The organism is Maribacter polysiphoniae, from assembly GCF_003148665.1.
Classification (GTDB): domain Bacteria; phylum Bacteroidota; class Bacteroidia; order Flavobacteriales; family Flavobacteriaceae; genus Maribacter_A; species Maribacter_A polysiphoniae.
In genome coordinates, this window is sequence record NZ_QGGQ01000013.1 from 37,062 (window position 1) to 94,732 (window position 57,671).

The 57,671-nt window shown below is 39.6% G+C and carries 53 protein-coding genes (1 of these 53 only partly in view); 23 read left to right on the forward strand and 30 right to left on the reverse strand.

Going from position 1 to position 57,671, the window contains the following annotated elements:
* Positions 1–332: 332 nt before the first annotated feature.
* Positions 333–1,367, reverse strand: a complete 1,035-nt coding sequence (locus tag LX92_RS19475; RefSeq protein ID WP_109654211.1) for an NAD-dependent epimerase — start codon at positions 1,365–1,367, stop codon at positions 333–335.
* 443 nt (positions 1,368–1,810) lie between these two features.
* Between LX92_RS19475 and LX92_RS19480 the strand changes: the two genes are divergently transcribed.
* From LX92_RS19480 to LX92_RS19500, 5 genes are all read left to right on the forward strand, one after another.
* Positions 1,811–2,899, forward strand: coding sequence for a DegT/DnrJ/EryC1/StrS family aminotransferase (locus LX92_RS19480; protein WP_109654213.1), 1,089 nt, complete (start codon positions 1,811–1,813; stop codon positions 2,897–2,899).
* On the forward strand, positions 2,896–4,830 hold the full coding sequence (locus LX92_RS19485) for a polysaccharide biosynthesis protein (RefSeq protein WP_109654214.1): 1,935 nt from the start codon (positions 2,896–2,898) through the stop codon (positions 4,828–4,830). Before LX92_RS19480 ends, LX92_RS19485 begins: the two co-directional genes overlap by 4 nt.
* 45 nt (positions 4,831–4,875) lie before the next feature.
* Positions 4,876–5,640 carry a polysaccharide biosynthesis/export family protein gene (locus LX92_RS19490; RefSeq protein WP_109654216.1) on the forward strand — a complete coding sequence of 255 codons (765 nt, stop codon included), beginning with the start codon at positions 4,876–4,878 and terminating at the stop codon, positions 5,638–5,640.
* Positions 5,641–5,659: 19 nt separating this feature from the next.
* Positions 5,660–8,041, forward strand: a complete 2,382-nt coding sequence (locus tag LX92_RS19495) for a GumC family protein (protein WP_109654218.1) — start codon at positions 5,660–5,662, stop codon at positions 8,039–8,041.
* Between the two features lie 706 nt (positions 8,042–8,747).
* A complete protein-coding gene (locus LX92_RS19500; protein ID WP_109654220.1) occupies positions 8,748–9,782 on the forward strand; it encodes a class I SAM-dependent methyltransferase in 1,035 nt (344 codons plus the stop codon).
* Positions 9,783–9,954: 172 nt separating this feature from the next.
* On the opposite strand, the gene LX92_RS19505 is transcribed toward LX92_RS19500, so the two are convergent.
* Positions 9,955–10,971, reverse strand: a complete 1,017-nt coding sequence (locus tag LX92_RS19505; protein ID WP_109654222.1) for a hypothetical protein — start codon at positions 10,969–10,971, stop codon at positions 9,955–9,957.
* On the reverse strand, positions 10,949–11,458 hold the full coding sequence (locus tag LX92_RS19510) for an AAA family ATPase (protein ID WP_109654224.1): 510 nt from the start codon (positions 11,456–11,458) through the stop codon (positions 10,949–10,951). Before LX92_RS19510 ends, LX92_RS19505 begins: the two co-directional genes overlap by 23 nt.
* A 317-nt stretch (positions 11,459–11,775) precedes the next feature.
* Between LX92_RS19510 and LX92_RS22515 the strand changes: the two genes are divergently transcribed.
* Positions 11,776–11,988: a hypothetical protein gene (locus LX92_RS22515; RefSeq protein WP_109654226.1), complete on the forward strand. Its 213-nt coding sequence runs from the start codon at positions 11,776–11,778 to the stop codon at positions 11,986–11,988.
* Between the two features lie 481 nt (positions 11,989–12,469).
* Here the strand turns inward: LX92_RS22515 and LX92_RS19520 are convergent, their stop codons facing one another.
* The 3 genes from LX92_RS19520 to LX92_RS19530 form a co-directional block, all read right to left on the reverse strand.
* The gene (locus LX92_RS19520; RefSeq protein ID WP_109654228.1) at positions 12,470–13,207 is read right to left on the reverse strand and encodes a tyrosine-protein phosphatase; all 738 of its coding nucleotides are present in this window, start codon (positions 13,205–13,207) and stop codon (positions 12,470–12,472) included.
* Between the two features lie 186 nt (positions 13,208–13,393).
* Complete coding sequence (gene ppdK / locus LX92_RS19525; RefSeq protein ID WP_109654230.1) at positions 13,394–16,117, reverse strand: pyruvate, phosphate dikinase; 2,724 nt, start codon at positions 16,115–16,117, stop codon at positions 13,394–13,396.
* Between the two features lie 296 nt (positions 16,118–16,413).
* Complete coding sequence (locus tag LX92_RS19530) at positions 16,414–16,833, reverse strand: hypothetical protein (RefSeq protein WP_109654233.1); 420 nt, start codon at positions 16,831–16,833, stop codon at positions 16,414–16,416.
* A 322-nt stretch (positions 16,834–17,155) separates the two neighbouring features.
* Between LX92_RS19530 and LX92_RS19535 the strand changes: the two genes are divergently transcribed.
* Entirely contained in the window at positions 17,156–18,715 is a 1,560-nt protein-coding gene (locus LX92_RS19535) for a protein adenylyltransferase SelO (protein ID WP_109654452.1), read from the forward strand.
* Positions 18,716–18,883: 168 nt separating this feature from the next.
* Positions 18,884–19,381 (forward strand): peptide-methionine (S)-S-oxide reductase MsrA, encoded by a 498-nt coding sequence (msrA, locus tag LX92_RS19540; protein ID WP_109654235.1) that lies wholly within the window; start codon positions 18,884–18,886, stop codon positions 19,379–19,381.
* 87 nt (positions 19,382–19,468) lie between these two features.
* Here msrA and LX92_RS19545 read toward each other — a convergent pair whose 3' ends face one another.
* Both LX92_RS19545 and LX92_RS19550 read right to left on the reverse strand, forming a co-directional pair.
* The gene (locus LX92_RS19545; protein WP_109654237.1) at positions 19,469–21,667 is read right to left on the reverse strand and encodes a xanthine dehydrogenase family protein molybdopterin-binding subunit; all 2,199 of its coding nucleotides are present in this window, start codon (positions 21,665–21,667) and stop codon (positions 19,469–19,471) included.
* A gap of 30 nt (positions 21,668–21,697) precedes the next feature.
* Positions 21,698–22,165 carry a (2Fe-2S)-binding protein gene (locus LX92_RS19550; protein WP_109654239.1) on the reverse strand — a complete coding sequence of 156 codons (468 nt, stop codon included), beginning with the start codon at positions 22,163–22,165 and terminating at the stop codon, positions 21,698–21,700.
* A gap of 205 nt (positions 22,166–22,370) precedes the next feature.
* Here LX92_RS19550 and LX92_RS19555 point away from each other — a divergent pair, with 205 nt between their 5' ends.
* Positions 22,371–22,583 carry a helix-turn-helix domain-containing protein gene (locus LX92_RS19555; RefSeq protein ID WP_109654241.1) on the forward strand — a complete coding sequence of 71 codons (213 nt, stop codon included), beginning with the start codon at positions 22,371–22,373 and terminating at the stop codon, positions 22,581–22,583.
* 210 nt (positions 22,584–22,793) lie between these two features.
* Here the strand turns inward: LX92_RS19555 and LX92_RS19560 are convergent, their stop codons facing one another.
* The 9 genes from LX92_RS19560 to LX92_RS19600 form a co-directional block, all read right to left on the reverse strand.
* Complete coding sequence (locus tag LX92_RS19560; RefSeq protein WP_109654243.1) at positions 22,794–23,678, reverse strand: hypothetical protein; 885 nt, start codon at positions 23,676–23,678, stop codon at positions 22,794–22,796.
* Positions 23,679–23,761: 83 nt separating this feature from the next.
* A complete protein-coding gene (locus LX92_RS19565; RefSeq protein WP_109654245.1) occupies positions 23,762–26,245 on the reverse strand; it encodes a hypothetical protein in 2,484 nt (827 codons plus the stop codon).
* Positions 26,229–26,759, reverse strand: a complete 531-nt coding sequence (locus tag LX92_RS19570) for a hypothetical protein (protein ID WP_109654247.1) — start codon at positions 26,757–26,759, stop codon at positions 26,229–26,231. Before LX92_RS19570 ends, LX92_RS19565 begins: the two co-directional genes overlap by 17 nt.
* A gap of 132 nt (positions 26,760–26,891) precedes the next feature.
* Positions 26,892–27,491: a hypothetical protein gene (locus LX92_RS19575; protein WP_109654249.1), complete on the reverse strand. Its 600-nt coding sequence runs from the start codon at positions 27,489–27,491 to the stop codon at positions 26,892–26,894.
* Positions 27,492–27,754: 263 nt separating this feature from the next.
* Positions 27,755–28,126 (reverse strand): hypothetical protein, encoded by a 372-nt coding sequence (locus tag LX92_RS19580; RefSeq protein WP_146197875.1) that lies wholly within the window; start codon positions 28,124–28,126, stop codon positions 27,755–27,757.
* 251 nt (positions 28,127–28,377) lie between these two features.
* Entirely contained in the window at positions 28,378–28,893 is a 516-nt protein-coding gene (locus tag LX92_RS19585; protein WP_109654253.1) for an outer membrane beta-barrel protein, read from the reverse strand.
* A gap of 83 nt (positions 28,894–28,976) precedes the next feature.
* Complete coding sequence (locus LX92_RS19590) at positions 28,977–30,194, reverse strand: DUF11 domain-containing protein (RefSeq protein ID WP_109654256.1); 1,218 nt, start codon at positions 30,192–30,194, stop codon at positions 28,977–28,979.
* A gap of 19 nt (positions 30,195–30,213) precedes the next feature.
* Entirely contained in the window at positions 30,214–31,197 is a 984-nt protein-coding gene (locus LX92_RS19595) for a hypothetical protein (RefSeq protein ID WP_109654258.1), read from the reverse strand.
* A 13-nt stretch (positions 31,198–31,210) separates the two neighbouring features.
* Entirely contained in the window at positions 31,211–32,155 is a 945-nt protein-coding gene (locus LX92_RS19600) for a hypothetical protein (protein ID WP_109654260.1), read from the reverse strand.
* A 302-nt stretch (positions 32,156–32,457) separates the two neighbouring features.
* Here LX92_RS19600 and LX92_RS19605 point away from each other — a divergent pair, with 302 nt between their 5' ends.
* Together LX92_RS19605 and LX92_RS19610 are read left to right on the forward strand one after the other, a co-directional pair.
* Positions 32,458–33,195 (forward strand): LytR/AlgR family response regulator transcription factor, encoded by a 738-nt coding sequence (locus LX92_RS19605; RefSeq protein ID WP_170117900.1) that lies wholly within the window; start codon positions 32,458–32,460, stop codon positions 33,193–33,195.
* On the forward strand, positions 33,188–34,702 hold the full coding sequence (locus tag LX92_RS19610) for a sensor histidine kinase (RefSeq protein WP_109654264.1): 1,515 nt from the start codon (positions 33,188–33,190) through the stop codon (positions 34,700–34,702). Before LX92_RS19605 ends, LX92_RS19610 begins: the two co-directional genes overlap by 8 nt.
* A gap of 535 nt (positions 34,703–35,237) precedes the next feature.
* Here the strand turns inward: LX92_RS19610 and LX92_RS19615 are convergent.
* The 7 genes from LX92_RS19615 to LX92_RS19645 all read right to left on the reverse strand — a co-directional run bounded on the left by LX92_RS19615 (position 35,238) and on the right by LX92_RS19645 (position 44,236).
* Positions 35,238–35,873, reverse strand: a complete 636-nt coding sequence (locus tag LX92_RS19615) for a Pycsar system effector family protein (protein WP_109654266.1) — start codon at positions 35,871–35,873, stop codon at positions 35,238–35,240.
* Positions 35,874–35,884: 11 nt separating this feature from the next.
* On the reverse strand, positions 35,885–36,769 hold the full coding sequence (locus LX92_RS19620) for a DUF6268 family outer membrane beta-barrel protein (RefSeq protein ID WP_109654268.1): 885 nt from the start codon (positions 36,767–36,769) through the stop codon (positions 35,885–35,887).
* Between the two features lie 147 nt (positions 36,770–36,916).
* Positions 36,917–37,663 (reverse strand): hypothetical protein, encoded by a 747-nt coding sequence (locus LX92_RS19625; protein ID WP_170117901.1) that lies wholly within the window; start codon positions 37,661–37,663, stop codon positions 36,917–36,919.
* A gap of 20 nt (positions 37,664–37,683) precedes the next feature.
* On the reverse strand, positions 37,684–39,297 hold the full coding sequence (locus LX92_RS19630) for a glutamate synthase-related protein (protein WP_109654272.1): 1,614 nt from the start codon (positions 39,295–39,297) through the stop codon (positions 37,684–37,686).
* A 56-nt stretch (positions 39,298–39,353) separates the two neighbouring features.
* Entirely contained in the window at positions 39,354–42,947 is a 3,594-nt protein-coding gene (locus LX92_RS19635) for a metallophosphoesterase family protein (RefSeq protein ID WP_109654274.1), read from the reverse strand.
* 80 nt (positions 42,948–43,027) lie between these two features.
* On the reverse strand, positions 43,028–43,774 hold the full coding sequence (locus LX92_RS19640) for an NAD(P)H-hydrate epimerase (protein ID WP_109654276.1): 747 nt from the start codon (positions 43,772–43,774) through the stop codon (positions 43,028–43,030).
* Positions 43,775–43,804: 30 nt separating this feature from the next.
* The gene (locus LX92_RS19645) at positions 43,805–44,236 is read right to left on the reverse strand and encodes a DUF6789 family protein (protein WP_146197876.1); all 432 of its coding nucleotides are present in this window, start codon (positions 44,234–44,236) and stop codon (positions 43,805–43,807) included.
* 385 nt (positions 44,237–44,621) lie between these two features.
* Between LX92_RS19645 and LX92_RS19650 the strand changes: the two genes are divergently transcribed.
* On the forward strand, positions 44,622–45,425 hold the full coding sequence (locus LX92_RS19650) for a DUF547 domain-containing protein (RefSeq protein WP_109654281.1): 804 nt from the start codon (positions 44,622–44,624) through the stop codon (positions 45,423–45,425).
* Here the strand turns inward: LX92_RS19650 and LX92_RS19655 are convergent.
* Positions 45,422–45,703 (reverse strand): cupin domain-containing protein, encoded by a 282-nt coding sequence (locus LX92_RS19655; protein WP_146197877.1) that lies wholly within the window; start codon positions 45,701–45,703, stop codon positions 45,422–45,424. The two genes, LX92_RS19650 and LX92_RS19655, sit on opposite strands and share 4 nt — an antisense overlap.
* 45 nt (positions 45,704–45,748) lie before the next feature.
* The gene (locus LX92_RS19660) at positions 45,749–46,312 is read right to left on the reverse strand and encodes an RNA polymerase sigma factor (RefSeq protein ID WP_109654285.1); all 564 of its coding nucleotides are present in this window, start codon (positions 46,310–46,312) and stop codon (positions 45,749–45,751) included.
* A 418-nt stretch (positions 46,313–46,730) separates the two neighbouring features.
* Here LX92_RS19660 and LX92_RS19665 point away from each other — a divergent pair, with 418 nt between their 5' ends.
* Genes LX92_RS19665 through LX92_RS19695 form a run of 7 tightly spaced genes read left to right on the forward strand, consistent with a single transcriptional unit; the run spans position 46,731 to position 51,334 of the window.
* Positions 46,731–47,204, forward strand: coding sequence for an OB-fold protein (locus tag LX92_RS19665; RefSeq protein ID WP_109654287.1), 474 nt, complete (start codon positions 46,731–46,733; stop codon positions 47,202–47,204).
* A 50-nt stretch (positions 47,205–47,254) separates the two neighbouring features.
* Entirely contained in the window at positions 47,255–47,818 is a 564-nt protein-coding gene (locus LX92_RS19670) for a YceI family protein (RefSeq protein WP_109654454.1), read from the forward strand.
* A gap of 34 nt (positions 47,819–47,852) precedes the next feature.
* On the forward strand, positions 47,853–48,506 hold the full coding sequence (locus LX92_RS19675; RefSeq protein ID WP_109654289.1) for a LysE family transporter: 654 nt from the start codon (positions 47,853–47,855) through the stop codon (positions 48,504–48,506).
* A complete protein-coding gene (locus tag LX92_RS19680) occupies positions 48,506–48,994 on the forward strand; it encodes a hypothetical protein (protein ID WP_109654291.1) in 489 nt (162 codons plus the stop codon). The genes LX92_RS19675 and LX92_RS19680 overlap by 1 nt, the downstream gene beginning before the upstream one ends.
* On the forward strand, positions 48,982–49,698 hold the full coding sequence (locus LX92_RS19685; protein ID WP_109654293.1) for an NRDE family protein: 717 nt from the start codon (positions 48,982–48,984) through the stop codon (positions 49,696–49,698). Before LX92_RS19680 ends, LX92_RS19685 begins: the two co-directional genes overlap by 13 nt.
* Before the next feature lie 9 nt (positions 49,699–49,707).
* A complete protein-coding gene (locus LX92_RS19690) occupies positions 49,708–50,751 on the forward strand; it encodes an ATP-grasp domain-containing protein (protein ID WP_109654295.1) in 1,044 nt (347 codons plus the stop codon).
* 1 nt (position 50,752) lies between these two features.
* Positions 50,753–51,334: a hypothetical protein gene (locus LX92_RS19695; protein WP_109654297.1), complete on the forward strand. Its 582-nt coding sequence runs from the start codon at positions 50,753–50,755 to the stop codon at positions 51,332–51,334.
* A gap of 79 nt (positions 51,335–51,413) precedes the next feature.
* Here the strand turns inward: LX92_RS19695 and mnmE are convergent, their stop codons facing one another.
* Positions 51,414–52,826 (reverse strand): tRNA uridine-5-carboxymethylaminomethyl(34) synthesis GTPase MnmE, encoded by a 1,413-nt coding sequence (mnmE, locus tag LX92_RS19700; protein WP_109654456.1) that lies wholly within the window; start codon positions 52,824–52,826, stop codon positions 51,414–51,416.
* Positions 52,827–52,959: 133 nt separating this feature from the next.
* Between mnmE and LX92_RS19705 the strand changes: the two genes are divergently transcribed.
* Positions 52,960–53,376 (forward strand): hypothetical protein, encoded by a 417-nt coding sequence (locus LX92_RS19705; protein ID WP_109654299.1) that lies wholly within the window; start codon positions 52,960–52,962, stop codon positions 53,374–53,376.
* 74 nt (positions 53,377–53,450) lie between these two features.
* A complete protein-coding gene (locus tag LX92_RS19710) occupies positions 53,451–53,816 on the forward strand; it encodes a DUF4870 domain-containing protein (protein ID WP_109654301.1) in 366 nt (121 codons plus the stop codon).
* A gap of 69 nt (positions 53,817–53,885) precedes the next feature.
* Here LX92_RS19710 and dnaN read toward each other — a convergent pair whose 3' ends face one another.
* From dnaN to LX92_RS19725, 3 genes are all read right to left on the reverse strand, one after another.
* Entirely contained in the window at positions 53,886–55,004 is a 1,119-nt protein-coding gene (gene dnaN, locus LX92_RS19715; protein WP_109654303.1) for a DNA polymerase III subunit beta, read from the reverse strand.
* A gap of 371 nt (positions 55,005–55,375) precedes the next feature.
* The gene (locus LX92_RS19720; protein WP_109654305.1) at positions 55,376–55,663 is read right to left on the reverse strand and encodes a putative quinol monooxygenase; all 288 of its coding nucleotides are present in this window, start codon (positions 55,661–55,663) and stop codon (positions 55,376–55,378) included.
* Positions 55,664–56,494, reverse strand: a complete 831-nt coding sequence (locus LX92_RS19725; RefSeq protein WP_109654307.1) for an SAM hydrolase/SAM-dependent halogenase family protein — start codon at positions 56,492–56,494, stop codon at positions 55,664–55,666. It lies immediately after the preceding gene.
* 128 nt (positions 56,495–56,622) lie between these two features.
* Between LX92_RS19725 and LX92_RS19730 the strand changes: the two genes are divergently transcribed.
* Together LX92_RS19730 and LX92_RS19735 are read left to right on the forward strand one after the other, a co-directional pair.
* Complete coding sequence (locus LX92_RS19730) at positions 56,623–57,576, forward strand: PhoH family protein (RefSeq protein WP_109654309.1); 954 nt, start codon at positions 56,623–56,625, stop codon at positions 57,574–57,576.
* Positions 57,577–57,585: 9 nt separating this feature from the next.
* A protein-coding gene (locus LX92_RS19735) for a phosphoribosylaminoimidazolesuccinocarboxamide synthase (protein ID WP_109654311.1) crosses the window boundary here: on the forward strand, positions 57,586–57,671 show its start. Its footprint extends 868 nt past the window's final position; only the first 86 of its 954 coding nucleotides appear in the window; it begins with the start codon at positions 57,586–57,588; its stop codon lies off the right edge, out of view.

Below are 57,671 nucleotides of genomic sequence, written 5' to 3' on the forward strand. Positions count from 1 at the left end.
TCATTCTGAAACCTTCGACGAGTTTATCTTGAGCGAAGTCGAATGACTCAGGACAGGCTATATGGGGAATCACATCTTGATTATAAAAGGAGGGTTATTGGTTTTTCGCTCACCGTAATGTGATTTCTCAGTCGTTCCTCTTTCGAAATGACGGAGAAGTCATTCCGAATGCATATGGGGAATCACATCCCGATATTCAACTATAATATGATTTTTGGGTTTTTGATTGCCGTAATGTGATTTCTCAGTCGTTCCTTTTTCGAAATGACATAGCTTATAATCGCCTATACTTCGAATCGGTATTGAAAAGAACCTGAAATCTAGTCTAAAGCTTAATTTGGGATTTTATAATACTTTTTATACCAAGCAACGAAACTATCGATCCCTTTTGTTATGGGTGTATTGGGATGGTAGTCGTAATCCCGAATCAAGTCATCAACATTGGCCCAGGTTTTAGCAACATCCCCCGGTTGCATAGGGAGCATTACTTTTTTGGCGGTAAGGCCCAAACTCTGTTCTATGGCTTCTATAAAATCCAATAATTTTACCGATGTATTATTTCCAATATTATAGAGTTTATAAAGTTCTTGGTTCGCTGTTCTTTTTTTAGTACTTTTTTCTATAATACGCACCACGCCCTCAACAATATCATCGATATAGGTAAAGTCACGTTCCATTACCCCTTTGTTGAAAACCTTGATGGGTTTCCCTTTTATCATGGCATCCGTAAATAGGAATAGGGCCATATCCGGTCTGCCCCAAGGACCATAAACCGTAAAAAAACGTAGGCCTGTGGTCGGGAAGCCATATAGATGGCTATAGGTATGTGCCATCAATTCATTGCTTTTTTTGGTAGCGGCATATAAACTAATAGGATGATCCACATTATCCGAAGTTTCAAAGGGTATTTTGGTGTTCATCCCGTATACACTTGAACTACTGGCATATACTAGATGTTTAATGTTGTGATGGCGACAACACTCCAGAATATTTAAAAAACCCACTACATTACTGTCAATATAAGCTTCCGGATTCTCAAGACTGTATCGAACCCCGGCCTGTGCCGCTAAATTACAAACCACATCAAAGTTTTCCGTACTAAAGAGTTTAGGCAGTGCAGCCTTATCTTCAAGGTTCATTCTAATAAATTTAAACCTTCCCTGGTATTTTTTACTTTCTACAAGTGTATCGAACTTTTCTGCATATTCTTTACTTACCCCTAATTCTTCGAGACGTCCAAATTTCAATCCTATGTCGTAATAATCATTGATATTGTCCAATCCGATAACTTCATGTCCTTGTTCAATCAATTTGTTGGCCGTATGAAAACCGATGAAGCCAGCTGCTCCGGTAACTAATATTTTCATTGTCTCATTTAAAAATTAAATACAAAGTACGTAATAAATAACATGTGAAAAATCGTATTTTGTAATAAAATGCATGAAGTATTCAATAAAATCGAAGAATTGTAGCAAGTTGTCGATAAATAGTGCATGGCTATCACTTTGGTATTTGAGGTAAAAAGATTAGTCGTCATGTATTAAAAGGCTATTTTTGGCATTAAACCGAGTTTATCAACACCTTTACCGAAATATGGTAACAAAATTCCAAGAACTTCGATTTAAGAAGTAATTTTATATTTAATTTCACAGAAATTTTGCTTTGAGACAAATGAACTCAGATATTCGATTATAAGTGATGTCGATCATTTCTCGAAGCAAGTTATACATCGACTTTTGTTGATTCACTAAATTTAGACATATCATTGAAAACGACTTTACAAGACAAGATTTGGCTTTCTTCCCCCCATATGGGAGGTACGGAACAGGATTACGTAAAAGAGGCCTTTGATACCAATTGGATTGCTCCTTTGGGTCCGAATGTAACCGGATTTGAATTGGACATACAAAGTTATTTGGGGCAAGACAGCCATGTGGCCGTCTTGAGTTCGGGTACCGCAGCCTTGCATTTGGGATTGCAATTGTTGGGTGTGGGTAGGGATGATGAGGTTTTATGCCAATCCTTTACCTTTTCGGCTTCGGCCAATCCTATTGTATATTTAGGTGCTATTCCAATTTTTATAGATAGTGAAAGGGAGACTTGGAATATTTCCCCTGAGCTTTTGGAAACGGCCATTAAGGATCGAATTCAACACGGTAAAAAACCGAAGGCAATAGTGTCCGTTCATTTATATGGTATGCCGTATAAAGTGAAGGAAGTCCATGAAATTGCGGAAAAATACGACATTCCCATCCTGGAAGATAGTGCAGAGGCGTTAGGGAGTACCTTTAAAGGAGGGAAATGTGGGACGTTTGGTGATATTGCGGTGCTTTCTTTTAATGGAAATAAAATTATTACCACATCCGGTGGTGGGGCCATGGTTTCCAAAAATAAGGATACTATTGATAAAGCGATTCATTTGGCCACCCAAGCACGGGACAACGCCGTACATTACCAACACTCGGAAATCGGACATAATTATAGAATGAGTAATGTATTGGCAGGCATTGGAAGAGGACAGATGGAAGTGTTGGACGATAGAGTGGGGGCGCGAAGGTTGAACCATCAGTTTTATCTTGATCATTTGAATGCTATTCCTGAAATTGAGTTTTTAAAGGAACCTGAAGGTTATTTTTCCAATCGTTGGTTATCCTGTATTTTGACACCATCGTATGACATCCGGGAGCAAATACGATTGGCACTTTGGGATGGGAATATTGAATCGAGACCCTTATGGAAACCCATGCATTTACAGCCGGTTTTTAAGGATTCCCCTAATTATACTGATGGCACTTCGGAAGATTTATTCAATAGAGGACTTTGTTTGCCGAGTGGCTCTAACTTATTGGAAGAAGATTTAAAGAGAATAGTACGTATTATAAAATTTGCCCTATCATGATACAAAATTACTTAGTCAATAGTGTCCAAAGATACGCGTCCAAATGGTTGGTTTTAGCCATTGATTTGGTTGTTGTTGCACTATCGTTTTTATTATCTTATTTTATTCGGTTTAACTTAACCTTTGATTTTGATGTCAATAAACTTTTGGTGCAATTACCTGTTGTTGTTGCAATTGCATTGATTTCTTTTTTGATCATAGGGTCTTACAAAGGGGTAGTTCGCCATACAGGGGTACGCGATGTGTATAACCTATTCAATGCTATCTGCTTGTCAAGTATCATTGCCATTTTTCTGATTATAGGAAATAGGCAGTTTGAATTGGTTGATAACTTTACCATTCCCTTGTCCATTATCATCATCCATAGTTTAATTAGCTTTGTTGCACTTACAGCATCCCGTTATATTTTCAAATCATTGTACGCCAGTTTATCCAATGAATTTAAGTCAAGTAAAAAGATACTTATCTACGGGGCAGGGCAATCGGGGATTTTGACGTATGATGCCATCACCAATCATGCTAAAAGTAATACCAAGGTTGTAGGTTATATTGATAATGACATTAATAAAATAGGAAAAGTAATCAATGGAGTCTGTGTTTATGGGCCAGAAGTTTTAACGGAAAGTTTTATTCTAAAAAAGGATATTTCCGAGGTTGTTTTTTGTATTCAAAAAATTGAAGCCCAAAGGCTAAAGGAATTGGTTGAAGGATTGGTGGATTTTCCTGTTGTGGTTAAGATAGTCCCTCCCGTGGAAGATTGGATCAATGGGGAGTTGAAGGCGTCTCAAATTAAACAGATTCAAATAGAAGATCTACTGAACAGGCCGCCCATTGACATCATTAATTCAAAAATCAGTAATGAAGTTAAGGACAAGGTCATCTTGGTTAGTGGAGGGGCTGGATCAATCGGAAGTGAGATAGTGCGTCAATTGTGTAAGTATAAATACAAATCTTTGATCATCGTGGATCAGGCAGAATCGGCACTTTATGATTTGCAGCAAGAATTAAAACAGAGTGGGTATGTGAATTACATGCCAATCGTTGCTGATATTCGGGACAAGAATAGAATGAACAATATTTTCCAGGAGTATAAACCGAACCTTGTTTTTCATGCAGCGGCCTATAAGCACGTGCCGTTGATGGAGTATAACTCTTATGAGGCCATAAAAATCAATATTGCCGGCACCAAGGCCATTGTGGATTTATCTTTAGTCCATAACATAGATAAATTCGTTTTTGTTTCCACGGATAAGGCAGTGAATCCCACCAATGTTATGGGGGCCACCAAACGAATTGCCGAGATGTACATCAGTTGTATGCAACAGCAGCGTAAAACCAAATTCATAACCACCCGTTTCGGAAACGTTCTCGGTTCCAATGGTTCTGTTATACCTTTGTTTAAAAAGCAAATTGAAAATGGAGGCCCTTTAACGGTTACCCATAAAGATATCACTCGGTATTTTATGACCATTCCTGAAGCATCGCAATTGGTCTTGGAAGCGGGAGCCATGGGCGAAGGAGGTGAAATATTCATTTTTGATATGGGCGAATCGGTTAAGATTTTTGATCTGGCCAAAAATATGATCAAACTATCCGGATTGCGGTACCCAGAGGATATTGATATTAAAGTAACAGGGCTGCGACCGGGGGAAAAGTTGTATGAGGAGTTATTGGCCAATGGAGAGAATACGATACCCACCTACCATAAGAAGATCATGATCGGTAAGGTCAGGGAATTGGACTATAATTTTGTGCGAACCAAAATCGATGAGCTTTGTGTCAACAATATGTTCTTTAATGGAAATACGGTGAAGTTAATGAAAGAGATCGTACCTGAATACATTTCCAATAATTCCGATTTGTGTAAGCATGACAAAACCAAAGCGGAAAAGGAACCCTCTAAAAGCAACCTCAAGGTTTTACACTCCTAATTTTTTAGTATACTTGCACTATATAAACCAATATTGTTTGATAATATGAAGATTTACGTTCGATCTATAATTTTATTTTTGGGTATTGCATTGGTTACCTCCTGTGCCTCACGAAAAGAGGTGGTATATTTTCAGGACACCGGAAATTTTGAGACCTTGGTGAATAACAATGATTTTGTATCAAAATTCAAGGTAGATGATTTGGTATCGATACATGTATCTTCCCTTAACCCTGAGGCCAGTGCCCCTTTTAATTTGTTCAGGGGGCGGGCTGAAGGTGGATTCCAGGCGGAACAGGTGGATTATTTGGTGGATCAGGCCGGGGAGATTGATTTTCCGGTAATCGGGAAATTAAAGATCGAAGGTTTATCGCCGGATGAATTGCGTACGCTTTTACGAGAACGCCTTTCGGATTATTTAAAGGACCCCATCATCAATATTCGACTGCGTAATTTTACCGTAACTATATTGGGGGAGGTAAGGACTCCTGGAACCTACCCGGTCAATGGGGAACAAATCACCATTTTGGAGGCGTTGGGCCTTGCTGGGGACTTGACCATACGTGGAGTTCGTCAAAATGTGTTGGTCATTCGTGATTTTAATGGAACCAAGGTGTATAATCGAATCGATTTAACATCCAAGAATATGGTGAAATCCCCCGTATTTTACTTAACACAGAATGATGTGGTTTATGTGGAGCCTAATAAATCGGGAATAACCGCTTCTTCTTTGGATAATAGGGCAAATATTGCAATTTCTATTGCTTCGGTATTGATTACTTCCACAGTATTGATTATAACCCGGCTATAATCCAAAATTAAAATTACGAATGGCAAAAAAAACAATACTTTCCCAAGGGAATATGGACTATAATGATTTGTTGAAACCTTATTTAAAAAATTGGAAGTGGTTTGTAGTTGCTGTATTGATTGCATTGCTTTATGGATACTTTAATATAAGGTATTCCATTCCACAATATGCATTAAACGCTAAAATTCAAATATTAGAAGATCAAAACTCCAACTCAGAACTTGATGTATTTAGGGATTTGGATATTTTAGGTGGGGGTGGCAATTTTATACAGGATGAAATCGAGATATTAAAATCTAGGTCCCATCTTATTGAATTAGTAAAAGAGTTGGAACTGAATACTAAAGTTATTGCTTTGGGTAAAATCAAAGATTCGGAATTATACAGCAATAAGCCTTTTAATATAAATTTTGCTGCTCCTGATTCCATATTGCAAAGTTCAAGTGTGTCTTTTTTCATAACCTTATTCTCTGACACCTCCTTTGAATATGCTGAGGACCAGGATACACCGGCAAAAATATTTTCTTTCGGCAAAAATATTTCTTCCCCAATAGGGGATATTATCATCACTCCCAATATGTCAGGTATTGAATCCTATGTCGGTAGAAAATATAAGGTTTCTGTTATACCTATTTCCGTGGCTGCCGGACAATTGTATCAAAAAATACAGGTTTCAGTAGAAAGCGAAAAGTCAAAAATTCTTTCAATATCATTGGAAGACCCTATAATTGATAGAGGTCGTGACATCATTAATACGTTGATCGAAAAATATAATCAAAATGCTGTTGATGACAAAAAAGCCATTGCGAATAGGACCTCGAATTTCATTAATGATAGAATAGCAAATATTTACGGTAGCCTGTCCGCTGTTGACCAAAGTGAGGAGGATTTTAAGCAAGGTAGGGGAATTGCGGATATAGCCACCCAGACTAATATGAATGTAAATATCGGCGCGGCCAATCAACAGGAGCTGCAAAACGCCTCCGTGCAATTGGATATTGCTTCCTCCATGAAGGATATCATAGATTCCCAAGAAGGGTATGATCTATTACCTTCCAATATTGGATTGGCCGACGCTTCTATTGCCAATACTACCGCAAGATATAATGAACTGGCCTTGGAACGAAAACGTTTGTTGGAAAGTTCCAATGAGAAAAACCCGATTATCGTAAATTTGGATCAACAATTGGCAGGACTTAAGCGGAGTATGCAGTCCAGTTTAAATAGTGTGACCAACAATTTGGGGATGCAGGTGAATAGTTTAAGTAGCCAGATGTCTCGCATTAATTCCAGAATCTATTCAGCACCGCGTAACGAAAGGGCACTTCGGGATATCACACGACAACAACAAACTACTGAATCGCTTTACTTATATTTATTACAAAAGCGTGAGGAAGCGCAAATTACCTTTGCTTCTGCTTCTCCAAAATCAAAAATCATAGATAGCGCTTATTTGGTAAGTCCATTGCCGGTTTCTCCAAAAAAGCGAATAATAATGTTGGCCTCATTAATTTTTGGATTATTGGTTCCCTATGCAGTAATATATGTTAAAAATCTTTTGGATAATAAAGTGCAAAATAAAGTTGGATTGGAAAAGATGGTGGGTGATATTCCAGTCTTGGCGGAATTACCTAGTCTTTCCAAAAAAGAGAATTCCTTGGTGAAACTTGGCGAGCGTACGGTTTTGGCAGAATCTTTACGCATCTTACGGACCAATCTCGATTATATTATAAAATCAAAGAAGAAAAAAGACTATAAGAGTACTATCATTTATGTTACCTCCAGTGTTTCAGGGGAAGGTAAAACCTTGATAGCTTCCAATTTGGCCATGATATTTGCTAATACCAATAAGAAAGTCCTACTCATTGGGGCAGATATTCGAAACCCGAAAATCTATCAGTTCTATTCAGGGAAAAACGTCGATAAATTAGGGAAACCTACAAGAAATATCGAGAACAAAGGACTAACCGAATATTTAGTGGACCATACCTTGGGAAGTAGTGATATTATTTCTCCCATGTTGGCCCATGAGCAAACGGTTGACGTCGTTTATTCCGGTAAAATACCGCCTAACCCTGCCGAACTTTTGATGAATGGGCGTATGAAAGAATTGCTCGACGAAGTTAATGATCGCTATGATTATATTATCGTTGATACAGCACCTTTGATGGTGGTCACCGACACCCTATTGATCAGTGAATATGCCGATCAAATCCTCTATGTGGCCAGGGCAGGGATGACTGAATTGAAAGTTTTGGAATATCCTCTTAAGCTTCATAAAGAAGGAAAACTCAATGGATTATCCTTCATCGTTAATGGTGTAAAAGATTCTAATTTGGGTTATGGAGGTAAATATGGCTATGGCTATGGCAAGACCACAAAGAAATGGTGGAAATTTTAATCCAAACCAAAAGCTTTAATTGGTGTGTGTACGAAGCGGTGATATCTGGAAGATTTGCCTTAATCCATGGCTTTAGAACCATACGATGTTCTGGATTGTGAATACAATTACCCCATTTACAATAAGGATGCTTTAGTTTAGGCTATAAGCCCGCCGTGGATCGGATTGGAAATCAGCTACATTTTATTTTTAACTGGGGCAGCCTGAAGCTGTAGTACAGTGGTCAAAGTTACCAGGAGATTTAGGGAAGGCTGTTGTACATTTGTGCGACCTTAGATGAGTCCATACCTGTAAATGCCAAGATTCCTGTCATTCAATTTAAGGGATGCTTTTTTGGCATTTATACAAGGGTTTACTTTGGGCATTTCCTTTCAACCCATTTTTGTGCGTTTCATTTTCAGGACTCGAGCCCCATGTAGTGGCGATTGGTAAAAGACGTCTCTTAACGGATTTTATTTAGCATATATCAATTAGGATTTGTCCTATTATTTTATTTGTATAAATTTAATAGTGTAAAAACAATTATTGGAATCTTGAATATCCGTTAAATCGATTTTATTAGCACTTGTGGTGATGGCCTTATTTGATACAACTACCGGTGTTCCCCTTAATAAAAGACCAACATATACCTTTTAATTGCCAAATGGAAGCTTACGGTAGATAAGGTTTCATTCTGATTGAAAAACCAAAATTTAAATTATCCATAATGATCGAATCCAAAGTGATTTGCCCTTCTTGTAAGAAAAACAGTATTACAGATCGTTATCAAACCTATTGGGAGTGTAGTGCATGCGGAAAGCAATATTCCTGTGTAAATGGCATGCCCAAGCTTTATGACGAAGATGCCCTTGCCATATCAGATAAGGGGCTTAGGGATAAGGTGTATAAATATATGGCCTGGTTCTATAATTTTTGGAACCCTTTCTTTATGCTTCCGGTTCGACCAATAAAAATATCCGTGAAATATTGGGTCGTATATTTCTTGCTGGTGTTTACCTTTATTTCCCTTATGTACAATTTGATCGATTGGATTGCATTTCGGGGTATTGAAACCTTTTCGATCGCAGATATCCTATTATTGGCAGCTTTGGTGATTTTTGTTTTCATATTCGCAAAACAAAAGCGATATGCACATTTACTTTGGTTGGCCATACCCATAAAAATCATCGTTTCAATTCGCAAATTTAAACCCAAAAAAAACATCTTTTCCGTTCATGAAGATTTTTTAAAAGAATTTTTGACGTCGGATAAAAGAATAAAAATGCTGGATATTGCCAGTGGTAGTGGCCAAGCACTTGCCAGACGTGGTTATATGGATTTGAATGCTGATTATACGGCGGTTGATCTTTCGGCAGGTATGATTGTGCAAGGAAGGGATTTAATGGGTAAATTGAAGGCTCCCACAGATTTTATTCTAGCGGACGCCACCAATCTTCCCTTTGAATCCGACACCTTTGATATTTGTACAAATTACGGGGCATTTAATGGATTCTCCGATACAAAAAGTGCGCTGAAGGAAATGATCCGGGTAACTAAAAAAGGTGGAAAAATCCTTATTTTGGATGAACGGGAATATAAGGAATCTACCTGGTTGGAACATTTGTATTATAAAAAGGTGTTCGCCTGTTACAATACACTTGATGGAAGCCCTATTGATTTGGATCCGGAAGGACTTGAGGATATGCAGGCACACCAGGTGTATGAATTCATTTATGTGTTTGCGGCGAGAAAGAAAATGTAATCAAAACAGAAGTATAAACACAAAAAATGGAGTTTTAACCTAAATAACAATTCTATTGGGATGTGGGTTGTTCCCAATATGGGAATTCACTAATATAAATAAGTCAAAAGAGTATCGTTTAATACTCCCAAGCAACTTCCATATTTCCAGAAGGGCTTAAAAAAACGAATTATCATAGGCTAAGGGTGTTTAAATAACTTTCCATCAACCGAAGGTACTTATGAACTTCGGATAATGTTGTTGTTCTTTCTTTTTCGTTTACAGCACTCTTAGCCCGCAAACTGTTGACCTTTGCCCGCACATTGGCCCGGTAGGCCTTGTAATAAACAAAGAGATGGTGTTCTTCCAAAGATTTGATTGTGGGAAATAATTGATTGTAATATTCAAGAAATAGGTTGGAAAGTCCTTTTTCTCCAAATGCATCGAGATCCATACATAAAAAGGCCACTTCGTTCAAAACATCGATTTGCCTGTAATCATCATTGAATTCAATACAATCGAAAGGTTGGGGAGACGGTAATAAGAAAATATTCCTGGAATGAAGGTCCCCATGGCAATCCCTAACGAAACCAGCCTTGAGCCTTGCTGTCAACAAATCCTTGTTTCCCGTTAAAAAATAATCGGATACTTTTATGTCACTGCCAATAATTTTTGCATATAGGCTGCCATTGGGTTGTGTGGCCAAATACGCTTTTTCCGCTTCCAAATCGTTAAATTTATCCTGAATATCCAGTACATCTTTTTGATGGATTATATCAGTATTCCCATGAAAAACGGCAATTTTATGGGCCAGATTTTGAATATGGGATTTGGTTACTTTTTTTTGGATCAAAAGCCTGTCCATTTGTTTGGTCCTATCCATTTTGAGCATTCTTACGGCGTAGTCGATTACCGTTCCCGCATTTCCCCCAATTTTATAATGATCATCCAATCGATGAATCGGAACCACATCCAGATAAATGCCATCAGTGAGCCGCTTGTTCAATTTAATTTCCCTTTTGCAATATTCTTTCCGCTTTTCAAGGGTAGAAAAATCGAGAAATGAATATGTAATGGGCTTTTTGATTTTGTAAACGAATGTATGGCAAAGAAACACCCATGATATATGTGTCTCGATCAATTCCCTTTCTATTGAAACTTCTGGAAATTCACCGTCTAAAAGCAAGCTATTTATCTGTTCCTGTATCATGCTTCCAACCTATGTACTGTGCGGCTTTAACCAACATTTCTTCAATGTTGTTCGTGGATTCCAACTTCAAATGTTGCTCTGTAAACGGTTCCCATTGATGCTGGATCAGTTTATACACTTCAAAATCAGCTTCGCTGTAAGGTCTGTTTTTTTTTAATCGCTTCCTGATCGTACTTTCGATCGAATGTATGCCAATAAAAAAAAACCTACCCTGCCCTGATAATTGCTTTATGAAAGTATCCCTGGTTTCTTTTTTATGGAATGTGGCATCAAGTACCAGATTTTCACCAGTGGCCAATGCTTCTTTCGTTTTGTTGAGCATGGTATCATAAACCATTTTTTTCTCCTGATGGGAATATATGCTCTGCCCAAATAGTTCCTTTCTTACCCTATCGCTATTCACATAACTGGCATGTATCATTTTTGCGAGTCTTGAAGCAAAATAACTTTTTCCCGAGCCTGGCAAACCAAAAACAAATACGATCATCCTGGTTGTTCTTTTAAAGTACTAAGATAAACCGCTGGTCTTAGATGATCGATGATTTAAATCATACGTAATGGATTAAGGTTTCTACCCTTGGTGTTGGAATATATCTCTTTCATTATTAGATGAACATAGAAATACCACATGTTTGAAGTTTCGCCAAAGCGGATATCGCGATTGCTTCCTTCTTAGACATGGTACATGAAAACTCGATATTTATGATTACTTTTTCAATAATTGTACGTTCTTGGTAGTCTCGGCCATCATTACTAGAGCACGGAATAGTATGGTCTTATTTGGGTAATCCCCAAGATGGAGTTATGAGCCTCACTTTGGTTGATGTAGATCTAGACATGTATGGGTTCAATTTATTCAACAACCAACAAATTAACATAATAATGGCCAAGGTAAGGGGCTCGGAATTAGAGCCAATACAAGCCCGGCTGGGACCGGTAGTTTATTCTTATTTTTCAGGCTATGTGAACCAAATCGAGGCGGGGGCGTTGCACCCTACACACTGTTTGGTGATGTAGTGATAAATTTTTAGGTATTTCCTTTTCAATAAGCGGTTATATTGCAATTGCTACCGCCCATTATCGTTCTTGTTTTGCTAAAACCAAGTGTGAAACATAGTCCTTATCTTTTTGTTTTCAGGTTCCGATCAGAACACCACTAAAAGATTTGATAGACTAGGGTTTTGTATTCAGCAGCATCCTTGGTTAAGACCTATTGGAATCGGAAATGTCAGATATTGAACTCTTCCCTAATCCAGGACGTTGAAATAGGTGTAACTCTTTTAGGGACATTATCCGGATAATGGATTTTGATTTATATGATAGTGGAGAAAAAGTAGTAAAAAGGTTTGACCCTTATCAATTGATGGTAGGGGAGGGGATACATCGATTCAAGGTATTAGGATCTAAAAATCGTGGTGTTCTATCAATGTAAGGGAAGATAACGCCCGCATACAGGCTACGGGAAAACCACCAAGAAATGGTGGAAATTCCAACCTTTCTAAAATGAATTATTGGTTTTAAGGAGTATAGGTTTTATAAGATCCAATGTTTTGGTATCTACCTGTACTTCCTTAAGACTATTCAATTGCCGTATGTTATGTACATCGGTTGCCGCAAAGTCTATTAATCCCTTGCCCAATAATTTCATGGCCATTTGCTGGACTTCCTTCCCGTAGTATTTACTGAGGGACAGTAAATTCAACTGATATAACACCCCCTGTTTTTTGTAGGCTTTATGCTGGCCCAGTTGGGAGTGTAGATAAAGGTACCTTTCCGGATGGGCGAGGATTACGAAATATCCTTTTTGCCGTATTTTTTCCAAAGCCTGCCCAAAATTGATGGAAGCCTGTAAATACGACATTTCCACTAATAGGTAATTGCCGCCAAGGGGCATGACTTCCCCTCGTTCCAAAATGGATTCAAAATTATCATCGATCATGTGCTCTGCAGCTGCCTGTATGGAGACTTCTTTCAATTTACGCTCCAGTAAACCGTTTTTAAGCGTCATGAGGGACTCTTTTATGGTCTCTGGGGTATTCGAATAATAGTTGTGCATGATGTGTGGTGTGGCAATGAAGTCCGTGACACCGAAATCAGCAAAGCCTTTGATCAGGTCAATGGATTCCCCAACGTTCTTGGAGCCATCATCGATACCTGGTAAGATATGGTTGTGTATGTCTATAAACCCTTCTAATGAATCTACAAGAAATTGTTTCTTTTTAAAAAAGTCAAACATGGATCAAAATCAATTAAAACAATAAGCCTTTAAAGTGTATTTGTTGCTTATGATGTGGCAAAGATAGCACTTCTAATCCTACTAAAATCGTTGTGTTTAAAACCTTTTTTCCCTTTGGGGCCATAATAAGGGAAGGCTTTGCTATTCAGCAAAGCCTTCCTAATCCAATGGGAATATAATCTACATCTAGGCCCTAATAGCGGCTTGGGCGGCAGCCAAACGGGCGATAGGCACCCTAAAAGGGGAACAGCTTACATAGTTCATACCTGTCTTATTACAGAACTCAACAGAACTGGGTTCCCCGCCATGCTCGCCACAAATACCAACCTTAAGATTGGGTTTGGTGGATCTGCCACGTTCGGTACCCATGATTACCAATTGTCCGACACCTTCTTGATCCAATACTTCAAAGGGGTCTTCGGTCAATATTCCTTTTTCAAGATAAACATTCAGGAATTTTCCGGCATCGTCCCTGGAGTAACCCATGGTCATCTGCGTTAAATCGTTGGTTCCGAAGGAGAAGAAATCGGCATGCTCGGCAATCTTATCGGCCAATAGTGCGGCACGTGGAATTTCAATCATGGTACCGACTAAATAGTCAATACTATCATTTCTTTCCTTGAATACCTTGTTGGCCGTTTCTGTTATGATTTTCTTCTGTTCTACAAATTCATTGGTAGCCCCTACAAGTGGTACCATTATTTCGGGTTTGGCAACAATACCTCTTTCCTTCAAATTCAAGGCGGCTTCTATAATCGCCCTTGTTTGCATTTCTGTGATTTCAGGATAGGTATTTCCCAGTCTACATCCCCTGTGTCCCAACATGGGGTTGAACTCTTGGAGTTCGGCCACTTTGTTTTTGACCGAGGCTAAGGAGATATGCATGTCTTCCGCCAATTCTTTTTGTGTAGCCAATTGATGGGGTACAAATTCGTGTAACGGTGGGTCCAATAAACGAACGGTAACGGGAAGTCCCTGCATGGCTTCAAAAATACCCTCAAAATCATCCCGTTGCATGGGTAGTAATTCTTCTAAGGCATGTTTTCTTCCTTTTACGGTATCTGCCAATATCATTTCGCGCATGGCCTTGATACGGTCAACTTCAAAGAACATGTGTTCGGTTCTGGTTAGTCCGATTCCCTGGGCTCCGAAGTTTCGTGCAGCAATAGCGTCTTTTGGTGTATCGGCATTGGTGCGCACTTCCATGGTGCGATATTTATCGGAGAGTTTCATAATCTCACCAAATTCCCCACTCAGTTCGGGTTCCATTGTGGCAACCTTCCCTTCGATAATATTACCTGTGGATCCATTTAAGGAAATCCAGTCCCCTTCATGGAATTCTTTACCATCAACCCTAAGGACCCTATTCTTATAATCGATTTTCAAGGCTCCTGCACCGGATACACAGCATTTACCCATACCACGGGCAACAACGGCCGCATGGGAGGTCATACCTCCTCTAGCGGTCAAGATACCCTTGGCTATATTCATACCTTCCAAGTCTTCGGGAGAGGTTTCGATACGGGTTAAGATCGTATTCTTGAACTTATTCGCCTCATCCGCAAAGAAAACGATCTGACCCGTTGCCGCACCTGGGGAAGCGGGTAAACCTTGGGCAATTACGTTGGCTCTTTTTAGGGCTTTAGTATCAAATACGGGGTGTAATAATTCATCCAATTTATTGGGTTCTATGCGTAAAAGGGTCTCTTTTTCATCAATAGCCCCTTCTTTAAGCAGATCCATTGCGATTTTCACCATGGCTGCTCCAGTACGCTTGCCATTACGGGTTTGCAAGATCCATAACTTACCATTTTGAATGGTGAACTCCATATCCTGCATATCGGAATAGTGCTTTTCGAGTTTGTGTTGGTACTCGTTAAGTTCTGAATAGATAGCAGGCATCAATTCTTCTAGGGAAGGATAATTTTCGGCCCTTTCGGCTTCTTCCACCTTGGCTAGTTGGGCCCAACGTTGTGATCCCAATTTTGTAATCTGTTGTGGGGTTCTTACCCCAGCAACAACATCTTCACCCTGGGCATCAATCAAGTATTCCCCATTGAAAACGTTTTCCCCCGTACCGGCATCCCTTGTAAAGCAAACCCCGGTTCCTGAATTATTACCCATGTTACCGAATACCATGGCCTGTACGTTGACTGCGGTTCCCCAATCACTGGGATAACCATGCATTTTTCGATAATAAATGGCGCGGTCTCCATTCCAACTATCAAAAACGGCCATTACGGCACCCCAAAGCTGATCCCAAGGATCGGTGGGGAAATCATGTCCCGTTTGTTTTTTTACAGCATCTTTAAAGTCATAGACCAAATCCTGTAGATCTTGAACGGTGAATTCAGTATCGAGCACTATATTTCTTTTATCCTTGAGGTGCTCCATGATCTCCTCAAAAGGATCTATATCTTCTTTGGTCTTTGGTTTCATACCTAAAACCACACCACCATACATTTGAATGAATCTTCGATAGGAGTCCCAAGCGAATCTGGCATTATTGGTTTTATTGACCAATCCCACAACAGCCTCGTCATTAAGCCCTAAGTTAAGAACGGTGTCCATCATACCTGGCATAGAAACCCTAGCACCAGACCTTACAGAAATTAGAAGTGGGTTTTCGGAATCCCCAAATTTTGTGCCCATTGTTTTTTCAATAGCGGCAATGGCTTCTTGAACGTCTTCCTTCAATGCTTCTATGACGTTATCTTTCCCTAAGGTATTATATTCCGTACATACTTCAGTGGTTATCGTAAATCCAGGAGGCACTGGAATTCCAATGGCACTCATTTCGGCCAAATTGGCTCCTTTTCCTCCCAAGAGGTTTTTCAATTTACTGTTTCCATCAGCTTTTTTATCCCCAAATAGATATACTCTTTTCTTGATTTCTGTTAAAGTCTCCATAGTGTTGTTTCTATTAGTATCTTACCAAAAATAGAGACTTAAATCGCCTTATTTCATGACAAATATCATGAATAAGGCCCTGTGTAACTTAGGTTACAAAATTATTCGGTTATCAAAAAAGGCATTCAAAACGCCATGTTTTTTTTAATATAATCGCTTTATCAAAATAGAATTATCAACTTTTTTAAAAGGAAAAAGGGAAGTGTTTTTTTAGGAGAAAGGATCCCATGCCCGATTTTCTTATATAAGGTGTCATTATTATCTATATGTCACTCCCGATCGATTGTACTTTAACTTTAAGGGGTTAAGTCTATTGTTTTTGAATATTGGCTGATACGACCGGTATGATCTTGGATTCTTACTGTGATATTCTTTTGAAATTTCTGACAAGCCATTGACTCATCATAGACATGAAATATTTCATAGGTTCTTTTTGGTACGGAATCAGGTAATCCAAATTCTGGCGAATGGGTAAAATTCTGGCCATGATAAACCGATATTTTGTCCGATTCGAAATCACCCCAAAAAATCCATATTCGCCTTGTGGACTTGTTTGCTATGAATGAGACCTTAGCCACTATAGTATCCGTGGATATTTTAAATTCTAAATTGAAATCGGAAAGCCCAGTCGTCCTATGGCTTTTGAATACGTCATCCCAATCTTGACCACCTTTTTGTTGACTTTTTCCCCATTCAAGATTTCTTACTTGTTCCATGTGCTATTATATTATGGGGGATGTTAAAGAGGGAAGTATGCTAAAATTAAGAATAATATTGACTCCCCAATGTACTGGTCGATTAAATGGTTCGAAACAATCAATTATTAACTTAATATTAACGATTTGCTAGAGTAATGGAATTTACCCTTGTTTATTGATTTCCCATATATGATTACTTTTCTTATATTAACATTGGTACACTTAGGGTAAACATTGGTTATAACCCAAACAATCCTAAAACCCCAAATCTGGGTACAACCTTTGGATGTAAAAGGAAGGTTGTAACTTTATAACCTAACTTAAAGAATTGCTTTTGACGCTGAAACTCAATATTACCGATAGATTCAACAAGGAATTGCCTGCCGACCCTATAATGGGGAATTCGAGGCGACAGGTGAGCGGAGCGTGTTTTTCCTATGTAACACCCAAGAAACCATCGAACCCTTCCTTGGTGCATGTTTCCCCGGAAATGGTCGAGGCTTTGGGAATCACGGAATCGATCACATCAAAAGATTTTTTAGGGGTGTTTTCTGGTTCCATGGTTCTGGAAGGAACCCAACCTTATGCCATGTGTTATGGGGGGCATCAGTTTGGAAATTGGGCCGGACAGTTGGGTGATGGTCGTGCCATCAATCTTGCTGAGGTAGCACATAACGATAAAACTTGGGCGCTACAGCTAAAAGGCGCAGGGGAGACCCCGTATTCAAGAACGGCTGATGGTTTGGCTGTTTTACGATCTTCCATTAGGGAATATTTATGTGCTGAGGCCATGTATTATCTTGGTGTTCCTACAACCCGTTCATTATCACTTGTTTTAAGTGGGGATCAGGTTTTGCGGGATGTAATGTATGATGGTAATCCTGCTTATGAAAAAGGAGCCATCGTATGTCGTGTGGCACCGTCGTTCATTCGCTTTGGGAATTTCGAGATATTGGCGGCCCAAGATGATGTGGAAACATTGCGTGAATTAGCTGATTTTACCATAAAACACCATTATTCATATTTGGGCAACCCTTCCAAGGAAACCTATCTGGCATTTTTTAAGGAAGTGGCCATGAAAAGCTTGGACATGGTTATACACTGGCAACGGGTTGGTTTTGTACATGGGGTCATGAATACCGATAACATGTCCATTTTAGGATTGACCATTGATTATGGACCTTATGGATGGCAGGAGGGGTATGACCACGGATGGACACCCAATACGACCGATAAAGCCCATAAGCGTTATAGATATGGTACACAGCCACAGGTTGTCCTTTGGAACTTATTGAAACTCGCAAATGCCTTATATCCACTAATTGAAGAAGTAGAGCCCTTACAGGCCATTCTTGGAGAATATCAAGATAAGCTGAAAATAGCGTATCTGACCATGATGAGGTCTAAGTTGGGATTGTATGAAACGGATACCCATGATCAGGATTTGGCGGATAAATTGGAGGATGTATTGCAACGTTCCGAAACCGATATGACCATCTTCTTTAGACTGCTTGCCGATTTTAAAAAAGATGGTTCAACTGCTGGTTTGGAATTGGTAAAGGAGGCTTTTTATAATCCGGATGAAATAAAGGGGGAAGTCGAATTGCAATGGAACAATTGGTTTTTAGCATATAGCGAACGTTTAAAAATAGAGCAGAAAGACGATGTTGAACGCCTTGCGGGAATGAATGCTGTAAACCCTAAATACGTACTTCGGAATTATATGGCGCAAATGGCGATTGATGCAGCCGATAAAGGGGATTATTCCCTCTTGGATGAATTGTTCAACCTGTTGAAGCAACCCTATGAAGAACAATTGAATATGCAGAAATGGTTTGCCAAACGACCAGAATGGGCCAGGAACAAAGTAGGGTGCTCTATGTTATCCTGTAGTTCCTGATCAGATTCTTGATAAGAAGACCAACGAATGGATTTTCTTATCGAAGCGGTCAATGAAACACTGGCAAGAAAATCCAACAATTAATTATTCGATACTGTAATTTTTAGGGGTTAAAATTGACTAATGCTCTTCAAAAGGTGATATTGCACAACTTTTAATTCAATACTGATGAACAACTATAAAAAAGCATATATAGCGGGTGGATGTTTCTGGGGAATGGAAGAACTCTTTAGAACACGCCCAGGAGTAATGGACACTGAAGTAGGATATATAGGAGGGGAAAACGAACATCCTACCTATAAAAACCATCCAGGTCATGCCGAGGGTATTGAAATTACCTACAATCCCTCCATTACCTCATTCAAAGAGCTTTTAGATTACTTTTTCAGGATGCATGATCCAACGACCGTTGATAGGCAAGGAAATGATTTGGGGTCGAGTTATCGTTCTGCCATTTTTATTCAAAATGAAGAGGAAAAAAACACAGCAGAGGAAATGATCGCTATTGTCGATGCCTCTAAAAAATGGGAGGGAAGGGTCGTAACAACCTTAGAGCCTTTCACGGTTTTTTGGCCAGCAGAACCCGAACATCAAGATTATTTGGTTCGAAATCCTAATGGGTATACCTGTCATTTTGAGCGGTTTGCGGAAAGTTTTTTGGAATAGGATATATTCCAAGATTACCAAAAAGAAAGGAGGGTAGTGTACTACCCTCCTTTTTGTATTCCAATGTTCTTCAGTAGGGATGTTCTGTTAACCTATTACCTGTCGTTCCGTAGCAAAAGGTTGGTGATAATACCGCTGCCCTGTAGCCTTATACATCGCATTGGCCAATGCCCCGATAGCTGGGGGTAGACCCGGTTCGCCCAATCCCGTGGGCGCTATTTCGTTCTCAACAAAGAAAACTTCGATTTCCTCAGGTACTTGGGAATGACGTATCAATTGGTATCTATCAAAATTCATTTCACTGACCGCGCCATTGGCAAAGGTCAATTTACTGTACATGGAATGTCCGATGCCGTCAATAACGCCACCTTCAACCATATTTTTGGCGGCATCCTTATTTACAACGATACCACAATCAACGGCGCACCACACTTTTTTGATTTTTGGTTGCCCGTGTAGCATAACCATGTCAAACACTTCGGCCACATAGGTAGAGTGGCAAAAATAGGCGGCAACCCCACGGTGCACTCCTGGTATCTTTTCGCCCCAATTTGACTTTTCCTTAACCATTTTCAACACGCCTGCATATCGTTCGGCCTCATAATCATGTTCTTCCCCTACGGGGTTGTTTATTGCGCGCTCAAACAATTCCAATCGAAAATCTATAGGATCCTTACCTGCGAGTTCGGCGACCTCATCAAGGAAGGATTGTTCTGCACCAGCAGTGAAATTCGACCTTGGGGCACGCCATGCCCCAGTGGTGACATTGGTTTCGCCTCCTATTTTTTCGGCCTTATAATTTTCAACGGCACCTGCCGGAAAACGTTTTGGGAATATAGGTCCATCGGGTAGCCCTGCACCCTTTACGGAAAAGGCGATCAGGTTATTGTTTTCGTCGAGACCAGCCTTATACCTTGCACGGTACGTGGGGCGGTAGGTGCCTTGTGACATATCATCCTCCCTCGTGTATATAAGTTTTACGGGAGCCCCTATTTTTTTTGAGATAGCCGCCGCTTCAACCCCGAAATTGACATAAAGCCTTCTTCCAAAACCTCCACCGATTCGTGTCATGTTCACGGTTATATTTTCAAGGGGCATGTTGAGCAATTTTGCAACGGAACCTTCGAGTGCCTCAGGGGTTTGGGTCGGACCTATCAGTTCGGCCGCATTTTCCGTGACGTTGGCAAAGAAATTCATGGGTTCCATGGTATTATGTGCAATAAACGGGGCACTATATGTTCGCTCGATTACTTTCGCTGCCTTTTTAAAAGCGGCATCCGGGTTCCCATCTATTCGACTTTCTTGAACCTTGCCTGAAGTAAGGGCTTTTTCCAAACGCTCTACATGCAAACTGGAATCTTCTAATTCACCAATGTTTTCCCAATTGGCTTTGATGGCCTTTTTGGCCTGAATCAATGGCCAAGTGGATTCACCCACAATGGCAATAAGCTGAAGAAAACCTTTTTCATCGAACATTCCCACTTCTTCGAGGGTCGTGTCTATGATAAAGGCATCGGTCACCCCAGGCATCTTTTTTATTTCTTCCGCATTAAAATCCTTCACCGTCATACCGAATGCTGGAGGATGTTGGATCATGGCGATTTTCATGCCTTCCCTCTTAAAATCGAGGCCAAATAAAGGTTCCCCGGTGATGATTTTCTTTCCATCAACATTTTTAATACTTGTACCGATCAGTTTAAAATCCTTTACTTGCTTGAGTTCAACTTCTTCTGGAATTTCAATACCCACGGCTTTTGAGGCTATTTCTCCATAAGAAACGGTACGTTCCCCATTTGTTTCAAGGATTTGTCCGTCCTTGGCCGTTAGGTCTGCCACCGTTAAACCCCATTCCTTGGCGGCCGCTTCCATCAACATTCTCCTGCCTGTGGCGCCGGCCATTCGAAGTGCATTCCAACTCAATCGTATTGAAAGACTACCGCCGGCAAATTGGTTTTGGTAAAACCCGGTGTTCAAGGGCGCTTGCTCCACAATAACATTTTCCCAGGGCACGTCCAATTCTTCCGCTACGATCATCGGCATTGAGGTCTTTACATTTTGACCTATTTCGGGATTGGGGGAATAGATGGTCACTAATCCCGTATCCCCAATTTTTATATAGCCGTTTATGTCAAACCATTCCTTGGGCACGGCCAATCCTGTTTTTTTGTCCGATGTGGCAGGTACACAACCATTGAGCCAGCTAAATCCTATGAGCATTCCTCCGCTGGCTGCGGCGGATACCTTCATAAAAGATCGTCGATTATAGGAGGTCTTTATACGTGTCATTTCAATAGTTTTAGTTTGTAGAAGGTGATTTTAAGCGTTTTCCGAGTTGGCTGCCGCTGTTTTGATGGCTTTCTTTATTCGTGTGTACGTACCACAACGACATATGTTGCCATTCATGGAACCTTCGATTTCTTCGTCGGTGGGATTTGGATTGCTCTTCAATAGGGCAGAGGCTGACATGATCTGGCCTGCTTGGCAATAGCCGCATTGGTATACATCGTGCTCCAACCAAGCTTGTTGAACGGGGTGGTCGCCATTTTCCGATAAGCCTTCAATTGTTGTGATCTCTTGGTTGCCCACGGCAGAAACCGGTAATTGGCAGGATCGTACCGCCATTCCCCCTACATGTATGGTGCAGGAACCGCATTGTGCAATTCCACAACCATATTTGGTGCCCAACAAATCTAGATGGTCGCGCAATACCCATAAAATGGGGGTAGAGGGGTCGACATCCACTTGCTGTGTCTTTCCGTTGATATTCAGATTAAAACTTGCCATACGTATTGTGTGAATAAGTGATTTTGTGGAAGTTACAAAATATTATGATTGATATACCCGAAGTTTGCCCTAGGAACCCTTTAAATTAATGTTAAAAGATCACCAAAAATCCATTCCCCATATCAAAACCGGAACATAGCATTTGCGCAGAAGGTTTACGACCCCTATACATGGAAGGGAAGAACCAATATTTGCTTGTTTTCGTATGATTAAGTTGAAGGGCAGGGCAGGAAAGAGAATTCACCCCCCATCGGAATTTATAAGGGCCCAACGACTTAAGCTTGCGGCCCAACTAATTAAAAAGAAGGGAGTGAATATCTCAGAAATCGGATATGCCGTTGGGTTTAACCAACCGGCATATTTCTCCACATGTTTTAAGGAATATTTTGGTTGTTCCCCTTCTGAATATACCTCTTGACAAAATAGAGCCCACAACAAAATAAGTCTTCTTAACAAAGCAAATGAAGAACCTTGGCCATGGGTGAACAACCTTTACTTTCGAGATACAGAAAAATTTCTCTATATTTTATAGGTGTTAGGAGAGTATATGAGGTTCAAAAAGTCCCGGAAAGTAACACCGATCAATTGCTGATTTATCCGGTCAGGGGTAAGTATATGAAGCCGTTTTTTAATTTGACCTAAAGAAATAAGCGGCATCTTCCGGTATTTCCGCAACAACGCTATGTACATGCTTTTTAAACCATGAAGCATTTAATCCACGTTCGTGTTCAAGGTCATATTTTCCAATGACTTCTGTTTTAACAAGATTCCAACCCGGTTTAAAATCGAGGTTGTAGACTACGGAATTTTCTGCTTCAATGGTTTTTGTTTCGTCTCTTCGCACGGTATTCTTTGTATTTTCGATACCCTGCAAACTGGCAAATTCATCAAGATAAGCCCAAGAAATGATATACCCTTCATCACCCATGGTCAAGGTACTTTGGTTGGTAAGGTTGTAGGTGGTACGTACCGAATTGCCCAGGGTCAGGTTGCCGATAACCTTTCCATTCTGTTCTACATTTAAGGTGGTCTTCCCAAAGTAACCACTAGCAGCATTCGTATAGTTGAATTTACCTATATCCTGAATATCATAGAATACCAAGTTTTGTAGATTACCTAATTTCGTCTCCGTTTGTATGGTTTTTGGCAAGTTTATGGTAATTGACCCCTTATTGTCAATATGACCGATTTTAAGTGTTTTTGGTATGGTTTCATTTTGGAGGTATCGATATACCATGACCACATCTACTTGGCCAAATCCCCAATTTTCAAAAATATTGTTTTTACTCATTTGGGTGTTTTTCCAGTACCAATCGTCTTGATCGGTATTTATCCCATGACGGTTACTTTTTGTTTTACCATCATTTAGAATTTCAGAAACCAAGGGCTTTGTAATTTTTGTACTGACAATGTCTTCTTTTGGTCCTATATGCGATGTATTTCCATTTTTACAACAGTATAGAACCGTTGACAGGACGAATGCCGATACCATCAATAAAATTTTATTATTCATCTTTTTATTATTTACAAATTGTTTAATCCTTCTATTTTGAAAAATATTCAACCTTTTTCAGGTCAAATTGGTACAATATTTTATTAATTATCACAGCTTAATAAACCTTCATTAGCTCCAAATTTTAGAGTGAAAGGAATTTCAGAATCTCCTTCTAATGTACTTTTTTGGAGAGTTCCTGTAATTGTACCTTCTAAATATTGGTTTTTCCATTTAAGGGTTACACTATAATTTCCTGTAGGTCCGATAACAGCACTTTGTCCTGGGAAATTTAAGCCGCGAACGGTTATCAAGTTGCTTGCTATATCATCATTATTGGTGCCAGTAGTAATCTTGGTTTCTCCTTCTTCAGGTAAAAAGGACGTATACATGTTAATAATCACTTCTTCATCTCCAATAACATCGAAATCGTTATGAAGGTTTAATTGTAAACTTCCGGTAGTTAGGTCTCCCTGAGTGGAATACCATGCCTGATTATAACTCATTGCATAAGAGCCCCCCGAGAAATTCCAGTAACAAGTACATGAGCCAACAACCTCTACTTCTATAGTGTCGAATATTTCTGAATTGGATTTAAGGGCTGCGGTTATGTAGTATTTTCCATCTGTGTTGGGAGCTGTAAAACCTCCTTCTTGATTAATACCGACAGTTTGTCCAGATTCGTTTTTAGCAGACCAAACAACCTCTTTGTCATCACCGGTTACATTTACGTTAAATTCTTTATAATCGCCAACTTGAAAACAAGTGTCATCGTTTGTATAAACATTGATTTTACTGTTGTTGATTATTATTTCGGCTGTGATGGGTTTGGCATATTTCGTGCCTCTAAAACACTCAAAAGAAATAAACTCGGCAGTTACTGTAAAAGGGTATTTACTTTCATCAACCGGTGTTAGAATTGTGAAATTTTGATTAGGGGCTTCAGAATAATTATCTCCATATATAACGCCTACCTCAGGAGGGGTAGCTAAATCAATATCAAAACTTATGGTATTTTTCAGTTCTAATTGTAAATCAACAGGGTCTCCTGGTGTTACAATATAAGGGTTTGTAGTAGGGTGGGTCCATTTAATCTCCACTGGGGTTAAGTTTAATTCTTGTGAATCAGATATTGTTTGTCCATAAAACACATCTGTTCGAAGACTGAGTTCCACAACATCCGCTCCAGTGTTAATAGGATAAACCTCTATTCCACCGTTATCTGTATAATCGACTTCAAAAGCACTACCTTGGGTTTTACCCTTTAAATATTTACTATTCAGTACATTAATGGGGCCACATTCAATGGCAGGGACTTTTAATATTCCGTCTTCCCAATTTCCTAGATTAGCTAAATTTGACAATTGGGTAGAGGTAAAGGTTGAAACGGCTCCAAACCCTATTTCTTCCACTATATTTTTACCTGCAGGGGTAGAAATAAATGAACTGGCTTGCATTAAAGACTCCCAAATGGTTTTATCAATAGACCAATCTTGACTTGCGGCATAAACCACAGCGGTCAGTATGGGTTCTGGACAAGCCTTTTCTTCTAAGAAGTCATTATTCAAAAGGCTAAATTCAAATTCTGTGAAGTGGGACAATCGGGTTTTACTATAGCCTTCTTCTATTTTTTGAATTGCCCATACAATTGCTCCAACAATGGTAGCTGCTGTTGCTGCCTGGGGAATAATTCCAACTGCGGCAGCTGCTTTGGAAAGGTCGTTAAAATATTTACCTGTAATTGTATTTGGGTCGCTATATTCGGTATTGGCAGCGGATCTCATTTGGTCGACCAAATCTTCGGCATCTAGATTATAGCATCCAGCACTTTCATTGGTTTTGTTTGATTTTCCACTTGCATTGGTGCTGTTTTCGGCCTCAAAGTCTTTGATGCTTTGGTTTAAATAATCCAAAACACCATATTTATTAAGCAATCGATTGGTAATATCGATACTTGTTGCTTTATCGACACTTTCGTCGGTCAAGACTATATCATTATTCAAAAAGGGTATTAAGGCAAATTCGGCATCTTCATTGTTCAATAAATTGTATAGCATTGCAAAAGGAACATCCTTTGGATCGATATTATCCAAATCGCCTGCTAGCATGGCTTGGTCTATGTTTAAAAAATCGGTTCGTTGTTTTAATAGGTTTTGAAAACTTGAAATGACTTTGTTTGTATATCCTTCTGCTTTAGGTAACTCAGAAATTGTTAACGCTTTTGGGTCGCAGATAACTGTTCCTGTAGCGTTTTTAAAAACCACTTGTAATTCACCTCCTTCAATTGGTAATTCAGGATGTACAGGTGCCATGATAAATGATTTGTCATTTTCATCAGTTTCTACAGGCATCGATACTCCTGTAAAAGCATCGTGGTACCAAAATTCGGCCGTTAATTTTTCTTTTAAGCTTTCATCAATACCATTGAGAAATAATTTATCGGTTGGAAAAACACTTGGTGCTCCAAGTTCAATAAGGCCACATTCTGCCAATTCCTTTGGCGTTTCTGTTTTGTTATCATCTTTGCTGCAGGCTAAGACCATTAACAAAAGAAGATAAACACGATTTTTATTAATTAAAGGTTTCATTTTTTTTAATATTAAATTTTACACTAGTAGTTGTTACCAATAGACCTTCTTCAATAAGCACATATTTTATTTCGGTAATGGAAGTAAGGCTTCCATCAAAATTAAAACTGCTACCACCCAAATTATCGCCCAGGCGGCCGTCACCAGCAGAAATATTGCTTAGAAAACCATAATCTACTTCATAATCTATATTATCATTCGAGTGATTTAGGCCTTCATGGGTATTAAAACTTTTCTTATTCTTCTCGAGTAAATAAAAGTTGGCATAGCCATTTACTTCGGGCCATGTGGGTTTCCTACTGGATTTGTCCTTGGATATATCATATTTTAATGATGGGGAGGTAGTCAATTTGTCGATTATAGGGAATTGGGTAAGGGTTCCAATACCAATATTTTTAATTTGGGTACCATAGGCTAATAATCCACCAGTTTTTGTTGCTGTTTGGGAAATGGCGGTTATAGAAAATGAAAGGTAGAATAGTGTTGTTACCGAAATGGGATTTATTGTTTTCATAATTAAGGATGTTTAAATAGTTTTACTTCTATTTAAGTTTTAAGCGGGTAAATCCTAACTTTTTTATACCGATATAAAGTGTTGTATGGTTAAAAATGTTTTCCAATGTTTTGGGCACTTTATTTTTTGTATTTATAAATTTTTCAAGTTGTCCAATTCCAATTCGGTTATAATTTTCCAAAGCTCATCATAACTTAGTCCTCGACTTACCAGGGTAATACCAAAACGCATATTGTACAGGAATTTAACTTCATAATAACTGTCCTTTGCAACATAGGTTTCCAATACTTTGAGTCCCTTGTTTTCATATGTTTTTTGATGGCCTGATGATTTTTCACTACTAAATTTCATAGTCTGGGCCATATAATGGGAGTTTATTGCCAATAAACCATCCTTGCTGGCTCCATCCACAATGGTGAGTTCTAGTTTTTTGCCGTCTCCATCTGTATAGATAGCTCCTGCTGATGCAATGTCGTTTTGCGAAATGCGGGAGGTGGTAAACTCTGCCCTTTTAAAATTTCCAAGATTGGTTGGTAACCAGTTTTGGAATTGTGTTTCTGTAGCAGGTTCTGTCATTTTTAAGTGCTCCCTAAAATCGTTGGTTTTAGGTGTTTCCTTAACTGCCTTTACTGTTTTTTGAATAATCTGTTTGTTTTTTGATTTATCATCGCCACAAGAAAATAAAAAGAAGGAGCTAAAAGTTATTGCAATAGTTTTTAGTGGATATTTCATTTTAAATCTAAGGTTTATCATCAATTGTTATTTTTACCAAGTTCTTTTAACCCTTTACCAGGATGTAGATCCTTCTTTTAATTGTTCTTCTAATTTTTCCAGTTCCTTTTTTCTTTGAGCTTCCCTTTTACCCACTATTGATCTACAGGATTTCAGAAAACCACCTACAACAAAGGAGACTATAAAAACTTGTGTGAAATTTACTTCTACTATATAAGGGATATGCTTTGTGGTTAGATTACATCCTATGTTTCAAAATGCCATCAACCACAAGGGTTACTGTCCACTTCTTCTTTTGCCTCATCTATGGCTTGGTTGATTGCGTCTTGATTTGCCGTAGGAACACAGTCGACTATATCCCGTAATGCTTCCAGGTAATCATAAGCTGTCGATTCAACAAGGGCACAATTCGACTCAGTAGGGTCCTGACTATAAACGTTTATGGCATTATAATAGGCGGTGAATTCGTTTTCGACCCATTCGGTCCATGTTCCGGCTTGGCAATCAAAGGATGATGTGTCGTCATCGGTGTCGTCGCTGCTACAGCTTATTGTGATTAAAAATGCTATGGCCAGACAACAGGTTCTGAATACTTGTTTACTTGTTAATTTGTCGATAAATACATGTATACCCATTCGATTGATTTTTAAGGTTGTTATTTTCATCTGTTACTTTGTTATCTCCGAACCAATCCTATAAAAAAGAAGGGAGATCTACGGGTAAAAACTTTTCCATAATTAGTTGTTTATGGGGATCTTTACGTGTTTAACCCCTCCTTTTTTTTAAATGTGCTTTGAACGTTGAAATGAAACTCGGAGACATTGACTTTCTTGAATGTTTGCTTCAAAGGCACATAGGTAAAACTCTTGTTGTGTGTTTTTGATTCTTATATCCTAAACTTTACGCCACCGGCAACTACCAATTGTCCGCCATCAATGATTACATATTTTAATTCAGCGAACGGGGTAATGCTCCCTCCTATATTAAAATTGGCACCACCGCCGAGGTTAAGTCCAAAACGCCCATCACTGGCCGAAAAGTCTCCCAAAAAACCAAGATCGTTGTCATCGTAGCTTACCTTAACGCTGGAATAATTTAGTCCTGCAATTCCGTAAACACCAATTGTTTCTTCATCCAAAAAATAATAATTGGCATTGGCATTGACTTCGAACCAGTTGATTTTCACACCGGATTCGTCTTTAGGTAGATAATAAATAAACGAAGGCGAAATGGTCAATTTGTCAATAATTGGAAATTCCGCATTGGCACCTATTCCTATATTTTCAACTTCGGTGCCGTAGGCAAGAAATACACCCAATTTGGTGTCGGTTTGGGCATTTACAGTGAAAGAAAATGTAAAGTACAATAAAGCTGTTGTAATAATGAGATTGATTTTTTTCATGATTTAGAATTAATGTTAAGAGTAAAAATATTTATTCGTGAAACGTGTGTTAATTTGTCATTTAAAGGATTGGGTTATTCATATCAATTTTTAAAATTAAAGTTGAAGGATTGCGCTTGCGGCAAGGTTACCGAGCAGCGTTCATAAGTATAGATCATCGAGGCGCCATCTGGATTTGTGATTTCGGCCAACCTGTTTTGAGTGTCAAATAAAACAGTAGATCCCGCGCCTTCACCCTTGGTGAGGGTGAACTTTGAGCAACCTCCATCGCCCCGGCAATCTACTTTTTCTTCGGTGATATTTTCGGCTCCCCTAAAAACATCCGGGTGGTACACAAACACCCATTCTACCATTGGATAGCGATTGGGATGCACGTGGAGTTCGTAACCATTGTAAATTATGGGTTCACTGGGCCATTCTACATTATGGTCGCCGAGCATGTCCTCATTGCCCATACTAAACATTTTTACGATGTTCTTGCCCATGTTTTTCACTTCATCAAAAGGGATTTTGTAATAGTTTCCCTTTTCGCCAGAATAGATATAGCCATCTTTGTCCCAATACACAGGATCTGGGTTTTTACCTTTACTATGGTATTCCATGCGCATGGCCATGGAGTCGAAATCCAAAAAGGAAATAATTTTGTCCTTTTTATGCTCCATTACCATTTTTACGTCCGTATCAAAGCTGAACTCGTTTGGAGTAATTTTTTTACTTCTATTGTTGGCACTTTCATTATTACTAGATCTATGAAGATCACTTATTTTCACATCCTGTCCGTCTCCATCGTCTTCATCACCTTCATCATCAATTATGAGTCCATTGCCATTGGTGTCTATGCCATTATTGGGAGTACTGTCCGGGTCTGTTGTGCTACATTTGATCAGTTCGGCAGTGGTCATAAGATCGGTATCGTCCAAAACAATTACCATTACTGTCATAACCGCTCGCTTCCATGCATCGAGCGTGCCGACATTCCATAATTTGGTGGTTTGGTCGTAGTTGCCATGGGTCACAGAAACATTTGTGATGCTATAACTACTGGGAAAAACTACTTTGGAAACAATGTCGTTGGATGATGCAGGGCCTTTATTGTTGACTGCAATGATGAAAGTTACAGCACCCCCAAGTTCAGTAACCATAGGCTGGACACTATTTTGTACATGAAGGTCTGCTTCTTCATAGTTAGGCAATACTGTACTGGTAGTTTCTGTTGTTGTACAGTTTGCTTGGGCCATATTAAGGGTGCTGAGCAGCAAAAGTGTTACTATGAAGTGTTTTGTTATTATGAGAGTTTTCATTTTTTTAGTTTAATGGTCATCAATTGTTCTCCATTCCTTTTTTCAATAGGTCTTGCCCAAACATTTTCTTTTCAACGGCGGCCGGTACTTGTACTTCAACATTTTCGTAGAAGTATTCGATTTTTCCCTTGCCTGATTCAAAATAGGGGTCATTTTTTATGACAATGTTTATTTCAATCAATCTGTTTTGATTGTCGAACAAGATGTAGCTGCCCTCATGGCCACTCTCAACTACACTGAATTTGGTGCAATCCATACTGCCTCTACACGCTATTTGTGATTCTTTATATCTGTCAGCAATCATTTCATCCCTAAAATGTTCAGGTCGGATTACAAATGGAAAGTCTACGTGCATGAACGGATAAACAGCAAGTCCTTGTTTTTCCATGGCCTCCATCCCTTCAAAAATGCTGCCTTCGGGTAATTTATAGGCACTGGCCATCATACTGGGCGCCATCATGCTCATACCGGGCATTGCAAATAGGGACGTTTTGGTATACCGTTGCTCCCTTGGGTTATAACTGATAAAGAAACCCTCACTATCAGTATAGGATGTAAGTGGAGCCCCCGTTTCTTGATCAACATAGTCCGAGCGCATTGCAACCGCATCGGCATCAAAATAGCTTACCATATTTGATTCTTTTTGTTTATCGTATGAGGTTACCCTAACATCCGAAGTGTACCATGCCCATTTGGCATCGGTATTTTTTTTCAAGGATGGATTTTCAAACTCGGTTCCAGTCGGTATTTGTTTTTCCTTTTTGTCAAGGTTTTTTTCGGTTTCCCCAATGTTCTTGGAGTTATCTTTCTTGTCTTTCCCTCCTTTTGTAATGGAATCTATGGTATTGTTCGTGGTTTTGGACACTTCTTTGTCCGTTCTGTTTAGAATGGTCCGTTCTATTGCATTTTCGGCTTTCTTTTTTAGTTTTTTTAGAAATTGAGCTTCGGAATTGACAACTGTAAGAAAGCAGACCAGGGTTATTATGATGTGTTTTGTTTGCATGGGAATACAATTTCTAATGGGTTACTGAAAAATTATAATACAGTTTTTTGTCATCCGCCGCTGGAACTTCGGAAACGAGTATATAATTGCCAGGGGTAAGGTTTGCCTCGAAATATCCGGTGGCACCACTTGGTAGGTTGTTCATGCCTCCCAAAAAAGTAAATCCTTTTGGGGCTGGACTTCTAAGGCCCTTTGGGTTCATCCAATTCAACCATTCCAATAAATCGGGTAATTCGGCAGAATCGTCATAGCGCACCAGATTGATGTCGTGACCCAAAAAGTGTTCATATACCGTCTGGTCCTCAAATTGCACTTGAAAGATTTGATTTCCAGATGAAACACTGTCCTTCAGTACGATGCCTTTTGTACTGGATATGTTGATTTGGGCAGTTGCTTTTGGAGGTTGAAGTAACGTTTTGTCTTCCGTTACAATAATTTGCTTGTACATACCATGGCTGGTATGCCAAGTTCCATCCATCATTTTTACATAGCATTCCATAATATAAAGGCCAGGTTCAAGATAGACGGTGCTTTTTGCCGTATTTTCAGGGGAAATAAGTCCAGTACCTCCCATGTACCTCACTTTTTGAAACCATTCCGGCAACTTGCCAAAAGCCTGTATGGCATTGTCCATATCACCGTCCATAATAAGTTTCATACCCTCTGCGAATGGGGGAAGGATATCGTTTTCGGTATCCACCACGGTTTTACCTGCGGGATATAGATCCAGTAATATAAAATGGACTTCCGCGGATTCATTTTTATAGGTCAACGTGTTCCAGCCGGAGTTAAGGGTGTCTTTTGAGACAAACTCCATACCACGGGTAAGGATGTTGACCAAACCGGATTCCTCTAGTGTTATATGGGATTGGGTTGGCTCTGGGACTTCAGGTTTTTTCTGATCGGTCTTGCATCCCGCCAATAACACCAATACTAGGGCTAATGAGTAATACTTCATCCTATTAATTATGTTTTGTATCCAAAGCAATTCGGATACTGGGTTGATAAAAAATGTAAGGGGGAAGTCCAAACAAGTTATAAAATGAAAAAGGTTATAAGATTCGCAATTTATATTTTACAGGTGTGGATTTGTGGTTGGTAGGTATTCTCGGATAAATTGAAAGGAGGCATATGTAGGGGGTTAGTTTACCAACAATGGCATTTATATTACCGTTTACCCTAATAGGCTGCCCGACAATGGATTGGCCACACAAGTTCCAATACATTTTCTTATCTTTAAGTAACATACCATTGTGCTCCATGATAAAGTCCATAATCGTAGATGATGAATACAACGCCATTAAGAATCTAAAATGGGAGATTGACCAATTTTGTAAGGATGTTCAGGTTATTGAAGCGTTTACCAATCCTGTTGAAGCCATTTCGGCCATTAATTACCTAAAGCCCGATTGTGTTTTCTTGGATATTGAAATGCCTGAAATGGACGGTTTTGAGATGCTTGCCTCCCTGCATTATCGCGATTTCGATTTGATTATTACTTCGGCTTATGATAATTATGCGATCAAGGCATTTAGGCAACATGCCATGGATTATTTATTGAAACCGATAGATTCCGATGATCTAAAGGAAGTCCTGGATAGGATACGCAGTAATAAGAAACACAATATTCTGGGTGCCGAGCTTAAAAATATGCTGGACGATTGGAATCCCAAAAAGATGACCAAAGTAGCCCTACCCTTATTGGGCAAGACGCTTTTTGTGTTTAAGGGAAACATTCTGTACTGTAAATCTGACGGTAGTTATTGCGAAGTGGTTTTTAATGATGGCAAAAAGGAAGTAATGAGCAAAAAACTAAAGGAAATGGAAGAACTGTTGGGCAAAGGTTTTTTTAGATTGCATAATTCTTACCTGATACGTTTGGATGCGGTAAAGGAGTATGTGAACCATCAGGGATACTATGTAGTGCTTGAGGATGGGAGCACCATACCGGTCTCGCGGTCAAAAAAACAACAATTGTTACAATTGCTGAATGGTTGAAAAGGACTTAGGACAAAGCTACTTGGAGTATTTTTACGAGTACCCCATTCAAAATGGGTTTCTAATGTTCACCCTAGGAGCGCTCTTTATACTCACCGTATATCATTTTTTACTTTATTTTCAACAGAAGGATAAGCTTTATCTCCTCTATAGCGGATATACTTTTTTTATAATACTCTCACAACTGCACCTTTTGGATGGGGGATTCTTGGTAGAACTCTTTTTACCGGTCAAGAATATTTTTGCATACCCCATGGTGTATACCGAGGTTTATTATTGTCTGTATGTAATATTCGCCTTTAGGTTCCTGAACATTAAGGAGCAACTACCCCGCTGGTACAAATATTGTCTTTGGGCTTTGTATGTCATCATTGCTTATTGTATGGTATTGTTGATCATTCATTTTTTTACGGGTAGTTTTACACTTTTACTAAAGGGGTATTTTGGCTTTACCGTTATGATGAGTGTGCTTGGGCTTGTCATCTATATCCCGTTTTTTAAAATTGGTAGCCCACTGAAGTATTATATGATTTTTGGGTCATTTTGCTTGTTCCTTTTTTCAGTGGTGTCATTATTGATTTATCTGGACTTAGGGCAAAAGGGAATGTCCCAGGAACCTTCCTATAGCGTGCTATACGTTGGTTTTTTATTGGAGAACATCCTTTTTTCATTGGGTTTGGGCCATAAGCAAAAGCTTATTTTGAATGAACGGAACAGCTCCCAGGAAAAGCTTATAAGACAGCTGAGGGAAAATGAGGATCTTCGTGGAAAAGTGCAACAGCAATTGGAGCAACAGGTAAAGACCATGAGCCTTGAGGCCGAGGCGGAAAGGCTAAAATCGCTAAAAGTCAATTTTGAAAAGGAATTGGCAGAACTTAAATTACTGGCCCTTCGCAGCCAGATGAACCCACATTTTATCTTTAATTCCCTGAATTCCATAAAACGTTATATCATTGACAATGACAAAGGGAAAGCCGTCTATTATATGAATAAGTTTTCCAAACTTATACGAAGAATCTTGTCTTCCACTATGGAAAAGGAGTCTAGCTTGACCGAGGAATTGGAAACCATGAAGCTATACGTATATATTGAGAATATTCGTTTTAATGGTAAGCTCGATTTTAAAATTGAAGTAGCGGATGATGTTAATACGGGTATGGTCAAAATCCCTTCATTATTGTTACAGCCCTTTCTTGAGAATGCCATTTGGCACGGTCTGTCCCCTAAAAAAGTAAACATGTGCTTGATCATTCGTATCGCTAAATCGGCCCATGGGTCTATTCATATTGAAATCATGGATAATGGTATTGGTCGGGAACGATCCCAAGAGTTGAAAAAAAGAAGAATACACGATCGCCCCTCGGTAGGTATCAACCTGTCTAAAGAACGATTAATGCACTTCTGTACAAAATATGTACAAGAGGGAATCATAACCATAGAAGATGGGGTAAGTGAACAAGGGAATCCCGAAGGGACAAAGGTCATTATTGGGTTGCCCGTAGAATAACCACTAGTCTGGCTGTATCACTTTCTGGCCTCGGTAGGTAAAGGAAATGATAAAGTTTGAGCTATTTGCCGATACAATACCTTCTTTTGCCCGTAAACATTGGGGTAGGGGATTTAGAGGTTGAAAATAGGTGAACACTTTTGTTTTCTTTTAATAGAGTGATGCATTCCATGTCACCTCTATAAATGACATCAATATTTTTGATGTAAAACCTAATATATAATCAAACCAACATAAAAGAATAAGTGAACTTTCGAAAAAAATTGAAGAAAAAGGAGAGAATAGTCGCAACTCTATTTAAACAATATTTTGGTTTTCACAATTATAGGGAGGGACTCACCATAGAATGTTACGATTCTGAAACTCATGCTGGATTTAGAGGTAACAAACATCAAACTTATGGAGTTGGTGGACAGGTCCATTACAAACCTCCATTGGATAAGGAAATATTATAAATAGGTTACGTTTCTACTTAGCATATAAAGAATCCGCTCTAATCTTATTTTGTATTGGCCCGACCTTCACATTATATAATTTACGATACTTGAAACATACCACCAAAAAACACATGGCAAACAATAAACCCGATAACCGAAAGAATAATCCCGATTAGAAAAATATCAAAAGATTTTCGCAATAATTTAAATTTTCGATCAATTGTTTTACCTAGATGAAAGGTATCCTTGGCTATGGTCCTATAGAGTTCATCGCCTTGATTGATCAATCCTGTTAACTCATTAATGTAATCAACTTCGCCCATTTCATGGAAATTTCCATAAAACATCAAATTATTCGATTCCCTTCCACCATGTTTGAGCTCCGGTCGTGTTGCAAAAATTGCATAGGCAATGGAGATTAGATTAGTGGTCAATATCATTACCGCAGGAAAAATAAGATGCGGATCCTTATCTAACTGACTTAAGACAGTGCCAATTACAATAGAAAGAATCAGTGCATTGATGGAAATAAGAATATTCGATTTCCTATCTATCATCGTATTAAGGGTATACTGATTTTTTGAAACGAGGCGAAACAGGGTTTCTGCACCGCGTTCTGCACGAGGTTCGACCTTGGCCAATTTCTTTTTTAGCGCTTTTAGCTGTTCTTTGTCAATATTCAATTCTGTCCTTAAGTAGGCATCTTTTGCTTTTTCTATATTCTTTTCCCCCATACTAAATAGTTTTAAATTTTGAATCGTATCCCTGACCTAAAATAATAGGTATTATTTTTATTTACAGAGATTATGGAATTGTTTTTTCTATCCTTTAAGGTAGCACTACTGTTCAAAATATTGGAAACATTCAAGTAAAGTTCTAGATGGTCAGTGAATTTGTATTCATATCGTAGGCCGCCGATGATGATTGACATATTTATCTTATCTGCTATTTCATCGCTATTCACAAGCAAACCATCTTGAATATTGGAGGTGAAACCATCAAGTTCTGCAACTAACTTAAACCTGGATTTTTTTGAGAGGTGGTATTGTAGATTAGATTTAGGCACCCCTAGTTTATAAGACCAATTGGGATGGAATTTTCTGTAATAACTTATGAATGGCAATGGAAAGGGTATTCCCCTATTTCCTGAATAGGAAACACCTAAAATTAACTGATAGGGTTTGGCTACTTTATCATCATGTCGCTTGTCTTTAATAAAAACAATATCCCCAGAAAAAACGGCATCCTCAAAAGAAAGGTTTTTAACCAAATTGGAGCTGAAACCTGGTGTAAACCTAGCGCCAAATCGCCAATTTTCATTCATTTTAAAGGTATATCCTATGTTTAAGTCCAATAGCTGAAAGTCCTCAATGGTATTAATATCAAAATCTTCAATGCCGCTGTCAAATGACAATTCTATTTTGCTATAGTCTAGTCCCACCAAGAAAAAGCTACCCTCATTTACCTTAATAGGATAGTTGAACAATCCTCTCAATCTGTCATAACCAACATCGGAATTTCCTTTGGGGAGACGGGTATAATCAATTTTAGCAAGATCGGATAATTGAGCTGAGCAATTGCCTATGCCAATAAAAAGAATGATTAGAAGTTTCAATGTGTTGTATCTCATTATTTATCTAGAATTCTGAAAAGGACAACCAATCCTAAATATTAGGGTTTTCTTGGTATTTGGAAATTACCTTCATAATCGATTGGTGAAATTAGCCTCAAGAACAATCCGCTCCGTAGAAATGAAGTGTGTTCATGTGGTTTTGTACTATAGCTTTCTATATTTACGGATGCTTTCGTTAAAAAAAGTAATGGCCTTCGCTTCGTCGACAGTTTTCATGGGAAGTACTGCCCCCTTAAATCCCCCGTTCATCCAGTCGCCGTAGGTAATCGTATCAAATACACTAGTATCAATACCGTCATGTTCTTTATAACCAGAGGTGTACATATAAAAGTCATTTATGATGGAATCAGGAATGGCCATTCCAAAACCCACTCCAATCGGATTACTAGTGCCAATAATTTCGTAACCTCCTGTGTCAAAATGATGGGGCCATATACGAATAGTTGTGCTGAGTGCCATTTTATCTACTACGCTTTCCAGGGCGAGTTGGGCAATTTTTCGGTAACCGAGCATTTTGTCCAAGTCATCTTGCGGTGGTTTTGAAAATACAAAATCATCGGACATCTTACCATAAGGCAGTTCATAATGAAGTTTGTAACTATAGGTTTTAGACGCGCTCAATGTCTTTGTAACCTCCTTTATCCATTTTACGATTTCACGATGCGATTTTCCATCGAGGTGAAGGGTCTTCCGCTTGTTCCCGTTAGTCGACCAGTGCAATGAAAATTGTGCATAATCCAAAGCTATTTTACATCCGTAATCGTTTAGGGGCCAAGTTTCCAGACACCCCTTTTTGGTATCGAATCCCAGATTGGTATGGCTATCATCATCCTTTTTTTTCAAAAAACTAATTCCAGCGGTAGCCAAGTACTGGGCAGCTAAGTGCGTCATTTTTACCATTTCGAATTCTTTTAGGGGTTTATTCCCGCGTAATTAATTCCCGTAAGGCGATGCATATCATGATTAAAGGTTGATAGGTCATCTTTATTGAATCTATTAATATGATCATAACCACAGGCGCGTGAAATTACCTTGATCAAGTTATTGGTGGCATCAAAATAGTTATGTAATTGTTTGGCGGAAGAATCGATAATCAACCTGCTTCTTAGGGATTCTTTTTGAGTCGCTATTCCAACTGGGCAATTATTGCTTCCACAGGCACGCATTCCCAAACAACCAATTGCCTGCAATGCCGAATTGGAAACGGCAATGGCATCTGCACCCAACATTAGGGCTTTGGCAAAATCCTCGGCAATACGCAACCCTCCGGTAATTATCAGGGTAACATCAGTTGCACCCATTTTGTCCAAATACTTTCTGGCCCTTGCCAAGGCTGGAATGGTAGGCACATTGATATTGTCACGCAAAATTGTCGGGGCAGAACCTGTTCCTCCACCGCGACCATCGAGAATAATATAATCAACGCCAACATCCAAGGCGAACTGGATATCCTTTTCGATATGGCTGGCAGCTATTTTGAAGCCGATGGGGATACCGCCTGTGCGTAGTCTTACTTTTTCCGCAAAATCCTTGAAGTCGGCAACACCATGAAAATTAGGGAATGTAGCAGGGGAAATGGCCGTTTCACCTTCATTGAGGCCCCTGACCTCTGCAATCTCCTTACTTACCTTATTGCCAGGTAAGTGACCGCCGGTACCCGTCTTGGCTCCTTGGCCACCTTTAAAATGAAAAGCTTGTACCTTATCCAATTTATCCCAGGAAAAACCAAATTGGGCCGATGCCAATTCATAGAAATAGCGATTGTTATTCTCATTTTCTTGAGACAACATTCCGCCTTCCCCGGAACAAATTCCTGTACCCGCCAATTCTGCCCCTTTAGAGAGTGCTATTTTTGCTTCCCGGGAAAGTGCCCCGAAACTCATATCACTCACAAATAAAGGAATAGCGATGGTTAGTGGCTTTTTCGCCCTTGGTCCAATAATCACTTCGGTGGTCACTTCTTCCTCATCCAACAAGGGCCTGTTGGCCAGCTGTGCGGGTAAGAATTGTATGTCGCTCCACTTCGGAAGGGTGTTTCTATCTACTCCCATGGATGCAGAAGGCCCGTGATGACCTAAGTTTTTAAGGCCATTTTTGGCAAGTTCTTTAATATAGCCGGTGTAGGGCTCGGTATCTTCGGGGTGCGTATCGGCGTAAGCACCTAAATATTCTTCGCGATTGAAGGGTTGTGGATTTTTTTCTAGATATTCGTTGATTTCAAACTCGTCAACATATAATTTATCACCTTCTATTTTTGTACTGAATTTATATAATACCTCACTGTTATTGTATTCGGAAACCCCAGTATCGTAACGATAATCCCATCCATGGACGCCACAAATCAGATTGTGACCTTCCATATGGCCATCCGCCATTAATGCGCCGCGATGAAGACATCTACCATAAAGAACAGAGATGTTATCCTCATATTTGATTATCACTAAGTCCAATCCGTTCACTAAGGCATGAACCGGTTTCTTATTTTGTAAATCTTTAAGGAGGGCAATTTTAACTGGATTTTTCATCGATAACTATTTAATTGATTTATAATTTAGGGTATTTTTTACTGGTTTCATCAATTTTAAAAGGTAAACCCGAGTACAAAGACCATCCTTCCCCCATCCGAACTATTAAAATAGCCGATGTTTGCGGTAATAGCGCCTAGTCCACTAAGCCAGATGGAACCTCCTGTACTATTGTGCCACTTGTCCGACGTGTCATTGGTGATCCAAACCCGGCCGTAGTCAAAACTTCCAGTGATACCGTAGCGTAGCGGAACAATACTGGTTTTTATACTCCCTAAGCCAAATCGCAGATCAATATTCTGGAAGAGCGAATATTTACCGGTAAAACGTTCGTTGCGAAACCCGCGTAAACTGTTATTTCCGCCAAGATTGGCCGCATGATAAAATTCAAAATGATCGCTTAAGATGGCTTTGCCCCCGATATGGGTGGCCAGCACAATAGCTCCACTTTTTGACAACTTATGGTCTATGCCGATATGTGGTTGCACATAGGTAAAACTATTATTGGCATTGCCTCCATCGATATTTGTCTTGTAGCCTGCAGTAATTCCAAGATCCATTCCCAAGGTCGGATAGGCGGGCTTATCAATGTTCTTATACCCATAGGCCATTTCCAATCCTCCATATGTCTGTCTATCAAATATGGGATTATCGGTAGCAAGGGTGTTCACGAACCTATCTTCGGTATTTTCCACATCGAACGATTCTATCAAAGGTTTTATGTAAAAGGAACCACCACTACGCCCTTCCCAAAGCAATGCCACAGCCGCTTGCCACTTTCCGATGCGTACGCGATTGAAATCGAGATCAACTTCTTCTTTATTATAATCGGTCTCGTTGCCAAACCCGAAAAAGTTCTGGGCAAAATTCGGACTCGTGTACAGACCTTCCACCCCAAAATTCCAATGGTGAAAAAAATTGGAATATTCCCCTTTATAACTTAAATCATAACCGCCAGTTGCCGTGTAGTACGACACGCTAGTGCTATGTTTTTGCGTAAAGGGATTAGCCTGAACGCCATAATACGTGTAGTTGTGAAGTGCACCTAGGCGCAACCCATTATCGGGATTTATTGCAATAATCGGAAGGATCTGATTGGTACTATGTTTTACTTTCGTAGGGTCAAAAGCATTGACCCCAAAATCATCGACCAACCACTTTTTGGACTTTTTGTTTACGATGGTGTTCTTCTTGCCCTTGTAATCATATAGCTTCACTTTTCGGGTGTTCTTAAAATCATAGGTGTCATTTTTCTCTCCACCCATGATTCTGATCTTTATCGGAGAAGGGCCTTTACCTTCTGTGATAAAAGAATCGTTTCCGTTCAACCCATAGATCCAAATCTCCTTGGTCGTTTTATGATTGAAGCTGCGATTAAGGATTTCTATATCCTTTCGCTGTACTTTTATGGTCGTCGTACCATCTTGGTGACGGGTAATCACAAAATCATCGTCCTTTTGTGTACCGGTTACCACCGCGAATCGGTTTAGGTATTCGTAGTATCTACGGGCGATCTCCACAATATTACTGCGCCTTCCCTTCAATTTATACTTAATATCATCGATTGTCTTACCCTTGATCTCATTGGGTATTTTGGCAAAGGCATCCTCAATGTCCACATCGGTAAGGTTGTCTTGCAGATGCTTTGCCTGTTTTTCCCATTCCTCCCAATCCGAATTTTTTATAAAACTGATATCCAAAGGGTAGGGGGTAGTAGCCAACCACTTTATGCTTCTGATATCGTCGTCATAGCTTTGCATTTTTCGCAGTTCGGGAATCACCCTGGTTAGAAATCCGACCAAGAATCCATCGAATTTGGAAAATGCCTGGTCCCTGTCTCGTGGGATAGGTTTGCAAAATTCGGTTCCATCGGCATTCCTATAAAGCGCCCATCGCCATTGATCTTGGTGCCTGTCCCAATCGCCGATCAGCATATCGAAGAGCCTTGCCCTAATGTAGGACGGCTCATCAACGACCGACTTTCCCGATTTTGTAATTTCCTCAAAAACATCGGAAGTGTCCAGAATATCAATCGGACCGCCAAAACTTTCCAAATGGGTCTGGGTATCCCCTACGTGTTCTTCGAACAGATACAGCTCATCACCGTAATCATCATTATATTCGCCCAACGATTGTTGCTTCGGAATATACATGAGCTTTGGGTTGGTATGGAGAACCCCCACTGCTTCGGAAAGTGCCCCTATTGCAAATGGGGTATAGGGATTTGCGGTCGTATAAAAATCGAACAGGGTATGGTCGATAGCGGTATCATCAAGAGTGTTGCCGATATAAGCATCCTGTGATACGTTCGCCTGTAAAAATTGTGTGGTACTTTTCTTGAGGGCACGCATTACGTATTCCCTGCCATTATGGTCCTCTAATCGCAACGATCTAGTCTGTTGTCCGCCACCACGCTTGACCGGTGTTAGCCCGCCCATCAAGGTGTCAAGAAAAACCACGGGGGCTGCTACCTGTTGCCCGTAGAATTTACGGTAATGCTTTCCCCAAAACCTTTTATAAAAACCTCCCTTTTGCGTATCGGCCTCATTATAGATCGAAGCGCTTTGGGTGGGTCCGAAACTTCCTTCATCCTTAAAATTATAGGTGACCGGTTCTTTATCTTCATGGAGTACCGTAGCTGAAAACAAGGGAGTCGGGGATTCATTTTCAACGGAAAAGTAATTGACCTTTACCTTTCCCCCGGCATAAATATCTAAACGGGCATACCCCTGTTCGTCGGAAGTAAAATCGCCTTTGTAAGCTTTTTTTACCTTCTCGGTGCTGCCGGATGCACCGCTTATTATTTGTGGGACACCGAAGGAATTCAAATATTGAAGGTTCTTATCGTGCCCGGAAACAAAAAGCACATCCTTCGATTGCCGGGCAATCGTAGTTAACCTGTTTCGTAGTTTTCGATATTGATTATTTTGGAAATCCTCAAGGTCAAAACCGGCCGTGCTGGCTATCAATCCGTGTTTTGTATTGGTATAAACCGGATGATGTAACGCGACTATCTTGATTTTGTCCTGCGATTTTTTTAAAAGGTCTTGAAACATCAGAAAAAATAAACTTTCATTGTTCACTTCACATTCCTCGTTCATATAAGGATAGTTGTTTCTATCCTCCAAAAACCATTGCGAATCGATGGCGATCAAATCGACCTGATCATTCAGTTCCTCTTTTTTAAATGGACAGCCATCATTGGGATAAAACGAGGCTTTCGTTTTTCTTTGGATAATCTTTTCCAGTTCGTCGACGCCTTTGAAACCTTTATATCCCCATTCCGATTTCCCCGGTGTTGTGATAACCCTTCCCGAGAAACTGTTCACGGCTTGGAATTGTTTTTCCAAGGCGGCTTGCGCGACCTTATTTCCTTTATCGGAGGAATCGAGCTGTTTAGGGAAAGCATTGCCAAGTAGCAACAGGGCAGATTCTTTTTCAGTACCATTTGACTTGGAAATTTTTTGTAGCATTTCAAGATTTGCGGGTTTCAATGCCCCCGTATTCGCCGTAATATAAATCGACAGGGAAATCCCTTTTTCGGAATCGGTGTGGGCCTCCTTGGATTCTTGGGAGAAAAGGGGGGTGTAAAAGGTAAATAGCGATAGTAAGATAATGGCTGTACTGCGATACGTCTGGATATGTTGCATTGAACATTTTTTATAAGTGATGGTTTTTATTTTGCTGTACCGGCATTTGTTTATGCCTGATGGTTACTAAAACAATAGGATTAATACAAGCGTATGATATCCGAGTATCGGAAGATATTCGTTGGTTTCAGCCCAAGACCTTTTTCTTGGTAGAGTTCTTGGGGTACACTAATATCACCCACATACAATTCGCCCACTACTTTTTTTGTCTCGCAGGCGAACAGGCCCTTTTTGGGCAAGGCGAGCGTCAACGTAGCGGAGGCCTTAATAATGGGTTCGTAAAATTCTCCGGTTGTGAGATCCAATCCCGAAGGGGTATCCAAGGCAACGATGGGTACTTTTTGGGAATTCGCCCAATGGATCATAGCTGCCGCAATACCATGCGGATTTCCCTTTAGGCTATACCCAATGATCCCATCAAGAACGGCATCGATATTTTCCCTTTCGGGCAAGGGCTCCGCCAATGAGATGGAAACTCCCATTCGCTTTAAAATCCGATATTGGTGCAGAGGTATTGGGGTAAACCTCTCTTCTTCCGCTGTGGTATATACTTGTACTTTGGCACCCCAATTGTGCAAGCGCCTTGCCGCGACCAATGCGCCACCCCCATTGCCGCCGGTACCGGCCAGTATTACAATGTTCTTGCCTTCTACGTCCCCATCGAAAAAACGTTCTTTGACCAGTATGGCCAAACAGCGCCCGGCGTTTTCCATCATTTGGATCAGTCCGATGTGGTATTCGTCCATCATCAATCGGTCCACCTCGATCATTTGGGCAGTATTGATCTTTGGGGAATCAGTATGGCTATTTTTAATATAGGTACTCATTGGTCGGTTTGGATATGGTGAAAAGTTTTTTTAGGCTATTTTCGGTTCTTTGGCCATAAGCGCGACAACGATACCGAAAATAACATGGCCCATAACTCCACCAATAATCATCGGAATCATGGACCCTTCGGGTTCTGGCATTCCCCCAGCCATCGCGCCCATAATTGCCATAGCGATTTGTGCAAAAATGAAAATAGCGATTCCGAAGAGTATTCCTTTGAACAACTTGCTGGCAATCTTGACGTTTGGCTGGAATAGGTAGATGTAGGATGCAGCAAAAATAATCCCGATTATAAAGTGCATGATCCATCCTACGACGATGGGCATGCCCATCATACCCGCCATCATAGCTGGTGGACTCATTTTTGGCATTCCCATCATGGGGGCGATCGTCATAACGATTGTCATTACTACGGTTGCTGCGATTCCGGCAACCAACGATTTTGTGATTTTAGTGTTCATGTGTTTTTTTATTAGGTAAATATTTGTTGTATGAATGAATAGACGCATTCAAATGACATCCTGACAATTTTATTTTAAAATCTGGAGTTGAATGTCTTATTGGTGCCTAAAAGAGGGGCAATACATTGTACATTAAGGTAGATGGTTACCCCAAACTTCTAGGTCTTTCAAAAATGTCTCTTAGATATATGGTTTATAATATCGTCACATATTGATAGACACCTCAAAAGGATATCCTGACAATTATTATGAAGTAATTCAATAATGATCCATTGCTATATCCACTAGGGAGGAAAAAAATTTACAATATTGTCAGGATTCGTGTTTTCATCGTCTCTTTAAAGAGAAAGGAGGAAAAACATTGAAAACTAAAATTCATATACCGATGAAAAAAATAGCAATTCTAAGTGGGGCCGTGCTTTTGGTCGCATTTTTTTACTTGAACAATCGGTTCGGCCTACTATCGCTGGCGGGGCTCAATGCTAAGGGACTGCCTACCAAAATAGTAAACGGGAGTTTAGCTTATACCCCAGTAATTTCGGCTACAAGTATAGATCACTCCGAATGGACGGCATTATTAAAGAAGTATGTTACCGATGAAGGACAGGTAGACTACAAAGGATTTTCGCGGGACAAAAGCAAATTGGACGATTACCTGAAGGCACTTTCAAAACAGGTTCCTACAAACGATTGGTCGGTACAGGAACAACTGGCCTATTACATTAATCTGTACAACGCCCATACTGTAGATTTGATTTTGAGAAATTATCCCTTAAAAAGCATTAAGGATATTGATGGACCCTGGACTAAGGATTTTATCAAAATAGGGGAAAAGGAACTTTCACTTGGTGCACTGGAACACAGCATCCTCAGAAAAATGAACGAGCCTAGGATTCATTTTGCCATCAATTGTGCCTCGGCTTCTTGCCCCACATTATTAAACGAGGCTTTTACTCTGGAAAAACTGGAGGAACAATTGGAAAAAGTTACGATTGCTTTTATCAATTCGGATAATAATAGCATCAGTACTCATAAATTAGAGCTGTCACGGATTTTCAAGTGGTATAAAGACGATTTCAAAAATGGTGAATTAATACAATTTATCAATCCATATACCGAGGTTAAAATAGACCTAAAAGCAATATTTAGCTATAAGAAATACGACTGGGGCTTAAACGAAAAGAATTAGTTTTCGTTTCGTTTTATTTTGTCCAAGATTTTTTTCTTGGCAGCGTCGTCCATGGGTTCAGAATTTTTTGGGGTTGAAGACATCAATCGCGAAAGAGCACGATCTATCAGAGCGGATTGTTTTTCATATGATCGACATGTTTTACAAAAGGCCAAGTGCGTCCTATATTTTATCCTTTCCGTAAAAGATAATTCGGTGTCCTCTTTTGATTCCACCATTTCAGTAATCCTCATACAGGAAAATGTTAAGCTGCCCAAAATTCTTTTAATTGTTTTCATAACCAATTCATTTGACCTAAATAGAAATTGAGAACCCCTCAGGATTCAATGTTTCCAATTGTTGTCGATACATTTTTTCAGCATTAATTTCGATCGATGCACGATCTGCCAATAATTAGACACATTCACATTCATTTCCTGACAGATTTGATCGGTGGTTTTATCGGTAAGATATTTTGATACTACCGCCAAGCGCCAATTATCAGGAAGCTTATCGACACATTGATCCAAGGTTTTCTTAAATTCACTGTTGTCCAAAAGATGAACTTCTTCCTCCCAAGCAACTTCACTTCCCGAGACTTTCCAATTTTGGTTTGAATCGAAAAAAGAGTCCGTTGTATTGGTGTATTTATGTTCCAATCGCTCATTATTCACAGCAGCGGACTTTGCCTTTTTGCGATAATGGTCAATAATTTTATTGTTCAAAATTGCGAATAACCAAGTTTTCGGATTGCTTTTATTTTGAAATTTTTTCAAACCTTTTACCGCAGACAAGAAAGTTTCCTGGACGAGATCTTCAGCAACTTCCTTTGAAGATGTTTTATGATATGCCCAGCCATAAAGGTCATCCGAATATTCGTGGAACCATTCTTCAATTATTGCTTTCATATGTTAATGTACTACAATTGGGTTGAATTAAAAAACCTGACGATAAAGTCGCTTAAAAGATTCAATACTTTCATGGATTAATTATTGATCACCTCCAAAAAAAGATGTTATCGCTGCATTATTATTTCATAGTTCGATAACAAAAAGCTTTGCTATATCCTGAAATGGTTCCTTTAGCATAGCAAAATCCAAAGACCGTCCAATCGTATTTGGGCTTTAAAAAAAAAGTTCCTTTTAAAACTCCATTTCTACCCCTTATACCTCAATTATAAGGCAACAATCCCTTTGCCGGGCAGTTCAACATTTTATAAACGTACTCATTCCTAGCTGGAATCCGGATAAAATCGAATAAATTTTTGGGCCTTGATGTCAGGATTAATTGGTTGAGCGTCTATTTGATAAAATAGTATAACCGTTCATGAAAAAAAAGAAGATTAAAATTATAGTTGGTGTTTTGGTTTTATTACTGGTTGGTGTTTCAGGTGTGGTATATTACCTATTTAATATGCCACATCGTAACATTCAGGAAGCTAAAACGGATTACAGTATCTCTTCCTCGGAAATTGTAAAGGAGTACCTAGTAGATGCCACGATTGCGAATGAAAAATACCTAGAGGAAGAAGGGGATTCAAAAATCTTAGCGGTCACCGGAAAGATTTGTACCATAAGTGAGGACCAGAATAATCAAAAAGTGATTTTACTTAAAGACACCTCAGACAAAGCAGGGGTCAGTTGCACATTTACCGAAGCGACCAATGGCAGCACAAAAGAATTAACAATCGGTCAGACGGTAACCATTAAAGGTGTAATACGTTCGGGTGCAGGCTTTGATGCCGACCTTGATATGTATGAAGATGTCATTATGGAAAAATGTGATGTAGTCAATGAATAAAATTGAATGAAGATCAATAAAACAAGTACTAACAATTAAATATGAATAAGATGAACAAATTATCAGTAGCAGTTATCGCAATAGCTGTATTTACGTTAACAGCTTTTAAACCTTCTGCCAGCAAATTGATCAGTAAAGATGCTCATATAAGCTTCTTTTCACATACTGCCGTGGAAGATATTACGGCCAATAACTATAAGGTCGTAAGTACACTTAACCCAACAACAGGCGATATTGTCTATTCGGTACCCATGCAAAGTTTTGAGTTCGATAAAGCCTTGATGCAAAAACATTATAACAGTAGTAAATTTTTGGACACCAAAAAGTACCCCAAGGCAAAGTTTACGGGGAAGATATCCGATCTGGCAAGTGTTGATTTCACCAAAGACGGCAGCTACGAAGCCGACATTACCGGTAACCTAACTATCAAGGACAAAACAAATCCGATCAATGAAAAGGCGACCATTACGGTCAAAGACGGCAAGGTCTCCCTTAATACAAAAATGAACTTGGCACTTGGAGATTATGGTATCACTTTTTCCGGTGGAAAACCCTCTACCAATATAGCAAAGGAGATAGCAGTTACCGTAAAAGCGATATACCAACAAGAATAGATCAATAATCCAATTTAAATAGAATAACAATGGCATGGGCAGACTACTAAGAATATTCCTGATTGGTTTAGTGATTAGTTTTTTGGGATCACTTCCCTTTGGCACCTTAAATATGACAGCGTTTCATATTGCAGGGTTTCAAAATGTAAGTGAAGCTATACTGTTTGCCCTTGCCGTTGTCTTTGTTGAGTTGGTTGTGGTTAGAATAACATTGACCTATTCAAAGAAAATTGATTTGGGAAACAAGGTGTTCTTTTATCTTTTACCAATTGCAATTGCATTACTCATGTATTTGTCAGTTTCAAGTTTTACTTCTTTGAACGATGATCAGGTCATTCAGGCCGAGAGTAATTTATTTCCAATGTTAAGGTCCTCAATTTTATTAGGACTTTTATTGAGTATCCTAAATCCAATGCATATTCCATTCTGGACAGCATGGAACAGTGTTCTGATAGCAAGGAATAGGCTCGACCATAAACCAGGTATGTATACTTCATACATTACTGGAATCGGTATGGGTTCGATTGGAGGACTTATGATATTCGTTTTCGCCGGCAAGTACATATTTCAAAACTATCATGAATACAGCTATTTTATTGCATTTATGATGGGATGCCTTTATCTGGGATTTGCATTTTATCTACTATTCCAACTCTATAAAAATCATTTAAAACTAATCATTCAATAATGATGTTCAAGTCTTCAATCCAAACAATAGAACAATTCAAGGAAGTACTTCTGAAACTTCCTGGAGATTGTTATACAAGGCCATGTTTAAACCTTGGAGGTGCAACAATAGGCCAACATTCAAGGCATATTATAGAATTATATCAATGTCTGTTAGATGGATACACACCGGCAGTAGTCAGTTATGACAAACGAAAAAGGGACAAACGCATTGAGCAAGACGTGCATTTTGCAGTTGACAGGCTTCAACGGATACAAAATACTCTTGAGCAACCTAAAAGAAAACTACTGATATATCTTGAATTAAATGGTGCCGAGGAAAAAATACAATCGAATTACTTCCGGGAAGTACTGTACAATTTGGAACACACCATACACCATCAGGCTTTGATTAAAGTGGCGATCAACCAATTTTCCGATATTCAATTGCCAGAGTCATTTGGTGTGGCGCCATCAACCATGCAATACAGAAGCGAATGTGTACAGTAAGCTACATATCGAGTGATACCGGTTGTATCATTACGTCAAATCGTGATGAACACACTTCGAGACCTATTGCTTTTCGCCCTCAAGAAGAAATCATAAACAATTATAGGATTATCTACCCGAAAGACCCAAAAGCAGGGGGTACTTGGTTTGCCATAAGAGAAGATGGCGTGGCGGTTGTCTTACTGAATGGTGCATTTCAAAAACATACCCCTTTTGGGAAATATAGAATGAGTAGGGGCCTGGTATTGTTAGAAATAATCAGTAGCGACCAACCAGATGTTTATTTTTTTAATATGGATCTGTTACGAATAGAACCGTTTACCCTTATTCTATTTGATGGAACACGCCTTTTGGAAATGCGATGGGACGGAAAGTCAAAACACTGGAAGAACTTGGATATAAATGAAAATTATATTTGGTCTTCAGTCACACTTTACGGCGAAAAGGCCACTCGGGAACGTGAACATTTGTTCAACGCGTTTCTAAGGGAAAAAAAGTGGATCAATGAAAATAGTATCGTTGATTTCCACATGGGCCATGACAACGATTTTGAGAACGGTTTTGTAATCGATCGCAGTGATGGTCTAAAAACGGTCAGCATTACACAAGCGGTGTTCAATGAGGAAGAGTTGGGCTTATCCCATATCGATTTACTCAATGATGCTGAGAAAACCACAACAAGTTGTATAAAATTATATGTTTAAGCAATGATAATGGAAAACTTGAAATTACGATTCTATAAATTGATGCATTGGGAGTATTGGTCGCTAGAGGCTATCTATTATCCCATTTTTCCTGTATGGCTGTATTACGCGATCAAGGCGCGTTCGTTTTTCTTTTTCAGTGCTGCCAATCCATCCATTAAGAATGGGGGCATGGCCATGGAATCCAAAAAAGAGATTTATGATTTGATTCCATCGGAATATATTCCAAAAACCATCCTGATAGAACGGAATGCTTCAGTAAATGAAATTTTAGAGACCATGCTGCTCGAAAATCTACGTTTTCCATTGATTGTAAAGCCAGATATCGGGATGAAGGCCTTCGGCGTAGAAAAAATAAAAGACAAAAACGGGCTCCAATCCTATATACAAAGAAACTCAGACGATTTTTTGGTTCAAGAATTTATAGGTTTCCCAAATGAAGTTGGAATATTTTATGTGCGCTATCCAAATGAAAATAAGGGTAGAATAACGGGTATCGTATCCAAAGAGTTTTTATCAGTAACAGGCAATGGTAAAGATTCCATACTGCAATTGATAAAACAAAATCCAAGGAGTCATTTGCAACTGGCAGCCTTGAAAAAAATGTATGGCCTCCAATTGAATAAAACACTACCTAAAAATGAAAAATTTATTCTTGTGCCATACGGCAGTCACACCAGAGGAGCAAAATTCATTGATGCCTCTGATAAAGCAAATGAAAACCTATTGTATATCATAGACTCAATCTGTACCCAGATTCCAGGATTTTATTATGGTAGATTGGATATTCTTCATTCCTCATTGGATGAATTGTCAAAGGGTGAAAACTTCAGTATTATTGAAATAAATGGAGCCGGTAGCGAGCCTACACACATATATGATCCCAAACATTCATTGTTTCATGCTTGGCACGAAATCATTCGGCATTGGAAAATGCTTTACGAGGTCAGTAAGATAAACAAGAAGAAAGGGCACTTTTATTTAAGTTATAGAGACGGAACAGCCATGCTCAGGGCCAATGGTAAACTAGAAGCACGATTAAAAATGATGTAATATGAAAATAGCACCAATTACTATAATTATCATAGGATTTCTCCTTTGCACCCCCGTTTCCAATGCGCAGAATCTGGCAAACGGCAACCCCGTTAAAAGCACAGATCTAGGCATATCAGTCCAATTATATCCTGCTGGTGTAATACCTACCATTAATTTGGAACGTTACATTTCAGAAAATTCTTCCTTATTATTTCGCTTGGGTGGAAATTTTACCGACCGTCAAGATTTCAGCAATGAAAACGATCATGAAGAAGGTTCGGGTTTTGGGGGGTCTTTTGGGTATCGCCGCCATTTTCCATTTTCCAAAGGAAAAATGGTGGCGGGCCTGCATTTAGATGCTTGGAACCTGTGGATAGATTGGGAAGACTCCAATACAATTCCCATATCCGGGACAACCTATATCCTCGTGCTACAACCATGGTTGGAAACCGGGTATTTCTTTCCTATTAAAAATTCTTCCTCTCAAATTGGCATTACCGCCGGTTTTGGAAGAGAAGTAAATGCCATTACAAGTGGCGAAGAGGTTGCCCAGGATTGGATAGCCAGTTTGTTGCTACACTATCAATTTTCACTAAATTGATGATGTGGGAGATTTTATAAGAAAAGGAGTAGAGCCTATTTATTAATGTATCGGCAAATAAATATTTGAAATCAAATACTTATTTGCCGATACAAAAGTTCGCAAAGATATTACCCAAGAGGTCATCTGAGGTAATCTCACCGGTAATTTCCCCAAAATAATATAAGGCTTGACGAATATCAATGGCCAAAAGATCTCCGGATAATCCACCATCAAGGCCAAATTGCACTTTTTGTACTTCCTCCAAAGCCTTTAATAGGGCATCATAGTGGCGTGTATTGGTGACGATGGTCTCATTGTTACGTAGGGCACCGGTGTTTACAAAATGCAAAAGCTGGTTTTTTAGGGCATCGACTCCCTCTCCGGTTTTAGCCGAGATCATCTGAGAAGTGGTTCCATCAACATTGGTGAGCAGTTGCCCGAGGGACTCCCTTTCGGGGTTACTCAGTATATCGATTTTATTCACCAAGATCACTAACGGTTTTTCCGGATGCTTTGTGGCTATTTTACCGACTTCGGTCTGTAAACTTTTAAGGTCGATTGCCGACTTTTTGAATTCCTCGGCACTATGAAGGAACAGCACCACCTGTGCTTGGGTTATTTTTTCAAAGGTCTTTTGTATACCGATACTCTCAACGATATCCTGGGTCTCCCGAATACCTGCCGTATCAATGAACCGGAATCCGATGCCCCCAATATTCAATTCGTCCTCAATGGCATCCCTTGTGGTACCCGCAACGTCCGATACAATGGCACGTTCTTCATTCAGGAGGGCATTGAGCAAGGTCGACTTGCCCACATTGGGTTCCCCGACAATAGCCACGGGAATCCCATTTTTGATTACATTACCGACCGCAAAGGAATCTATCAATCGTTTCAGAACCTCCTGTATCCTAACCAATAGAGCCTTGAATTGGGAACGGTCAGCGAATTCAACATCCTCTTCGGAAAAATCCAATTCCAATTCGATCAAAGAGGCAAAATTCAACAGTTCATCCCGCAATAATTTTATTTCGTTACTGAAACCCCCGCGCATTTGTTGCATGGCTATTTGGTGGGATGCTTCGTTCTCACTCGAAATCAAATCGGCTACGGCTTCGGCCTGACTCAAATCCAGTTTGCCATTCAGGAAGGCACGAAGGGTGAATTCACCCGCATCGGCCATTCGGCATCCCTTACGAAGGAATAATTGAATGATCTGTTGTTGTATATATGGTGACCCATGACAGGATATCTCGATGATATTTTCCCCTGTATAGGAATGTGGACCTTTGAATAGGGATAGCAAGACCTCGTCCAAGGTTTTGTCCCCATCCATAATATGGCCCAAATGGATGGTATGACTTTTTTGTTGGGTCAGATCCTTGCCATGAATGGATGTAAAAACCCCATTGGCCAATGTAATGGCATCCTTGCCCGAAACACGAATAATGGAAATTGCGCCTGCACCCGAAGGTGTAGCCAGTGCAACAATAGTGTCTGATGGAGTCATGGAATGGAATTTTAACGCAAAAATAGACAAATCAGAATTATATCCGATAGGATTAACATAGTGTTGTGCCATGGATTTTGAATCAACAAATTTTATATATTCACCGAACCATTAACTATAAAAACAACTGGGAATGAAACAATGTATATTCACGTTATTATGTATCCTGACCTTACAGGTCTCCAATGCACAAACTGACCTCCAAAGCACCCCTGATATGATGAAGGAGGCTGAGGTGGAGCGCAAGGCCGTTATTAAAAAGGTGGAAAAGGAGAAGCGGAAAGCCGCCAAAATTGAGAAGGATCTAAAAAAGAAAGCCCAAAAAAAGAAACAGGCCGAAAGATTGGACCAGGACATTAAAGCAAAGGAAAAGGCTATTGCAAAAAACGAACGAAAAATAATAGCGATACAGGATAAACTGGGGAAAGGTACTTTAAAAGGAAAGTTATCCCCTGTGGATATTGAAAAGATGAAGGCCAAGATGGAGAAACTCAAAACAACAATAACAAAGGATAAAATAAAACTAGAAAAGCTCAATTCGAATAAATAACGGTTGGTTTGCCTGTAACAAAAGATTGGTTTTTGCGTCGTATAAGTAGTTATTCATCTTAAATCAATCAAAAAATGGAAATAATAAATCAAAACATCGCACTTCGTGAAGACAAACAACTTCTTGTCATTACCCATCTGACCCAATATTTGGATTATGTTACGGGATTTGGAGGGTTAATTGTTCCCTTGATCCTATGGCTTACCAATAGGGATGCCGTTCTGGGAATGAACGAGCATGGTAAGTCGATCATTAATCTACAATTGAGCCTTATCCTCTATGTGGTTATCGGAATACCGGGTATACTCCTTTTAGGAATGGGGATACTACTTTTGGTGTTTGCGGGAATCCTTTCCTTGGTAATGCCCATCGTAAATGCGGTGCGGGCCAGTAATGGCGAATCGCCCAGTTATTTTGGTACGATCCGTTTTATCGATTAATTAAAAATTTGCATTAAAGAAAAAGACCACCTATAACGGTGGTCTTTTTTATTTAGGTTGGTAGTATTTCTAGCTATTCAACATTACCGGCATCACGAGCATGGTAACGTGTTCACCTTCATCCAAACCATCAATTGGGGTTAGGATTCCGGCCCTGTTGGGTAAACTCATTTCCAAGGATACTTCATCAGAACCCAAATTATTGAGCATTTCGGTCAAGAATCTGGAGTTAAACCCAATTTGCATATCATCGCCTTGGTACGAACAGGTTAAACGTTCTTCCGCTTTATTGCTGTAATCAATATCCTCAGCTGAAATATTCAATTCCGCCCCGGCGATCTTCAATCGTATCTGGTGGGTGGTCTTGTTCGAGAATATGGAAACACGCCTAACGGAACTTAGGAATTGATTTCTGGCAATCGTCAGTTTGTTGGGGTTTTCCTTAGGGATTACCGCCTCGTAGTTAGGATATTTACCGTCGATCAATCGACAGATCAATTCGGTATTCTCAAAACTGAATTTGGCATTACTTTCGTTGTATTCTATGGTGACTTCCGATTCACTGCCCGCTAAGATTCCTTTTAAAAGGTTCAATGGTTTTTTGGGCATAATGAATTCCGCCACTTGTGAAGCGGTAACGTCCGCTCTTTGATATTTCACCAATTTATGGGCATCTGTGGCCACAAAGGTCAGGTTCTCTGGGGAAAATTGAAAGAACACCCCGCTCATTACGGGTCTTAAATCATCGTTTCCTGCAGCGAAAATGGTCTTGTTGATGGCTGTTGCCAATATATCACCCATAATAATAGTAGCGCTGGGGTTGGCCAATTCAACAGCTTTTGGGAATTCGGCACCATCGGCATATGCCAGTGCATATTTACCATGGTTACTGCTGATTTCAACCGTATTGTTATCCTCTACGACGAAGGTCAGTGGTTGCTCAGGAAAGGTCTTTAATGTCTCGAGCAATAACTTGGCCGGTACGGCAATCGTCCCTTCATTATCAGAATCGACTTCAAGTACCGTACTCATGGTAGTTTCGAGGTCAGATGCTGAAACCGTTAATTTGTTTTTCTCTAAATCAAATAGAAAATTGTCTAAGATGGGTAAGGTATTGCTGTTATTGATTACACCCCCTAGAACCTGTAATTGTTTAAGTAAATAAGTACTGGATACTATAAATTTCATTCGATGTTCTTTTTTTCTGAATTACTTTTTGTTCGTTTTATTTTTTACAGGCCATGCCCTTTAAAATGGATTGAACATGCTATACGCAATCAAACAAAGATATTTTAATTGTCCTTTCTAATGAAACAAACTTATTAACACTTACCATTATCCAAGTGGGCACTATTTTTTCTAAGTATAACGGGCTCTTACCTTATCATAAGCTTCGGTATTGCCCGTAAATACGGAATAGTCCCAATTTGAGTTCGCCTGTTGTCAAATCCTTACCCTATAAAAAAATCATCGAAACATTTATCCTATGTTTATAAGTTCGTTTGTCAAATAGCCCAATGGGCGTCATCAGCAAGGGGCATTTGGGTGCTTTTACAATCTTAAACCTTTTTATGTACACTCCAAGCTTCCGGTCTGTCACTGAACAATATTTTGGTCTTGCCCCAAATGCTTTTGAACACCTCTGAGTTTCTATATGCGTTTAAGTGGTCCTCACTTTGCCAATGGCTATAGGTAAAAAAGACATTGGGATGGGTGATGTCCTGTAATAATTCCAAGGACAAACATCCATCGAAATTCTTTATCAATGCATTTGAGGTTTTGAAAATCCCCTCAAATTCGGCAATATGGCCGGGTTCAAATGTCAATTTTACAATACGTATCAACATTTATGTAAAGTTAATGGTGATCGTATCCCGGTAATCGAGTCCTAATAGGGTAGAGGCCCCACCAACGGTGTTCAGGTTACTTTTATAAATGGCAAGTTCTATATATCCCGATGAATTGAAAAGGGCAAGTAAGTCCCCGGCTCCTTTTCGTTTGTTGCGTTCCAAATCGTAATTAACGATCTCGCTGTAATTATTCAGGATTTTAGTGATCAGGCTGGTTCGTGCATGCAATTCATAGGTGCGTCCTTTCCTATAGGCTTCGAACAAGCTTCGTTCTATGTTGGTCACAACATTGCCGTAATTATCGATATAGATTACACTGCCTACGATTTTTTTGCCATCATCGGCTATTCGCGGTGAAAAATCCCTGAGGTCCTTTAAATCCTCAAAGGCTTTGCCAACAACTTCCAATGTGCCCCCTCGAACGATATGGCAGGCCACCTTAACAAATACATCCATCACAGGAAAAGGGCCGTTCGTGGTATTGGGTAAATTGATTTCGATGACTTTTTCGGGCTTGATTTCCGAAATGATCAATCCGATAACCCCATTATTGGCGGTGATGAAATAATGTCCGTCAACAAAAACCACAATATGTTGGTTTTCCGGAGTGGCTTCAGAATCGACACCAACGATATGAATGGTGCCTTGGGGAAAGCTTTTATAGGAGTTCTTGAGAATGTATGCACATTCCTGAATGTTGAACGGACTAATGTTGTGTGAAATATCAACAATCCTAGCATCACTAAGTTCTTTGTATATAGCACCCTTCAAAGCGCCCACAAAGTGATCTTTAAGTCCGAAATCGGTTGTTAAGGTGATTATTGCCATGTAGCAATGTTGATATGTTTTTGATTCGTCAAACCTAAATTTTACTTAAGTTTGTTAAACAAAATTAAACAAAAAAACAGCCAAGTGAAATTATTATTTCAGGCATTAATTTAACACCCCACCATTTTTTGAACGAACTTATTCTAGAACTTATCGAGATTAGTCCAAGGGAGTTTTTTGGACAAGGAAACGAAAACATTGACATCATAAAAAAATATTTCCCAAAGCTCAAGATCGTGGCAAGGGGAAATAAGATAAAGGTCTACGGGGACGAGGAACTTTTGGAGGAATTCGATAAAAGGTTCGATATGCTTTCCCAACACTTTTTGAAATACAATAAATTGGACGAAAACAGCATCGAACGTGTATTGACCAGCAATGGCAAGGAGGACTATGAATCACCCGCCAATAGTGGGGAAGTATTGGTGCACGGTGTGAGTGGTCGGTTGATCAAGGCCCAGACCATGAACCAACGAAGATTGGTGGATGCCTCCTTTAAAAACGATATGGTATTTGCCATTGGACCAGCAGGTACCGGTAAGACGTATACAGGGGTGGCCTTAGCGGTAAAGGCACTTAAGGAAAGACAGGTAAAGCGGATTATTTTGACTCGGCCCGCTGTGGAGGCCGGTGAGAACCTTGGTTTTTTGCCAGGGGACCTTCAGGAAAAATTGGATCCCTATATGCAACCTTTATATGATGCCCTGAGGGATATGATACCGACTGAAAAGTTGGCACATTATATCGAGAATGGTACCATTCAGATAGCGCCAATGGCTTTTATGAGGGGACGGACTTTGGACAACGCCTTTGTGATTCTCGACGAGGCACAGAACACCACACATGCGCAAATGAAAATGTTCTTGACACGTATGGGGAAAAATGCCAAATTCCTCATTACGGGAGACCCTGGACAGATCGATTTGCCCAGAAGGGTCATTTCGGGTCTAAAGGAAGTCTTGTTGATCTTAGGGAATGTCGAAGGTATTGAAATGATTTATTTGGATGACAAGGATGTCATTCGTCATAAACTGGTCAAGAAAGTAATCGACGCATACAAAAATATAGAACATCAGAATTAAGTATATCAAATGGGCAAAACGATAACGAATACCGATTTTAGTTTTCCAGGGCAACAAAGTGTTTATAAGGGCAAAGTACGCGAGGTGTATCGTCT

Excerpts from the sequence above, each read along its gene's own strand:
- LX92_RS19475 (WP_109654211.1), bottom strand. The coding sequence starts at position 1,367 with ATGAAAATATTAGTTACCGGAGCAGCTGGCTTCATCGGTTTTCATACG.
- LX92_RS19480 (WP_109654213.1), top strand. The coding sequence starts at position 1,811 with ATGGGAGGTACGGAACAGGATTACGTAAAAGAGGCCTTTGATACCAAT.
- LX92_RS19485 (WP_109654214.1), top strand. The coding sequence starts at position 2,896 with ATGATACAAAATTACTTAGTCAATAGTGTCCAAAGATACGCGTCCAAA.
- LX92_RS19490 (WP_109654216.1), top strand. The coding sequence starts at position 4,876 with ATGAAGATTTACGTTCGATCTATAATTTTATTTTTGGGTATTGCATTG.
- LX92_RS19495 (WP_109654218.1), top strand. The coding sequence starts at position 5,660 with ATGGCAAAAAAAACAATACTTTCCCAAGGGAATATGGACTATAATGAT.
- LX92_RS19500 (WP_109654220.1), top strand. The coding sequence starts at position 8,748 with ATGATCGAATCCAAAGTGATTTGCCCTTCTTGTAAGAAAAACAGTATT.
- LX92_RS19505 (WP_109654222.1), bottom strand. The coding sequence starts at position 10,971 with ATGATACAGGAACAGATAAATAGCTTGCTTTTAGACGGTGAATTTCCA.
- LX92_RS19510 (WP_109654224.1), bottom strand. The coding sequence starts at position 11,458 with ATGATCGTATTTGTTTTTGGTTTGCCAGGCTCGGGAAAAAGTTATTTT.
- LX92_RS22515 (WP_109654226.1), top strand. The coding sequence starts at position 11,776 with ATGAGCCTCACTTTGGTTGATGTAGATCTAGACATGTATGGGTTCAAT.
- LX92_RS19520 (WP_109654228.1), bottom strand. The coding sequence starts at position 13,207 with ATGTTTGACTTTTTTAAAAAGAAACAATTTCTTGTAGATTCATTAGAA.
- ppdK (WP_109654230.1), bottom strand. The coding sequence starts at position 16,117 with ATGGAGACTTTAACAGAAATCAAGAAAAGAGTATATCTATTTGGGGAT.
- LX92_RS19530 (WP_109654233.1), bottom strand. The coding sequence starts at position 16,833 with ATGGAACAAGTAAGAAATCTTGAATGGGGAAAAAGTCAACAAAAAGGT.
- msrA (WP_109654235.1), top strand. The coding sequence starts at position 18,884 with ATGAACAACTATAAAAAAGCATATATAGCGGGTGGATGTTTCTGGGGA.
- LX92_RS19545 (WP_109654237.1), bottom strand. The coding sequence starts at position 21,667 with ATGACACGTATAAAGACCTCCTATAATCGACGATCTTTTATGAAGGTA.
- LX92_RS19550 (WP_109654239.1), bottom strand. The coding sequence starts at position 22,165 with ATGGCAAGTTTTAATCTGAATATCAACGGAAAGACACAGCAAGTGGAT.
- LX92_RS19555 (WP_109654241.1), top strand. The coding sequence starts at position 22,371 with ATGATTAAGTTGAAGGGCAGGGCAGGAAAGAGAATTCACCCCCCATCG.
- LX92_RS19560 (WP_109654243.1), bottom strand. The coding sequence starts at position 23,678 with ATGAATAATAAAATTTTATTGATGGTATCGGCATTCGTCCTGTCAACG.
- LX92_RS19565 (WP_109654245.1), bottom strand. The coding sequence starts at position 26,245 with ATGAAACCTTTAATTAATAAAAATCGTGTTTATCTTCTTTTGTTAATG.
- LX92_RS19570 (WP_109654247.1), bottom strand. The coding sequence starts at position 26,759 with ATGAAAACAATAAATCCCATTTCGGTAACAACACTATTCTACCTTTCA.
- LX92_RS19575 (WP_109654249.1), bottom strand. The coding sequence starts at position 27,491 with ATGAAATATCCACTAAAAACTATTGCAATAACTTTTAGCTCCTTCTTT.
- LX92_RS19580 (WP_146197875.1), bottom strand. The coding sequence starts at position 28,126 with ATGGGTATACATGTATTTATCGACAAATTAACAAGTAAACAAGTATTC.
- LX92_RS19585 (WP_109654253.1), bottom strand. The coding sequence starts at position 28,893 with ATGAAAAAAATCAATCTCATTATTACAACAGCTTTATTGTACTTTACA.
- LX92_RS19590 (WP_109654256.1), bottom strand. The coding sequence starts at position 30,194 with ATGAAAACTCTCATAATAACAAAACACTTCATAGTAACACTTTTGCTG.
- LX92_RS19595 (WP_109654258.1), bottom strand. The coding sequence starts at position 31,197 with ATGCAAACAAAACACATCATAATAACCCTGGTCTGCTTTCTTACAGTT.
- LX92_RS19600 (WP_109654260.1), bottom strand. The coding sequence starts at position 32,155 with ATGAAGTATTACTCATTAGCCCTAGTATTGGTGTTATTGGCGGGATGC.
- LX92_RS19605 (WP_170117900.1), top strand. The coding sequence starts at position 32,458 with ATGATAAAGTCCATAATCGTAGATGATGAATACAACGCCATTAAGAAT.
- LX92_RS19610 (WP_109654264.1), top strand. The coding sequence starts at position 33,188 with ATGGTTGAAAAGGACTTAGGACAAAGCTACTTGGAGTATTTTTACGAG.
- LX92_RS19615 (WP_109654266.1), bottom strand. The coding sequence starts at position 35,873 with ATGGGGGAAAAGAATATAGAAAAAGCAAAAGATGCCTACTTAAGGACA.
- LX92_RS19620 (WP_109654268.1), bottom strand. The coding sequence starts at position 36,769 with ATGAGATACAACACATTGAAACTTCTAATCATTCTTTTTATTGGCATA.
- LX92_RS19625 (WP_170117901.1), bottom strand. The coding sequence starts at position 37,663 with ATGACGCACTTAGCTGCCCAGTACTTGGCTACCGCTGGAATTAGTTTT.
- LX92_RS19630 (WP_109654272.1), bottom strand. The coding sequence starts at position 39,297 with ATGAAAAATCCAGTTAAAATTGCCCTCCTTAAAGATTTACAAAATAAG.
- LX92_RS19635 (WP_109654274.1), bottom strand. The coding sequence starts at position 42,947 with ATGCAACATATCCAGACGTATCGCAGTACAGCCATTATCTTACTATCG.
- LX92_RS19640 (WP_109654276.1), bottom strand. The coding sequence starts at position 43,774 with ATGAGTACCTATATTAAAAATAGCCATACTGATTCCCCAAAGATCAAT.
- LX92_RS19645 (WP_146197876.1), bottom strand. The coding sequence starts at position 44,236 with ATGAACACTAAAATCACAAAATCGTTGGTTGCCGGAATCGCAGCAACC.
- LX92_RS19650 (WP_109654281.1), top strand. The coding sequence starts at position 44,622 with ATGAAAAAAATAGCAATTCTAAGTGGGGCCGTGCTTTTGGTCGCATTT.
- LX92_RS19655 (WP_146197877.1), bottom strand. The coding sequence starts at position 45,703 with ATGAAAACAATTAAAAGAATTTTGGGCAGCTTAACATTTTCCTGTATG.
- LX92_RS19660 (WP_109654285.1), bottom strand. The coding sequence starts at position 46,312 with ATGAAAGCAATAATTGAAGAATGGTTCCACGAATATTCGGATGACCTT.
- LX92_RS19665 (WP_109654287.1), top strand. The coding sequence starts at position 46,731 with ATGAAAAAAAAGAAGATTAAAATTATAGTTGGTGTTTTGGTTTTATTA.
- LX92_RS19670 (WP_109654454.1), top strand. The coding sequence starts at position 47,255 with ATGAACAAATTATCAGTAGCAGTTATCGCAATAGCTGTATTTACGTTA.
- LX92_RS19675 (WP_109654289.1), top strand. The coding sequence starts at position 47,853 with ATGGGCAGACTACTAAGAATATTCCTGATTGGTTTAGTGATTAGTTTT.
- LX92_RS19680 (WP_109654291.1), top strand. The coding sequence starts at position 48,506 with ATGATGTTCAAGTCTTCAATCCAAACAATAGAACAATTCAAGGAAGTA.
- LX92_RS19685 (WP_109654293.1), top strand. The coding sequence starts at position 48,982 with ATGTGTACAGTAAGCTACATATCGAGTGATACCGGTTGTATCATTACG.
- LX92_RS19690 (WP_109654295.1), top strand. The coding sequence starts at position 49,708 with ATGGAAAACTTGAAATTACGATTCTATAAATTGATGCATTGGGAGTAT.
- LX92_RS19695 (WP_109654297.1), top strand. The coding sequence starts at position 50,753 with ATGAAAATAGCACCAATTACTATAATTATCATAGGATTTCTCCTTTGC.
- mnmE (WP_109654456.1), bottom strand. The coding sequence starts at position 52,826 with ATGACTCCATCAGACACTATTGTTGCACTGGCTACACCTTCGGGTGCA.
- LX92_RS19705 (WP_109654299.1), top strand. The coding sequence starts at position 52,960 with ATGAAACAATGTATATTCACGTTATTATGTATCCTGACCTTACAGGTC.
- LX92_RS19710 (WP_109654301.1), top strand. The coding sequence starts at position 53,451 with ATGGAAATAATAAATCAAAACATCGCACTTCGTGAAGACAAACAACTT.
- dnaN (WP_109654303.1), bottom strand. The coding sequence starts at position 55,004 with ATGAAATTTATAGTATCCAGTACTTATTTACTTAAACAATTACAGGTT.
- LX92_RS19720 (WP_109654305.1), bottom strand. The coding sequence starts at position 55,663 with ATGTTGATACGTATTGTAAAATTGACATTTGAACCCGGCCATATTGCC.
- LX92_RS19725 (WP_109654307.1), bottom strand. The coding sequence starts at position 56,494 with ATGGCAATAATCACCTTAACAACCGATTTCGGACTTAAAGATCACTTT.